At 72.5% G+C, this 57671-nt stretch carries 43 protein-coding genes and 1 pseudogene (1 of these 44 running past the window's edge); 22 read left to right on the forward strand and 22 right to left on the reverse strand.

All coding sequences use genetic code 11. The features are described 5' to 3' along the window. Nucleotides 1-269: 269 nt before the first annotated feature. Complete coding sequence (locus tag AB0E02_RS15945) at nt 270-1373, reverse strand: citrate synthase 2 (protein WP_362139459.1); 1104 nt, start codon at nt 1371-1373, stop codon at nt 270-272. Nucleotides 1374-1878: 505 nt separating this feature from the next. On the opposite strand from AB0E02_RS15945, the gene pdxH reads away from it, so the two are divergent. After that, the gene (gene pdxH / locus AB0E02_RS15950; RefSeq protein ID WP_051799142.1) at nt 1879-2538 is read left to right on the forward strand and encodes a pyridoxamine 5'-phosphate oxidase; all 660 of its coding nucleotides are present in this window, start codon (nt 1879-1881) and stop codon (nt 2536-2538) included. Nucleotides 2539-3094: 556 nt separating this feature from the next. Beyond that, nucleotides 3095-4711 carry a PAS domain-containing protein gene (locus AB0E02_RS15955; RefSeq protein ID WP_362139705.1) on the forward strand — a complete coding sequence of 539 codons (1617 nt, stop codon included), beginning with the start codon at nt 3095-3097 and terminating at the stop codon, nt 4709-4711. A gap of 268 nt (nt 4712-4979) precedes the next feature. Here AB0E02_RS15955 and AB0E02_RS15960 read toward each other — a convergent pair whose 3' ends face one another. Continuing rightward, nucleotides 4980-5747 carry an SIS domain-containing protein gene (locus AB0E02_RS15960; RefSeq protein WP_362139460.1) on the reverse strand — a complete coding sequence of 256 codons (768 nt, stop codon included), beginning with the start codon at nt 5745-5747 and terminating at the stop codon, nt 4980-4982. 401 nt (nt 5748-6148) lie between these two features. Here AB0E02_RS15960 and AB0E02_RS15965 point away from each other — a divergent pair, with 401 nt between their 5' ends. Next, nucleotides 6149-6841 (forward strand): metal-dependent transcriptional regulator, encoded by a 693-nt coding sequence (locus AB0E02_RS15965; RefSeq protein WP_030415691.1) that lies wholly within the window; start codon nt 6149-6151, stop codon nt 6839-6841. Nucleotides 6842-8203: 1362 nt separating this feature from the next. Continuing rightward, entirely contained in the window at nt 8204-9079 is an 876-nt protein-coding gene (locus AB0E02_RS15970) for an alpha/beta hydrolase (RefSeq protein WP_362139707.1), read from the forward strand. A gap of 732 nt (nt 9080-9811) precedes the next feature. On the opposite strand, the gene AB0E02_RS15975 is transcribed toward AB0E02_RS15970, so the two are convergent. The 6 genes from AB0E02_RS15975 to AB0E02_RS16000 form a co-directional block, all read right to left on the reverse strand. Then, entirely contained in the window at nt 9812-10297 is a 486-nt protein-coding gene (locus AB0E02_RS15975) for a hypothetical protein (protein ID WP_362139464.1), read from the reverse strand. Nucleotides 10298-10768: 471 nt separating this feature from the next. Next, nucleotides 10769-12025, reverse strand: a complete 1257-nt coding sequence (locus AB0E02_RS15980) for a hypothetical protein (protein ID WP_362139466.1) — start codon at nt 12023-12025, stop codon at nt 10769-10771. Nucleotides 12026-12500: 475 nt separating this feature from the next. Beyond that, nucleotides 12501-14876, reverse strand: coding sequence for a hypothetical protein (locus AB0E02_RS15985; RefSeq protein WP_362139468.1), 2376 nt, complete (start codon nt 14874-14876; stop codon nt 12501-12503). A gap of 789 nt (nt 14877-15665) precedes the next feature. After that, a complete protein-coding gene (locus AB0E02_RS15990; RefSeq protein ID WP_362139470.1) occupies nt 15666-17303 on the reverse strand; it encodes a transporter in 1638 nt (545 codons plus the stop codon). Then, complete coding sequence (locus AB0E02_RS15995; protein ID WP_362139709.1) at nt 17300-18079, reverse strand: ABC transporter ATP-binding protein; 780 nt, start codon at nt 18077-18079, stop codon at nt 17300-17302. Before AB0E02_RS15995 ends, AB0E02_RS15990 begins: the two co-directional genes overlap by 4 nt. Before the next feature lie 367 nt (nt 18080-18446). Next, nucleotides 18447-19118, reverse strand: coding sequence for a bifunctional DNA primase/polymerase (locus AB0E02_RS16000; RefSeq protein WP_362139473.1), 672 nt, complete (start codon nt 19116-19118; stop codon nt 18447-18449). A 627-nt stretch (nt 19119-19745) separates the two neighbouring features. On the opposite strand from AB0E02_RS16000, the gene AB0E02_RS16005 reads away from it, so the two are divergent. Together AB0E02_RS16005 and AB0E02_RS16010 are read left to right on the forward strand one after the other, a co-directional pair. Continuing rightward, nucleotides 19746-21140 (forward strand): transcriptional regulator, encoded by a 1395-nt coding sequence (locus tag AB0E02_RS16005; RefSeq protein ID WP_362139475.1) that lies wholly within the window; start codon nt 19746-19748, stop codon nt 21138-21140. 341 nt (nt 21141-21481) lie between these two features. Continuing rightward, on the forward strand, nt 21482-23407 hold the full coding sequence (locus tag AB0E02_RS16010; protein ID WP_362139477.1) for a hypothetical protein: 1926 nt from the start codon (nt 21482-21484) through the stop codon (nt 23405-23407). Between the two features lie 130 nt (nt 23408-23537). Here AB0E02_RS16010 and AB0E02_RS16015 read toward each other — a convergent pair whose 3' ends face one another. After that, nucleotides 23538-24893 carry an ABC transporter substrate-binding protein gene (locus AB0E02_RS16015; protein WP_362139479.1) on the reverse strand — a complete coding sequence of 452 codons (1356 nt, stop codon included), beginning with the start codon at nt 24891-24893 and terminating at the stop codon, nt 23538-23540. Nucleotides 24894-25064: 171 nt separating this feature from the next. Between AB0E02_RS16015 and AB0E02_RS16020 the strand changes: the two genes are divergently transcribed. Both AB0E02_RS16020 and purU read left to right on the forward strand, forming a co-directional pair. Then, nucleotides 25065-25523 (forward strand): hypothetical protein, encoded by a 459-nt coding sequence (locus AB0E02_RS16020; RefSeq protein ID WP_362139481.1) that lies wholly within the window; start codon nt 25065-25067, stop codon nt 25521-25523. A gap of 32 nt (nt 25524-25555) precedes the next feature. After that, on the forward strand, nt 25556-26464 hold the full coding sequence (purU, locus tag AB0E02_RS16025) for a formyltetrahydrofolate deformylase (RefSeq protein WP_362139483.1): 909 nt from the start codon (nt 25556-25558) through the stop codon (nt 26462-26464). Between the two features lie 401 nt (nt 26465-26865). On the opposite strand, the gene AB0E02_RS16030 is transcribed toward purU, so the two are convergent. Next, on the reverse strand, nt 26866-28023 hold the full coding sequence (locus tag AB0E02_RS16030) for a zf-HC2 domain-containing protein (protein ID WP_362139485.1): 1158 nt from the start codon (nt 28021-28023) through the stop codon (nt 26866-26868). Nucleotides 28024-28556: 533 nt separating this feature from the next. After that, a complete protein-coding gene (locus AB0E02_RS16035) occupies nt 28557-29189 on the reverse strand; it encodes a sigma-70 family RNA polymerase sigma factor (RefSeq protein WP_362139488.1) in 633 nt (210 codons plus the stop codon). A gap of 533 nt (nt 29190-29722) precedes the next feature. Between AB0E02_RS16035 and AB0E02_RS16040 the strand changes: the two genes are divergently transcribed. Then, complete coding sequence (locus tag AB0E02_RS16040) at nt 29723-30097, forward strand: STAS domain-containing protein (protein ID WP_030415409.1); 375 nt, start codon at nt 29723-29725, stop codon at nt 30095-30097. Nucleotides 30098-30337: 240 nt separating this feature from the next. On the opposite strand, the gene AB0E02_RS16045 is transcribed toward AB0E02_RS16040, so the two are convergent. The 4 genes from AB0E02_RS16045 to AB0E02_RS16060 all read right to left on the reverse strand — a co-directional run bounded on the left by AB0E02_RS16045 (nt 30338) and on the right by AB0E02_RS16060 (nt 34256). Beyond that, nucleotides 30338-31468, reverse strand: coding sequence for a histidine kinase (locus tag AB0E02_RS16045; RefSeq protein ID WP_362139711.1), 1131 nt, complete (start codon nt 31466-31468; stop codon nt 30338-30340). Nucleotides 31469-31545: 77 nt separating this feature from the next. Next, entirely contained in the window at nt 31546-32208 is a 663-nt protein-coding gene (locus tag AB0E02_RS16050) for a response regulator transcription factor (protein ID WP_201806760.1), read from the reverse strand. 529 nt (nt 32209-32737) lie between these two features. Beyond that, the gene (locus AB0E02_RS16055; RefSeq protein ID WP_362139490.1) at nt 32738-33745 is read right to left on the reverse strand and encodes a hypothetical protein; all 1008 of its coding nucleotides are present in this window, start codon (nt 33743-33745) and stop codon (nt 32738-32740) included. A 154-nt stretch (nt 33746-33899) separates the two neighbouring features. Further along, nucleotides 33900-34256: a hypothetical protein gene (locus AB0E02_RS16060; protein WP_362139492.1), complete on the reverse strand. Its 357-nt coding sequence runs from the start codon at nt 34254-34256 to the stop codon at nt 33900-33902. Here AB0E02_RS16060 and AB0E02_RS16065 point away from each other — a divergent pair. The 3 genes from AB0E02_RS16065 (at nt 34255) to AB0E02_RS16075 (ending at nt 39893) form a co-directional block, all read left to right on the forward strand. Then, nucleotides 34255-36177: a protein kinase gene (locus AB0E02_RS16065; RefSeq protein ID WP_362139495.1), complete on the forward strand. Its 1923-nt coding sequence runs from the start codon at nt 34255-34257 to the stop codon at nt 36175-36177. The genes AB0E02_RS16060 and AB0E02_RS16065 overlap by 2 nt on opposite strands. A 152-nt stretch (nt 36178-36329) precedes the next feature. Beyond that, the gene (locus AB0E02_RS16070) at nt 36330-38015 is read left to right on the forward strand and encodes a succinic semialdehyde dehydrogenase (RefSeq protein WP_362139497.1); all 1686 of its coding nucleotides are present in this window, start codon (nt 36330-36332) and stop codon (nt 38013-38015) included. 51 nt (nt 38016-38066) lie between these two features. After that, nucleotides 38067-39893, forward strand: coding sequence for a GMC family oxidoreductase (locus AB0E02_RS16075; RefSeq protein ID WP_362139498.1), 1827 nt, complete (start codon nt 38067-38069; stop codon nt 39891-39893). A 59-nt stretch (nt 39894-39952) separates the two neighbouring features. On the opposite strand, the gene AB0E02_RS16080 is transcribed toward AB0E02_RS16075, so the two are convergent. Further along, on the reverse strand, nt 39953-41083 hold the full coding sequence (locus AB0E02_RS16080; RefSeq protein WP_362139501.1) for an LAETG motif-containing sortase-dependent surface protein: 1131 nt from the start codon (nt 41081-41083) through the stop codon (nt 39953-39955). A 1096-nt stretch (nt 41084-42179) separates the two neighbouring features. After that, on the reverse strand, nt 42180-42536 hold the full coding sequence (locus AB0E02_RS16085; RefSeq protein ID WP_362139504.1) for a chorismate mutase: 357 nt from the start codon (nt 42534-42536) through the stop codon (nt 42180-42182). Nucleotides 42537-42787: 251 nt separating this feature from the next. On the opposite strand from AB0E02_RS16085, the gene guaA reads away from it, so the two are divergent. From guaA to AB0E02_RS16100, 3 genes are all read left to right on the forward strand, one after another. Further along, the gene (gene guaA, locus AB0E02_RS16090) at nt 42788-44374 is read left to right on the forward strand and encodes a glutamine-hydrolyzing GMP synthase (protein ID WP_310722500.1); all 1587 of its coding nucleotides are present in this window, start codon (nt 42788-42790) and stop codon (nt 44372-44374) included. 120 nt (nt 44375-44494) lie between these two features. After that, the gene (locus tag AB0E02_RS16095; protein WP_362139506.1) at nt 44495-45097 is read left to right on the forward strand and encodes a Uma2 family endonuclease; all 603 of its coding nucleotides are present in this window, start codon (nt 44495-44497) and stop codon (nt 45095-45097) included. A gap of 119 nt (nt 45098-45216) precedes the next feature. Next, complete coding sequence (locus AB0E02_RS16100) at nt 45217-46116, forward strand: 2-hydroxy-3-oxopropionate reductase (protein WP_362139509.1); 900 nt, start codon at nt 45217-45219, stop codon at nt 46114-46116. Between the two features lie 143 nt (nt 46117-46259). On the opposite strand, the gene AB0E02_RS16105 is transcribed toward AB0E02_RS16100, so the two are convergent. Next, nucleotides 46260-46760 (reverse strand): SRPBCC family protein, encoded by a 501-nt coding sequence (locus tag AB0E02_RS16105; RefSeq protein ID WP_362139512.1) that lies wholly within the window; start codon nt 46758-46760, stop codon nt 46260-46262. Between the two features lie 181 nt (nt 46761-46941). Here AB0E02_RS16105 and AB0E02_RS16110 point away from each other — a divergent pair. Then, nucleotides 46942-47733: pseudogene (locus AB0E02_RS16110) on the forward strand (class II aldolase/adducin family protein); the annotation flags it as partial. A gap of 117 nt (nt 47734-47850) precedes the next feature. On the opposite strand, the gene AB0E02_RS16115 reads toward AB0E02_RS16110, so the two are convergent. Together AB0E02_RS16115 and AB0E02_RS16120 are read right to left on the reverse strand one after the other, a co-directional pair. Next, nucleotides 47851-48609: a hypothetical protein gene (locus AB0E02_RS16115; RefSeq protein WP_362139514.1), complete on the reverse strand. Its 759-nt coding sequence runs from the start codon at nt 48607-48609 to the stop codon at nt 47851-47853. Between the two features lie 9 nt (nt 48610-48618). Then, complete coding sequence (locus tag AB0E02_RS16120) at nt 48619-49368, reverse strand: hypothetical protein (protein ID WP_362139516.1); 750 nt, start codon at nt 49366-49368, stop codon at nt 48619-48621. Nucleotides 49369-49956: 588 nt separating this feature from the next. Between AB0E02_RS16120 and AB0E02_RS16125 the strand changes: the two genes are divergently transcribed. The 3 genes from AB0E02_RS16125 (at nt 49957) to AB0E02_RS16135 (ending at nt 52218) form a co-directional block, all read left to right on the forward strand. Continuing rightward, nucleotides 49957-51234, forward strand: a complete 1278-nt coding sequence (locus tag AB0E02_RS16125) for a hypothetical protein (protein ID WP_362139712.1) — start codon at nt 49957-49959, stop codon at nt 51232-51234. Nucleotides 51235-51362: 128 nt separating this feature from the next. Next, nucleotides 51363-51527 (forward strand): hypothetical protein, encoded by a 165-nt coding sequence (locus AB0E02_RS16130; protein WP_362139519.1) that lies wholly within the window; start codon nt 51363-51365, stop codon nt 51525-51527. A gap of 145 nt (nt 51528-51672) precedes the next feature. After that, nucleotides 51673-52218 (forward strand): TQO small subunit DoxD, encoded by a 546-nt coding sequence (locus AB0E02_RS16135; protein ID WP_201806729.1) that lies wholly within the window; start codon nt 51673-51675, stop codon nt 52216-52218. 95 nt (nt 52219-52313) lie between these two features. On the opposite strand, the gene AB0E02_RS16140 is transcribed toward AB0E02_RS16135, so the two are convergent. Next, the gene (locus tag AB0E02_RS16140; RefSeq protein WP_362139521.1) at nt 52314-52565 is read right to left on the reverse strand and encodes a hypothetical protein; all 252 of its coding nucleotides are present in this window, start codon (nt 52563-52565) and stop codon (nt 52314-52316) included. Next, on the reverse strand, nt 52562-54079 hold the full coding sequence (locus AB0E02_RS16145; protein ID WP_362139523.1) for a PspC domain-containing protein: 1518 nt from the start codon (nt 54077-54079) through the stop codon (nt 52562-52564). The genes AB0E02_RS16140 and AB0E02_RS16145 overlap by 4 nt, the downstream gene beginning before the upstream one ends. Nucleotides 54080-54328: 249 nt before the next feature. On the opposite strand from AB0E02_RS16145, the gene AB0E02_RS16150 reads away from it, so the two are divergent. The 3 genes from AB0E02_RS16150 to AB0E02_RS16160 form a co-directional block, all read left to right on the forward strand. Then, nucleotides 54329-56059, forward strand: coding sequence for a serine/threonine-protein kinase (locus tag AB0E02_RS16150; protein WP_362139526.1), 1731 nt, complete (start codon nt 54329-54331; stop codon nt 56057-56059). A gap of 87 nt (nt 56060-56146) precedes the next feature. After that, nucleotides 56147-57445, forward strand: coding sequence for a PspC domain-containing protein (locus AB0E02_RS16155; protein WP_362139528.1), 1299 nt, complete (start codon nt 56147-56149; stop codon nt 57443-57445). Between the two features lie 59 nt (nt 57446-57504). After that, nucleotides 57505-57671: the beginning of a response regulator transcription factor gene (locus AB0E02_RS16160; protein ID WP_362139530.1), read on the forward strand. The gene runs 547 nt beyond the window's last position; the window shows 167 of its 714 coding nt (coding positions 1-167); its start codon is at nt 57505-57507; its stop codon lies beyond the right edge, outside the window.

A 57671-nucleotide genomic window follows, 5' to 3' on the forward strand; every position in this document is an offset into this window, starting at 1 on the left:
CCGCAGGCGCAACGGCGAGACCACCCGCGGCGGGAAGGACGGGTACGTGCGGGGGCGCCGCAAAGCGCGCAACGGCGAGAAGCCCCGCGGCGGGACGGCCAGGTACGTAGGGGGCTCCGCAAAGCGCCCCGCGCCGGGAGAGACTGCTACGTGCGGGGCGCCGCAAAGCGCGCAACGGCGAGAAACCCCCGCGGCGGGACGGCCAGGTACGTAGGGGGCTCCGCAAAGCGCCCCGCGGCGGGAAGGTCAGGTACGTACGGGGCGCCGCCTCAACGTGCCGCGAGGCCCTCGAAGCCGGCAATCTCCCGAGGGCTCCGGGCCCCGGGCCCGACATACCGGGCCGACGGCCGGACCAGTCGGCCCGTCCGCTTCTGCTCCAGGATGTGCGCGCTCCACCCCGCCGTACGGGCGCAGGTGAACATCGACGTGAACATGTGCGCCGGGACCTCCGCGAAGTCCAGGACGATCGCCGCCCAGAACTCGACGTTGGTGGCCAGCACCCGGTCCGGGCGCCGGTTGTGCAGCTCCTCCAGCGCGGCCTTCTCCAGCGCCTCGGCGACCTCGAAGCGCGGGGCGGCCAGTTCCTTCGCGGTGCGGCGCAGCACCCGCGCCCGCGGGTCCTCCGCGCGGTAGACGCGGTGGCCGAAGCCCATCAGCCGCTCGCCCTTGTCCAGCGCCTGCCGGACGTAGGCCCCGGCGTCACCGGTCCGTTCGATCTCCTCGATCATGCCGAGGACGCGGGACGGGGCGCCGCCGTGCAGCGGGCCGGACATCGCGCCGACCGCGCCGGACAGTGCCGCCGCGACGTCCGCGCCGGTCGAGGCGATGACCCGGGCGGTGAACGTGGAGGCGTTCATGCCGTGCTCGGCGGCCGAGGTCCAGTACGCGTCGACGGCCTTGACGTGCTTGGGGTCGGGCTCGCCGCGCCAGCGCTTCATGAAGCGCTCCACGACCGTCTCGGCCTTGTCGATCTCCCGCTGCGGCACCATCGGCAGGCCCTGCCCGCGCGCCGACTGGGCGACGTACGACAGCGCCATGACCGCGGCCCGGGCGAGGTTGTCGCGGGCGGTCGCCTCGTCGATGTCCAGCAGCGGTTTGAGGCCCCATACGGGCGCGAGCATCGCCAGCGCGGACTGCACGTCCACCCGGATGTCACCGGAGTGCACCGGGATCGGGAACGGCTCGGCGGGCGGCAGCCCGGGGTTGAAGGCGCCGTCGACCAGCAGCCCCCAGACGTTGCCGAACGACACGTGTCCCACAAGGTCCTCGATGTCGACCCCGCGGTAACGGAGCGCGCCGCCTTCCTTATCCGGTTCGGCGATCTCCGTCTCGAACGCGACAACTCCCTCGAGTCCGGGTACGAAGTCGGACATCAGGCGGCTCCTCAAAATGGGGACGGCATACGGTCCGTGACCGGCTGCCGTGCGGTCGTGTCTGGTGCGGTGCCGGAGCGGTTACGCGGCTGCGCCGGGCAGCTCGCGGTCCGTTCCGGTCACCCGGGTGATGCCCCGCCAGGGCATGGGTCACGCGGTGTGCTGCCCGCGGTGGGTCGGGCCGCGGGCCGGCGGACGCGGTGTCGTGCGGTACGGAGGTGCGGTGCGTCCCGTCAGGTGTGATTGCGTCCCGTCAGTCCGGACGGAACACGATAGCTCCCCCTGTCCGGGGGCCACAGTGGGCCGGGCCATGATTTTGGCGGGTCTCCCACCTGCGGGGAAGCGTGAGATCCGGCACACTGGTCGATTTGCCGACGGGAGGGTTACGGCTGGTCGACGGGGGGCAGACTTCCGCCCCTCCCGGCTGACCGCGTCGCGGCTGATGTTGCAAGATGAGGCCGTGCACCCAGCCGACGCGCATCACGAGATCCCCGATCCCTCCTCCATGCGGGCGCACTACCGCGCCGAGGGACTCGCCGAGTCCGACCTCGCCGCCAGCCCGTACGACCAATTCGCGCGCTGGTTCACGGACGCGACCGTGGCCCGTCTGCACGAGCCCAACGCCATGGTCGTCTCGACCGCGGACGCCGCCGGCCGGCCGAGCTCCCGGACCGTGCTGCTCAAGGGCTTCGACGACCGCGGCTTCGTCTTCTTCACGAACTACCGCAGCCGCAAAGGCCGCGAACTGGCCGAAAACCCCTATGTGTCGCTGCTGTTCCCCTGGCATCCCCTCGCCCGCCAGGTCGTGGTGACCGGTACCGCCGAGCGCATCGGCCGCGACGAGACCGCCGCCTACTTCCGCACCCGCCCGCACGGCTCCCAGCTGGGCGCCTGGGCCAGCGACCAGTCCGCACCGGTCGCCTCGCGCACCGAACTGGAGCAGGCCTACCAGGAATTGGCGGCCCGCTACCCCGAGGGCGAGCAGGTGCCCGCGCCGCCGCACTGGGGCGGCTACCGGGTCGCGGCCGAAACGATCGAGTTCTGGCAGGGCCGGCACAACCGGCTGCACGACCGGCTCCGCTACGTACGCGAGAAGGCGGCCGACGCCGGTACGGGAACCGGGGCCGCCGAGATCATCTGGCGCGTGGAGCGCCTGGCGCCCTGACCCCGTCCTTGGCGTGCGCCTTCCGGGCCGGGCCCGGCGGTTTTCCGCCGGGGTCGAGGGCCGCCGCCCGGGACCGGGCGGAACGCAGACGACCCGCGGGCTGTTTCCTCCGCGCTCGGTGGCGCAGAGGGCCGGTCGGACGAACCGGCAGCCCGCGGGTCGGGTGACTGCTTGGGATTGGCCGGCTGCGCATCTGCAGTATGCGCTGGTCCGGCGCTGCACTTCGGTGAAGCGTCGGGCCGCTAGCCCGCAGCCACCTCACGCGTCCGGTGCGAAATCATCTGCCGAACCACCTCCCTTCTCGTGTGCTCCACACATTAGGAAGCCGGCCCGCCCGGCACAACGGATTTTTTTCCGGGAACAACGATTTCCGGGAAACGGGCGTGTTGCAGGTCACCGTCCAGTTGAATGTGCCCAGGTGAGGCACGTGCAGCCGGGTTCGTGAGGGGTGCCAGTGACTGCTTCGTCGGCTTCTTCCGGTCTTTCGTCCGGTGCGTCGGTCCCGCCGCGCCGCGCCACCGAGGAGTCCGACGACTCCGGACTCCTCGCCGCCCTCCTGGACGGCATGGACGCCGCCCTGGTCGCCTTCACCGCCGACCGTACGGTCACCCACTGGAACCACGAGGCCGAGCGCATCCTGGGCTGGACCACCGCCGAGGCCGTCGGCCGTACGGGCCTGGCCGGCTGGGCGGTCCGCAAGGAGGACGCGCAGGGCATCGAGGCCGCCCTCACGGCCGCGATGCGCTCCCCGGGCCGCCAGGTGCACGAATTCGCCCTGCTGACCAAGGACGGCCACCGGGTGCTGGTGCGCACCCAGTGCTCGGCGGTGCGCGGCCCGGACGGCCGGGTCGCGGGCGCGTACTGCGCCTTCAGCGAGGTGCACGTCCAGATCGACCTGGAACGTTCCATCGCGCTGAGCGAGGCGCTCTTCGAGGACGCGTCGTGGGGCGTGGTGCTGGTCGACGCCGATCTGCGGCCCGCGGTCGTCAATGCCCACGCCGCCCACACCCTGGGTGTGGGCCGGACCGCCCTGCTGGGGCGGCCGCTGGGCGAACTGCTCGACCAGGGCGCCCAGGAGCTGGAGTGCGCCCTGCAGCACGTCCTGGGCGAGGGCGCGCCGCCGGCCGTCGCCGAATTCTGGGTCACCCTGCGTTCCGAGGATGCCGAGCATCCGCGCCGCTGCTGGCGCAGCGGTTTCGTCCGGCTGGCCTCCCCGCTGGCGGAGGAGCCGGTGCCGCTCGGCGTCGCCTGGCTCTTCCAGGACGTGACCGACGCCAAACGCGCCGAGCAGGACGCCTCCCTGCTGCGCTTCCGGGCCCACCAGCTGCACCGCGCCGGCCGGGCGGCCGCGGAGTGCCCGGACCCGTCCGAGGCGGCCGCGGTCCACCTCGACTTCGCCCTGGCGGGCTTCGCCGACCACGGCCTGGTCGACCTCGCCACGAAGCCCGCCCCGGCCCCGTACGGGACGGTCACCGCGGACGACACGTACGAGATCGACGACGCGTGGGAGCCCCAGGGGCGGTGCGAGACGGACGGCGCGTGCGAGACCAGGGGAAGGTGCGGGACCGAGGACGCGTGCGAGAGCAAGGGCGGGTGCGAGGCGGACGGCGCGTGCGACGGGCATGGCGGGGGGCGGGGGCCTGGGGGAGAGGGGAGCCATCGGAGCCGTGACGAGGGGCACGGGGCCGGGGGAGAGGGCGATGGGCGCGGGGGGCCCGGGGGAGAGGGCGTTGGGGGCGGGGAGGCCGGAGGAGAGGGCATTGGGGGCAGCGGGCCCGTAGGGGAGCGGTCCGGGGCGCCGTGCGGCCTGGTGCGGACGCTGGCCTCCCCGGCCGGTTCCCCGGGGCCCTGCGTGGCGCTCACCGCGACCGGCATCCCCGTGCCCTACGCCCCGGGCCATCCGGCGCTCCAGGCGTACGAGCGGCGCGGTTCGGTCCGTACGAGCGCCGGTGCCGCCGCGCCCGAGAGCTGGGCGGCGGCCCGCCACTGGCCGGACGGCACCGTGCACGGCCTGTGCGTGGTGCTGCGCAGCCGCGGCCGGACGCTCGGGGTGCTGACGTTCCTGCGGGCGCCCGCACGCCGCCCCTTCGACCGCGCGGACGCCGAGTACGCGGAGGAGGTCGCGGCCCGCATCGCCGCGGCACTGGACCTCGCAGGCGCGTCGTCCTGCTGATCGGACCGGGCGGGGCCGGATCGGGCGGGGCCGGGCAGGACGGGACCGGGCAGGGCAGGGCGGGAGCGGGCAGGGCGGGACCGGATCGGGCGGGGCCGGATCCGGCGCCGGGGCTGCTGATCGGTTCAGGTCCGGGTGCCGCTGTTCGGTTGGGGCCGGGGGTCTTCTGACCGGCTTGCGGGCCCGGGTTCCGCTGACCGGTTGCGGGCTTCGGCGTCCGGTACCCGTTCGTTTCAGGTCCGGTAGAAGATCCGGTCCGCGTAGTCGCTCAGGTCCGGTAGAAGATCTGGTCCGCGTAGTCGCCCATCACCCGGGCGTTCCAGTCGTGCCCGCCGTCGACATTGCCGGAGCGCAACAACGGCGGGTCGATGCCCCGCTCGGCGAGCGTGCCTGCCGCGGTCGCCACTACGGCCTGCATGATCGCGCTGGTGACGACCGTCGAGGCCGGAGCGAACGGCGCGTCGATGCCCGGCAGCGTCAGCTCCGCGTCACCCACCGGGATCCGGCTGTCCAGCACGAGGTCGCAGTGATCCTTGAGGAAGCCGCCCGACGCGTGCCGGGACTTGGTGGCCGACGCGTACGCCACCGATGTCACGCCGATGACCTTGATGCCGAGGGCCCGGGCGTTCATCGCCATCTCCACGGGGAGCGCGTTGCGCCCCGAGAGCGAGATGATCACCAGCACATCACCGGCCTTCAGCGGGCTGGTGTCCAACACGGCCGCCGCCAGCCCGTCGACGCGCTCCAGGGCGCTGCCGAGCGTCGCCGGTCGTACGTCCACGCCGACGACCCCCGGGACGGAGAGCAGGTTCATGATCGCCAGGCCGCCGGCACGGTAGACCGTGTCCTGCGCGGGCAACGAGGAGTGCCCGGCGCCGAACGAGAAGACTCGGCCGCCCGCCACTACGGTGTCCGCGATCAGCTGCCCGGCCGCGGTGATCCGCTCGCCCTCCTCGTCGCGGACCTGCCGGAGCAGCTCGATCGCGGCGTCGAAGTACGTCCCGGCCAGCCGGTCACTGCGGTCGCTGTCAGCCATTGCCGCGGGCCCTCCCTCTCCTGGGGGTTTCGTGTGCGTTCACGTGCTGTTGGTGCGGTGTTGTTCGGTGCGGTGCGTGTTGTTCGGGGCGGGGCGGGGTGGTGCGGTGCTGCTTCGGCTGTGCTGTTGGGGGTGACCCGCGGCTCGTGACCTGTCGCCCGCGGCCTGTGGACGGCCGCCCGGCTCCGTACGGACAGCCCCGCGCCTCCCTCACCACTACGCCCATCCCGCCCACTCGTGATCAGTGGCGCGGATCACGTTGCGGTCTGGACCAGTGCCCTGTCAATACGGCCGGGCCATACCACCGTGAGGGTCCGGTGGGCGGACGAGGGGGCACCGATGTCAGTGGGATGCGTCAGAATTGAGTCCAGGGCCACCGCACCACACATCGAGGGGCACGCATGTCCGGACTTATCGACACCACGGAGATGTATCTCCGCACCATCCTCGAACTGGAGGAGGAAGGTGTGGTGCCCATGCGCGCCCGCATCGCGGAGCGGCTCGAACAGAGCGGCCCCACGGTGAGCCAGACGGTCGCCCGCATGGAGCGCGACGGGCTGCTGACGGTCGCCGGCGACCGCCACCTGGAGCTGACGGAGGAGGGCCGGCGGCTGGCGACCCGGGTGATGCGCAAGCACCGCCTCGCCGAGTGCCTGCTCGTCGACGTCATCGGGCTCGAATGGGAGCAGGTGCACGCCGAGGCGTGCCGTTGGGAGCACGTGATGAGCGAGGCGGTCGAGCGCCGCGTCGTGGAGCTGCTGCGGCACCCGACGGAGTCGCCGTACGGCAACCCCATCCCGGGCCTGGAGGAGCTGGGGGAGAAGGCCGAGGCCGACCCGTTCCTGGACGCGGGCATGGTGAGCCTGATGGACCTGGACGCCGGGGCGGACGGCAAGACGGCCGTGGTGCGCCGGATCGGTGAGCCGATCCAGGCGGACGCCCAGCTGATGTACACGCTCCGCCGCGCGGGCGTGCAGCCGGGCGCCGTGGTGAGCGTGACCGAGTCGCCGGCGGGCGTCCTGGTCGGCAGCAGCGGCGAGGCCGCCGAACTGACCTCCGACATCGCCTCCCACGTCTTCGTCGCCAAGCGCTGACACCGATTCGAGGGTCTTCCGACTGACCGTTTCGGGGGACCTTCGAGCGGATGTTTCAGCGGGCCTTCGAGCGACTGTTTCGGGGGGCCTCCGACCGACCGTTGCGGGGGAACTGCGAGCGACTGTTCCGGGGACGTCGACCGACTGTTGCGGCAGCCGTTTCGGCGGACTCTCGAGTAACTGTTTCGGTGGATCTTCGACCGACCGTGCGGCAGCCGTTGCGGCGGACCGTTGGTGGGTGCGTCGGCGGGCTGTTTGGGCGGGCCCGGTCGGCGTGCTTTCTGGGCGGCGGTTCAGCGGATCGTTTCGACGGGCTCACTCGACGGGCTGACTCGCGGGCTATTTGGCGGGCGTTTGGGCAGGTCGTTGGTGCGGTCTGTCTGTGCGGGCCGGTTTCGGCGGCGCGCCGAGCGTCCGGGGCTTTCGGTGGCCGTCTCGACAGGCGGTTTTGACTGCCATGAGCCGGGACGACGACGGACCGCTTGTGCGGCCGTCTCGGCGAGCTGAGCCGGCGGCCTTCGGCGGCTTCGGCGGGTTGGCTCGGCGGGCGTTTCGCGAGCCGTCTCGGTGCGACGGAGCTCCCGCGAGGCCGACGGAGGTGCGGCGGAGGCCGAGGACCGGCGGGTGCGAGGGCTGACGGGCGCCGAGGATAGGCGGGGGCCCGAAGGCGGGGCGCGCCTCGCCCCCCAATGCGCGCCCGATCACTCCCTCCCGGCGCCTCCCCGCCGCGGAGCACCGCACCCTCACTTCATGTCCCGAATCTCGTAGGGGCACGGCGCTCTCCGCAGGCCGGGCGCGCGCCCGGCCTGCGGAATTCCCCCTCCGCCCCCTTCTCGACAACCTCCCCGAACTCCCCGACTACCCGAACTCCCCGACTCCCTGAATTTTCTTCCCCTCTCCCGCCGTCGACTCCCCTCACGAGCCCGCTGAGCTGTGCTGATGCATCGTTCGGCGGCTCGGCAAGTGATTGCCCGTTGAACGGACTTGTGCGAATCCGTGCGGTTCGGCCGGTTGCGTGTCACCCTGACGCATGGCCCTGCGAGGGCCTGTCCTGGCCGGGGAGGGGGATCGGATGCATCCACTGAGTGCGGGACGGTCAGGGCCCCGGCGCTGCGAGCAGCCGGGGCCCTGCCTCCCCATGTCCCCCACCCAAGACCCGGAGCCCCGAGCTCTCAGGGTCTTCCCCCACGGGCCCCCTTCCCGGTAGGGCCCGCCTCCCGGCAGATGTCTCCCCGTGACGAGCGCGGCCAATCCTTGAGGGAGGTCACTCGAACGAGGGGTGTTGGGCGCTGGAACGGTGCGTTCGAATAGGGGTTCGATAGTGTGGAGCTGCTCAAGGGACGATTGGGGGTGCCAGAGCACATGGTGCGGCGCATCGATGTGACAGGGGCCGACGGCGTACGGCTCGCCGCCTGGGAATTCACCGACCCGCCCAAGATTGACGGCGGGCTGGAAGGGAGCGAGCAGCGGCCCGGCGTGCTGCTGCTCCATGGCCTGATGGGCCGCGCCTCACACTGGGCGGACACCGCCCGCCGGCTGGGCGCCCGGCACCGCCCGGTCGCCCTGGACCAGCGGGGCCACGGCCGCAGCGAGAAGCCCGCCGACGGGCCGTACGACCGCGAGGCGTACGTCCAGGACGCCATCGCGGCCATCGAGCAACTCGACCTGGCTCCGGTCGCCCTCGTCGGGCATGCCATGGGAGCGCTGACGGCGTGGCAATTAGCGGCCCGGCGCCCGGATCTGGTCAGTGCGCTGGTGATCTGCGATATGCGAGCCTCCGCGCTGGGCGCGGCTTCGCAGCACGAGTGGACCGAGTGGTTCCGCTCCTGGCCGGTGCCGTTCGCCACGCTCGCGGACGTCCGCAAGTGGTTCGGCGAGGACGATCCGACGCTGGAGCGGCCGCGCCCGGCCCGCGGCGAGTTCTTCGCCGAGGTGATGGCCGAGCGCGCCGACGGCTGGCGCCCGGTGTTCTCCCGGCGCCAGATGCTCACCGCCCGCGAGACCTGGGTCCATGACGCCCACTGGGAAGAGCTCGCCCAGGTGACCTGCCCAGCCCTCGTCGTACGCGGCCTGGACGCCGAACTGGGCCGCGCCGAGGCCCAGGAGATGGTCCGCGTCCTCCCGCGCGGCGCCTACGCCGAGATCCCCGACGCCGGACACCTCCTCCCCTGGGAAAGGCCCGACGCCTGGTGCGCCGCCATCGAACCCTTCCTCCAGGCGGCGACGTTGCCGGCTTGAGCGGGGGATCGCCTGCAAGAGGCCGGCCCGGCCGCGAGAAACACCGACCGACGGGCAGGTGCACCCGCCATAAGCGGACGGGTGCAACCGCCCGCAAAGAGCTGACGCGTGCGCCACGGTCGGCAGTCGGCAGTCGGCAGTCGGCAGTCGGCACTCGGTACGCGGTAGTCGGCAGACGTGGGGCGACAGACGGCAGGTAGCGGGCGCCGGGCAGCAGGCGGCAGACGCGGGCGGCGGGCGGCGGAGGTGTGCCACGGCCTCTGCCAACAGGGCCGTGGCGTGGCGCATGCGCATGCGGAGAGGAGTGAGTGCGTAGAGGAGGCTGGACGGCCTGGCGAGATGCCGCTGAGGGGAGTTTGGCCGCCGATCGACCGCGCCAGCCGTTCGCCGGCCCTGACGCAGCGCTCGCGCCACCCTCGTCAGGGCTCCGCGGCACTCGCCGGGTCTCATCAGCGTCCTCGGCACTCACCGGTGCTCGTCAGCGTTCCGTGGCACTCGTCGTCGCTCGGCAGGGCTCCTCGGCACTGTTGGGCCGGGGCAGTGCTCTCGGGCGCGTCAGGGCTCGTCAGTGCCCCTCGGACGCGTCAGGCCCGTCAACGCTCCTCGGCGCTCGTGACGGTGGGCAGCCAGGGACTCGCCGCCCCCCCATCAACCACCCGGCCCACAAACCCCCATCATCGGCCAAGTAGCCAAGTAGCCAAGTAGCCAAGTAGCCAAGAGCCGAGGAGCCCGTCAACCCGCGCTGCTGAACCTCCAGATGAACGGGGAGACGCTCTGGCCCTCGCCCGCCCAGTGGACCTCCACGGACTTGGTGCCCTTCGGGAGCATGTAGGTCTGGGAGATCGTATGGCTCTGCCCGGCCTTCCAGTTCTCGATGTCGATGGTGTCCTCACAGCCGGGACCGTCCTCGGCCGCGCCTATCAGCAGGGCGCCGGGCCGGCCGTCACCGTAGAGCTCGGTCTCATTGCCCACCTTCGGCATTTCCTTGACGACGCCGCCGCCCTTGTTCGTGAACTTCACCCAAGCGGTCGCGGCCACCAGCCCGTTGGCGTCCTTCGGGTCCGATACCAGCTTCTTGGCCTCCGCCTCGGTGCCCACGTGAACCTTCTGCGCGACGACCTCGTAGGTGATATTCCCGCTCTCCTCCTTGAACCGCCCGGTGCCCGTCTGACCCGGCTTCCGCTTACCGCCGCCGGCCGGGTCCGACGTCTTTTCCATCTTGGGAGTGCCAGCGCCGGCATTGCTCTTCTTGTCGTCCTGCGTGGCGGACGTGCCCTTCTTGTCGCCGCAGGCGGTCAAGGTCAGCGCCAGTACGGCGACGGGCGCGGCTACGCGCAGCCAAGGTCTTCGTGTGCAGCAACACGCTCTCCCAGCAGACGTTCTCCCCCGTGCACCCACACCATTCACCATTCCAGTGTGGGCGAACGGCTGTTTCGGCGGAGCGTAAGGCCATGCAACAGTCTTGTCGAAACGATTCTGGCAGGGCCCGCGCAAGCAACTTCAGTGGATTCGCGACCATTTCCGCAAAAGTCGAGGTGCACTTCAGGTGTGGTCTAGGTGCGGTCTATCGCGGTCGAGTTGCGGTCGAAGTGTGGGTGTAATGCATTCGCGACGTTAGCCGCGCTTTCTCTCCATTTGCTGGATAAGTAGTCTCGACGCGCACCTGCTTTGATAATCGGGAAGGGTCGGTCAGCCCAACGTCCGGGTGGAGTCACCGCGTTGGACCCGGCCGGCAAGCGAGTCACCGTCCCCGCTCAGCAGCGAGCCGTACCCGGTGGCCGCCCAGACGCTGTCTTCGGCGGGTATCTCGAAGTACGGGACCGGCCGGCCGTCCCGCCGGTCGGTGAGCACTTCGGGGGCGCGCCGGGTCCGTACCGCGCGCAGGCACGTCTCGCAGGCGGCCACCCGCAGTTGCTCACGACGGCCCAGCGGCCGCCAGGGTATGCGGCGCACAGCAGGCCCGTGCAGCGGGTGGAAGAAGCACAGCGGGAGGGCCGTCGGAGCCTTGGACAACGCCGCCCGACCCTCGGCGACCAGCGCGAACACCCCGGCCAGGTCGACGACTCCGCGCGCACGGTCCAGGACCGTACCGGCCGCGGCGTACGCATCGAGGGCCCGCTCGACGGCCGCCGGATCACCCTGCGCGGCGCGTGCCTCCTCACCCAGGCGCACGACCTCCTCGCCGGCCCGGGCACGCAGCCCGGCCTCGTCGGCCTGCCGGGCGGCGGCGAAGACCGAGCGCGGCAGCGCGAACGGCGTCGTGAGATCACGCAGTCGCGAACGCCTGCGCACCAACATTCCCGCCGCGGCCAGCAGCAACACCGGCCCGACAACCAGGCTCAGTAGCCGTACGAGAGGAGACCCGCCGCTCCCCGCACGGGAGGACGCAGCGTCCTTGCCCGTCCCGTCGGCCTCACCCGACGGCGTGGGTTTCGACGTGTTGAGGCTGGCCGTGGCCTCCTCATACGCCTTGTCGCCGTTGCCCGCCTTGATGATGCCGATCGCCCGGGAGACGCGCTTGGCCAGCCCCGCGCCCTTCATGTCGTCCTGGAAGAAGACCGCCGCGGCGGCGTGCATCGCCTGGTGGGCGCCCTCGGGCCATTCCCGGGCGGCGATATCGTCGGGCAGGTCCCCGAGCGTGATGAGGATGGACGGGCCGCCGCCCATCCGGTCGTGCACCACCTCGGCGAGCTGCTCGGGCTTTCCACCCCAACTGTCACCCTCGACCAGCGGCACCAGCACCACGCGGATCGGCAGCTTGGTTGCCTTGATCTGCGCGACCAGCTCCCGCTTCTGCGCCGCATCAACGGCCGTCGCCAGCGAGGGATCCACATACACGGGCGAACCCCGCAACGCCTCCGCGATCTTCTTCCCCGGGCTGGGCGGGGTGGCCGGGCCGTGGCTGGCCAGCCCCTCCCGCCCGTTGGCGGCAGCGGACGCGGCCACAGCGGAAGTGATCCCCGTGGACCTGGTCATGGCGGGTGTAGCCATGGCGGGCGCGGCCGCACCGCACAGCAGGGTGGCGGCTGATATCCCGAGCGCGAGTACGAGCGTGCGCGAGAGCGAGAGCGCGGGCCACAGCCGGCGGGCGGCCTGGGGGCTTGGCAGTGCGGCCGGCGTGCCTGGCCGGGGGACCGTGGTGCCTGGCCGTGCGTCCCGGGTGGCGTCGGGTCGGCCGATCGGATCCCGCCGCTGGGTGGTCTGGCCCAGCTGGGCGGCCTGGCCCCGTTGGGCGGCCTGGCCTGGTTGGGCAGCCTGGCCCGGGTGGTGAGCGTGCCGGGCGCGCTGTTCAGTTATCCGGCTGCGTCGCTGAGCGATCCGGTCGCGGCGTTGGGCGATCTGGCCGCGTCGGTGGGCGGTCCCGTCGCGGCGTTGGGCGGTCCGGTCCTGTCGTCGGGTCGCGCCGGCAGGGTCGCGAGGGTCAGTGCACACCGAAGTACTCCCGTACATCGCGGGTGAGTTGATCTATTTCGACTCCGTCGGCGAGGGCGGCCAGCGGTCCGGGCAGGGTGGCATACGGTACGTACGCTCCGCGCCCGTTGCGCTCCTGGGAACGCAGCCGCAGTACGGCCCCAGGTGTCACCCGGCACCCCTCGCACACCGGCAGCGACCACATCCTGCTCCCGGCACGGGTCCTGCCGGCAGCGCGGCGAGTGCCGGCAGGATCGCCGGTGCCGCGAGTGCCGGCCGCGTCGGCGGTGCTGCGAGCGCTGCCGCCGGCTGTGCCGCCGGGATTGCCGCCGCCCGGGCGTATTTCTGTGCGCTTACGGGCGGTGCCGTGCAGCGGATTGCGGTGGCAGACGTGGCGGGCCGCGGTCGGCTCGTCGATCGCCGTGCGGCCCGCGCGGGCCAGCACGATGGCGCAGGCGAGGACGGCCGGGGTGGCATCAGCGTCGATCCGGCCGTCGCTGTCCCCGTCGATCAGCAACGCGGCCGCGTCCAGACACTCCCACGCCCGGCGCTGGGCGTCCGCCGGCAGCGCAGCCACCGGTTCCGGCACTCCGACCGTCGGTTCCCGCACGGTCATCGGTTCCAGCGCTGCGGTGAGGGTGTCGAGGTCATGACGGGCGGCCCGCCGCAGCCATCCCAACGAAGGTCGCTCCGGAGCGTGCGGGCCATGGGCGGCCCTTGGGCCGCCCCCGGCCCCGTAACGCCGCCGCCGGGCCGTCACGATCACGCGTATCGTCCCGCAACCGGCCACCACCAGCCCCGTGACCAGGAGCGCGGCGAAGACGCCGAGCGTCAGGCCGGGATGGAAGTCCCCGGTGAACAGACCGGGCAGCGCCTGTTCCTTGACCGGATCAACCGCAGGCGGCGGGTCGTAGGCCAGGGGATCCGACTGGGGGGCGTCCGACTTGCTGGTCGGGGCCTTGCCGAGGTACGTCAGCAACTGATCGAGCCGACGGCCGAGCGCCGGGTCGGCGGACTCGGGGTACTCCAGGTAATGCGGCCGGTTCATCAGATACGTCGGGTCCACGCGGGTGCCGTAGTTGACGACCTCGATTCCGCCGTCCGAGGGTTCGGCCAGCACGATCAGGACATCGCGGTGCAACCGGTCGTGCAGCGCCTTGACCAGCAGGTCCTTCTGTCCGTCGGACTCGTCGTCCGGATTGCTGGAAACGGCGGCGATCATCACCGGGATGCGCAGCGCCCGCAGTTTCGCGCGCAGTTGGCTGCGCTCGGCGGCGTCCAGCGCGGGTGGGCTTTCGGGGTCGACGTACAACGGGTCACGGCCCAGCCCCGAGGCCACCCGATCGATCCTCGCCCGCATATCGGCGGCGGTGGGACGCGAACCATCCCCACTGGTGGTGTCGTCAAAAACCTGCGATGCGGTGAACGCGACCAGGCCGCCCAGGGCTACGGCCGCCGCCACCAGCGGCAGCATCCCCACACGCCGCCCGCCCGACTCCCCGACGCCCGTCGTCTTCACGCCTTGCCCGGACGCGCTCCCTCCAGGGCCGCCCTTCTCGCTCCCCGTCCTGCTTCCGGGCTTGCTTGTCGTCTTGCTTGCCCGCGTGCCCTTCGGCCTGCTCCCGGCCGGGCTTCGCTTCGCAAATGCCGTCCTCTTGGGGGTGGCAGGCCGCCTGCCGGGGCTCAGGGGATCGCCTGCCGCCTCAGCGCGCCGTATCCGGCGGCGCCGCAAGGCGTACAGGGTGAGCAGCAGGGCCGTCATTGGGATGCCGGTGACGGCGAGGCCGGTCGCGAAGCTTTGGTCCTCGCGGGCAGTCTGGTCGGTGTGCAGAAGAGGCAACTCGTCCACCGAGTCGCCGTATTTGGCGTGTGCCGCCTCGGCGCGCTGGTGCGCACGCCCGGAGGCCAGCACGTCGACGAAATGCCGGAACACCTCGCGCGGAGTGGCGTCGTACGGCAGCTCGTACAGCGTCGCCCGGCTCGCGTCCTCGGCGCCGGCGAGGCTCACCCCGTACGTCTGCACCGCGTCCAGACCTGTGGGGCTCAGCGTCACGTACAGGCCCTTGCGGCCCAGCCGGTCATGGACTCCGGCGAGCAGGCCGGTGGCCTCGGAGCCGTAGTGGGTGTTCGGCAGGATCATGACGTACGTCGGAACGCCCAGCCGCCGGGCTTCCTTGGCGAAGTCCGGCGCGGTCGACCGGGGTACGGCGCGCGGGATCTGGTCGCTGATGAAGACCGGGTTCTTGCGCAACTGCCCGGCGAGATACGCGGTCTGCGTCGGGGTGTCGGCACTGCCCGGCGCGGCCTGCACCGCACCGGCGCAGAACAGCACCGCCAACCAGCCCATGACCAGCACAACTCCGGCGCGCAGCACCGCCCCCACCACCCCTCGTTCGTGTCGATGCCATGAAGCTACCGCCCCCGCCCGTCGTCCGCTGCACCCTGTGGATAACTCCACGACCAGCCCCAGCCGTCGTGCCCCGCCGCCTCTGAGTGCCGTGCCCTGCCTCACCGACGAGGCCGTCAACGCACCTGGCTACGAGGCCGTCAACGAGTCCCACGCGTTGGCCTCTCCGCCCTGCCCGATCACGCGGTTTTGCGTACGCGGAGGCAGCTCAGCGGGGGAGGGGTTGAGCCATGGCCGCCTTCCTTCGGTCTGCCGGCGGCTCGCGCGCAGCGGCAGCACGGCGGCTGCCTGAAGCAGCGGCAACACGACGGGGTGCCCGAGGCAGCGGGGGCGCCGGCGGGCTGGCTTGCTGCGACGGAGTTGGGGGCTTGGCCTCGCCCGCGGGGCGACGCCGGCAGGCTGGTCGCGCCCGAGGCGACGCCGGGGGCTTCCCCCGCCCCCTCCCCCTCTCCCCCTTCGGGGGAGGGGGCGGGGGGTGGGTTCGGGGGTGGGGGGATGCGCGCGAGGCAACGAGCCGCAACCAGGCAACGAGCCGCAACAGGCAATGGGCCGCAACCAGGCAACGAGCCGCAACAGGTAATGGGCTGCAACCAGGCAACGAGCCGCAACCGGCAATGGCCTGCAACCAGACACCGTATGCCGGGCAGCCAGTCAAGCAACGCCAGTGCAAGCAGCCCCGGCCAGGCACCAGCGGCCGAAGCAGCCCAGGTTCAAGCCGCCCCGTCCCTCAGCCGTCCCCACTCGTCCCTCAGCCGTCCTCAGCCTCCCTCACCCCTTGCTCACCGCCGCGAGGATCTCCGGCAGGCGCTTGAGGGTGCGTGGGGCCGCCAGGCGGAGGCCCAGTTCTGCTGCGCCGGTGCCGTAGAGGACACCCAGGGGGAGCAGGATCCACAGCAGGTGGTGGAGGTCGGCGAGGTGGAGCCAGATGGTGAGGCCCAGGAGAGGCGCGCACAGGACGGCGCCTACCAGGAAGCCACCGAAGAGGCTGAACCAGGCGATCGAACCCTGGCCCGGGGCCACGTTCTTGTTGCTCTCCGAGGGGACCGAGTACGGGAAGAGCGCCGAGGTCAGTGCGCCGGTTCCGATCAGCGCGCCCAGCAGGGCCAGGGAGAGGCCGTACACCTGCAGGAAGTCGGACCATGGGCCGATGAACGCGGCGGCGCCGACCGAGACGAGGGTGACGTACGGGACGGCCACCAGCGCGAGGGTGAACGCCCGGGCGCGCAGCTCCTGGTAGGCATCGCGCGGGGTGGCGATCGTGGAGGCGACCATCCAGAAGGCCGAGGTGTCCTGGCCGAACTGGTTGTACATCTGTATCCCGAGCAGTGCCGGGGCCGAGAACGCGGTGTAGATGCTGCCGTTGCCCTGGATCGAGGAGATGACCGGGGCCAGCAGGCCGGCACCGAGGGCGGTCGCCCAGGACATCTTCGACTTGGGGTCGCGCCAGGCGTAGCGCAGCGTACGGAGCATGACCGGGCCCGTGCGGCCGCCGGGCAGCAGGCGCCCGAGCCTGCCCTCACCGCCGCCGGACCGGCGTGCGCTGTCCTTCTCCACCGCTTGGAGGGTGGAGGAGTCCGGGGACGTCATCAGGGCGGTCAGCGAGCGCTGCCACCAGAACAGGAGGAGTGCCAGGGCTATCGCCGCGAGGGCCATGCCGGCCAGTGCGCGCCCGTAGTCGCCCTGGCCGGTGGCCTCGACCGCGCCGATCGCGGAGGCCGGCGGGAGCCAGCGCAGGACGTCCCCGAGCGGTTCCAGGACGGTCAGGCCGTCCGGGCGGCCGAGTTTCTGGGCGGCGATGTTGACGGCCTGGGCGCCGAGCGCGATGAACAGGCCGCTCAGGACGGCGAGATCACGGCCGCGGCGGCTGGTCAGCAGCCGTACCGACGCCGTGGCGATCGCGCGGGCCAGCGCCACGCACACCAGCACCACCAGGACGACCGCGAGGACGCCGACGAGGGCGGCGGCCGGGCCGTCCGCCAGCGCCACCACCGCGCCGGTCACCAGCGCCAGGGTGACGACCGGGCCGATGCCGATCAGGGACGTCACCAGCAGGGAGCCGATCAGCGGGCGCGGCCGCAGGGGCAGCATCACCAGGCGGGTCGGGTCCAGCGTTTCGTCGCCCGTCGGGAAGAACAGCGGCATCACCGCCCAGCCGAGCGTGAGGATCCCGGTCAACAGCACGGCCAGCGCGCCGACATGGACGTTGCCGCGCAGCGCGATCAGCCCCAGCACCGCGCCGGCCGCGAACAGCAGGCCGACGAGGATCGAGCTGACGTACGCGACGGTGCGCCCGGTCGACTGGCGGAGCCCGTTGCGCAGCAGGGTCAGTTTCAGCCGTACGAAGACGGCGGTGAGGTTCGGTGCGGCGGCCGGGCGCGCCGCCACCGCGGCGGAATCGGTGCTCATCGGGCGCCGCCACCGCCCAGCCAGTCCAGGCTCTGCCCGGCGCTGCGGTCGTTGGCGCCGACCAGTTCGAGGAAGGCGTCCTGCAGCGTGGGTGCGGCGCCGCGGACCTCGGCGAGCGGGCCGTCCGCGCGGATCCGTCCGCCGGCCAACACCGCGACCCAGTCGCACAGCGACTCGACCAGCTCCATCACATGGCTGGAGAAGATCACGGTCGCACCGGAGGCGGTGTAGCGCTCCAGTACGCCGCGGATGGTCTGCGCGGAGACCGGGTCGACGCCCTCGAAGGGCTCGTCGAGGAAGAGGATCTCCGGGTTGTGCAGCAGGGCCGCGGCGAGGCCGATCTTCTTGCGCATACCGGTGGAGTAGTCCACGACCAGCTTGTGCTGGGAGCCGGCGAGATCGAGGACGTCCAGCAGCTGGCCGGCCCGCTTGTCGACCTCGTCGCCCGGCAGCCCCCGCAACCGGCCCATGTAGGCGAGGAGTTCGCGTCCGGAGAGGCGCTCGAAGAGCCGCAGTCCCTCGGGCAGCACGCCGATCCGGGACTTGACGGCGACCGGGTCATCCCAGACGTCGTGCCCGCCGATCTCCACCACGCCCGAGTCCGGCCGCAGCAGACCGGTCACCATGGAGAGGGTGGTGGTCTTGCCCGCGCCATTGGGGCCGACCAGCCCGATGAAGCGGCCCGCGGGGAGCGTCAGGTCGATGCCGTGGACGGCGATCTGCTCGCCGAACTTCTTCCACAGGCCCTGGATACGGACGGCGGGCGCCCCGTCCATGGTGCTCGGGGCCGCGGACGGCCCGCCCGGAGAAGTGGCCGATGTCTGCTCGGGCGGCGCCACACCGGCCCGCACCTCGTTGTGTTCCGGCTCGTTGCCCACCGGTCCTGCCCTCCGACGTCCCCGCAGGAGCCGCCTTGACCCCCGTCCGCGTCCCACGATACGAGCGGCCACTGACAAGCCGGCGGGCGGAGGGCGTGCCGGGCAACGACCGGCCGTGCGGGGCTCGCCCGGAGGGTTCGACGACCCGCCCTCACGGTTCACGTTGCCCTGGTTCGCGGCCCCCTGTTTCGACGCCCTCACGGTGCACGTCCCCGTAGTTCACCGCCCCCACGGTGCACCGTCCCCGTAGTTCAGCCCCCGTAGTTCACCGCCCCCGGGCCGCCACCGCGTCCCGTGCGCAGGCGTACGCCAGGGGGCTGATCAGTTCCTCCGCGTCCGGCAGCCAGCGGTTGGTGGCGGTGGGGCGGCGCGCCCACTGCACGAGCCCGTGCGCCCCCACCCGGGTCGGCGGGGCGGCGATGTACTCGCCCTCGCCCCGGCAGATCAGGTCGAGCACGGCCGGGGCCCAGCCGAGGCCCCGTACGAGGTCGGGGACCTTCGCCGCGGCACCGGGAAGGACGAGGAAGAGCATCCGGCGGTCCGGGGTGCGGGTGACCGGCCCGAGCGTCAGCCCCATGCGCTCCATACGGGCCAGCGCCAGGCAGCCCGCGGTCTCGGGCACGTCGAGTACCTCGAAGGTCCGCCCCGTCGGCAGGAGGATCGACGCCCGGGGCTGCTTGCTCCACATACGGCGGACGGCGGTCGCGCTGCCCGATGCCAGGCCGGCCCAGCCGGGCGCCATCGGGTGCGCACCGGGCACGGCGCAGTCGTCGGCGTCGCACGAGCAGCGCGGCGTCTCACCGTCGTGCTCCAGCCATGCGCCGGGGAACACGTCCCAGTGGCGTTCTTCCGCGTAACGCACCGCAGTTTCGAGCAGCTGCTCGCCGCGCTGCTTGGGGATCTGCGGGGCTCCTGTGACTCCGATGGTCTCTTCCACGCAGATGACAACTCCCCCTGTCACCAAGGGTTACGGCCAAATGGATGACCTGCCCGGCGCATCGTTCTTGCACGTGGGGCGCATGGGTGCACCGGTGGGGGCGCGTATGCGGACCGGGGCCGGTGGCTGGGTAGCCACCTGTGCGACGGGCGGAGAGGCCGCCCGACGGCAGGCCGCGGTGCACCAGGGGAGCCCTGCACGGCGGCGCCGTTACGAGTGCACGGGCACCGCCGCGCCATTCCCCACCAGCAGCACACGTCTCGTGAACCGACTTCGTGACCGGACAAGCGTGACCGAATCCCGTTCCCGGAACCCGTGACCGAAACTCGTGACCGAATCCTGTGGCCGAGGCTCGTGATCCCGGGATGCGTCTCCGGAGAAGGTCTTCGGAAACCGACTTCGTGCACGATTTCGAAGCACGTCTCGTGAAACCGCGCTTCGCACGCAAGTGCTCCGGATAGCGCGCAAACCGCACAGCATCCGGCATCCGCCTGCAAAGCGTGTATCGCTCAGATCCTTCCTATCGCGCGTATCCCGGATCTCTCGGATATCCGGGATATCCGTGGGGAAGCGATCCCGGGGAACGGCGTTCCACGGTGAACGCGCAGCAAACCAGGGGGTACAAGCATGGCCGCCAGGCCACTCGTCGCGCGGCAGCCCAACGAACGGCTGCAGGCGCTCATTCAGGAAGCCGGGTGCTCCAACGCGGGGCTCGCCCGCCGCGTCAACATGTGCGGAGCGGAACACGCCCTCGACCTGCGCTACGACAAGACCTCGGTGGCCCGCTGGCTGCGCGGACAGCAGCCGCGGGGCCGTGCCCCCGCCGTCATCGCGGAGGCACTGGGCCGCAAACTGGGGCGCACGGTCACCATCGACGAGATCGGGATGGCCGACGGCAAGAACCTCGCGTCCGGGGTGGGGCTGCAGTTCTCGCCGACCGTCCTCGGGGCGATCGAGCAGGTCTGTGAGCTGTGGCGCAGCGATGTCGGGCGCCGTGACTTCCTCAGTGGCTCCACGGTGGCGGCCTCGGCCCTGGTGGAGCCGAGCCGTGACTGGCTCATCACCGGTGCCGACAGTCAGGTCGCACGGAACGCCGGGGCCAGGGTGGGGGTGTCGGACGTCGAGGCGGTACGGGCCATGACCACGGCGCTCAGCGAACTCGACCACCGTTTCGGCGCCGGGCACGTACGGCCCGTGGTGGTGCACTACCTCAACAGCGTGGTGTCCGGACTGCTCGCCGGTTCGTACCGGGAGTCCGTCGGGCGGGAACTCTTCGCCGCCGTGGCGCGTTTGACGGAACTGGGCGGCTACATGGCCGTCGACACCGGTCAGCCCGGCCTGGCGCAGCGCTACTACATCCAGGCGCTGCGGCTGGCCCAGGCGGCCGGCGACCGGGGCTACGGCGGCTATGTGCTCGCCGCGAGCATGAGCCACCTCGCCGCCTCGCTCGGCAATCCACGGGAGATCGCCCAACTCGCCCGCGCCGCACAGGAAGGCGCCCGCGGTCACGTCACCCCGCGCACCGAGGCGATGTTCTTCGCGGCGGAGGCGCGCGGGCACGCCCTGATGGGCGACGGCCGGGCCTTCCAGGCGGTGGCCGGGCGGGCGCTCGCCGCGATGGAACGTGCCGACACGGCCACCGAAGCGGGCGACGATCCGGTGTGGATCACCCACTTCGACCCGGCGTATCTGGCCGACGAACTCGCGCACTGCCACCGTGACTTGGGGCAGCCCGGCCCGGCCGCCCAACGGGCGTCGGAGGCGCTCAACGGGCATCCGGAGGGCCGGGCGCGGCGCCGCGCCATCGGTCTGCTGCTGCTGGCCGGCGCGCAGGCGCAGCAGCGCGAGGTCGAGCAGGCCTGCCATACGGGCACGCAGGCCGTGGAGCTGCTGAGCGGGCTGCGGTCGGACCGGGGCGCCGAGTATCTGGAGGACTTCCAGCTGCGCTTGGAGCCGTACCGGGACGAACCGGTCGTAAGGGAATTCAGTGCACGGCTGGAACTACGGGCCGCGGCGGCGTGATCCCCGCTCGGGGCGCGTCCACTACGGCGCGGGGACTGCTTTGTCGGACGGAGCCGGGTTTGTCGCCGGATTCGTCACCGGGTTCGTCGCCATGCGCATCGCCAGGTGCGTCACCGGGTTCGTCGCCGTAGTGGTCGCCGGTTTCGCGTAAGGCACCGGGCGGGTCGTCGATCACGGCCCGCCCGGTGTGCGCCTCGTTCCCGTCCGTTACGTGCCCCGTCCCGTCCGGGGCGCGGTGGGGGCGGAAGGGGGTGGTGACCAGGGGACGTGGTCGAACGTTGCTGCGACCCGGTAGCGTGCAGCCGACGATTCCGTAGGTCTGCACGTTGGTAGGAGTCACGGTGACGCAGAGCGGACAGGGTCACGACCCGCAGAATTCTGCGGCCGGTCCCGCGCGAGAGGGCATTGTGCTGCCCGCTAACGGTGAGCCGTACATCCCCGACCAGCAGGCCGCTCCGTCGGCGGGGCAACCCTGGGGCCAGCCCTGGGGTCCCGGCCAGCAGGCCGCGCCCGCACAGCAGAGCGCCCCCGCCCCCCAGCAGCCGTACGGGCAGGCACCTGCCCAGGGCCAGAACTACGGACAGGAGCCGGGAGCAGGCCAGAACTACGGCCAGGTCCCCGGACAGAACTACGGCCAGGGCTCGGGACAGAGCTACGGCCAGGGCTCGGGGCAGAGCTTCGGCCAGGAACCGGGGCAGAACTACGGCCAGGCGCCGTCGCAGGGCTACGGGTATCCGCCGGCGCAGGATGCCGGGGCACCGGTTCCGGGTGCACCGGCTCCGGGCGCGCAGGCACCGCAGGCTCCCCTGCCGCCCCAGCAGCCCGGCGGGCAGGGTTTTCCGCCGCCGCAGGGCCAGCCCCCGCTGCCGCCCATGCCGCCGTCGATGCCGCAGCAGGCGCCCGCCCCGCAGCTGCCTCCGCAGCAGGCGCCCGGCCAGCCGCCCGCCCCGCAGCCGTACGACCAGCAGCCTTACGGGCAGCAGCTCCCGCAGCAGGGCCAGCCCCAGGCGCAGCCCGGGCAGCTCCCGACGTCCTCCGGTGAGCTGGTACGGGCCACCCGGCAGGCCGGTGCGCCGCTCCCGCCCGCCTCGGGAGACGCCGAGGCCACCACGGTGATCCCGCCGTTCGACGCCCGGTCCGGCGCCCCCGGTGGCGCCGCCCCGCTGCCTCCTGAGGCGGCGTCCCGTCCGGAGAGCCCCGACGAGTCCACGACGATGCTCCGGGCCGTGCAGCCGGGGCAGGGCAGGCCGCAGGGCCAGCCGATGCCCGGTGCCGCGATGCCCGGTGCCGGCGGCGGGAGCGACTCCGAGGCCACCCAGCTCATCCCCCCGGTGGGCGCCGGTGTGCCCACCCCGCCTCCTGGCGCGCCGTTCGGTGTCCGTCCGGGCGCGCCCGGCGACCGCCCCACACCTGCCGAGTTCGACGGCCTGTTCCGTGACGGGCCGGCGGCGGCCCCGGCGGGTGCGCCGGACGCCACCGCGCAGCTGCCCCGTTTCGAGGACCCGGGCCGGCCCCCGTACGGCGGCCAGGGCGGCCAGGGGTACGGCCAGCAGTTCCCGTCCGGCGGCTACGACCAGCAGGGCCCCTACGACCCGCAGGGCGCGTACGACGAGGACGGCGGCGGACGGCGCCGGCGGCTGGCCCCGATGGCGATCGTGGGCATCGTCATCGTGGCGCTCGCGGGCGCCGGCCTCGGTGTCGGCTGGGCGCTGAGCGGCGGCAGCAGCGACGACACGGCGAAGAAGCAGGGCTCCGGCGGCGGCAGCACCAAGGCGGCCAAGGAGTCGGAGGCGCCGAAGGCCACCGCGGACCCCGCGGAGGCTCAGGCGAAGGGCCTGGACGCCCTGTTGGGAGACAGCAACAACAGCCGGTCCTCCGTGATCGGTGCCGTCAACAACATCAAGTCGTGCAGCAACCTCGGCAACGCGGCGAAGGACCTGCGGGCCGCGGCCGGACAGCGCAACGACCTGGTCAAGCGGCTGCAGCAGCTGCCGGTCGACAAGATCCCGGACCACGACCGGCTGACCGCGGCGCTGACCAAGGCGTGGCAGTCCTCGGCCGCCGCGGACAACCACTACGCGGCCTGGGCCGGCCAGCTCGGCGGCAAGAAGGGCTGCCACAAGGGGCGGGCCCGCGGCACCAAGCAGGCCGTCCAGGGCAACGCGGCCAGCAGCCAGGCCACGCAGGCCAAGAAGCAGGCGGCGCAGCTGTGGAACCCGCTCGCCCAGAAGTACGGCCTGACGGAGCGCCGCCCGGAACAGCTCTGAGCCGGCGGACGGCGCGGGACGGCGCGGGACGGCGCCTGACGTCAATGCGCGTGCGCGCCCAGTGGCACGTGGGAGGCCGACAGCGCGTGCGCGCTCAGTGGCACGTCGGAGGTCAGCTGCACGTGCGCGCTCAGTAGTCGTCCGTCCGACGGCGCTCCAAGGTCCTGGTGACGTTCACGAACCCGTCCTGGGCGGAGACCAGTTCGCCGTTCCGCACCACCTGGTACGTCACCATGCCGTTCACGATGCGCGGGAAGTCCTGGACGGCCAGCATGTCGTCGTCGCGCCAGCGCAGCTTCGGGGTCAGGCCCCCGGTGTCGACGGTGTGCTCGCCGCGGTCGAGGGTGGCCTGGAGGTTGTGCGCGGTGATGTCGGTCACGCCCGCGTCGTCGAGCTGCTCGATCAGTGAGTGCAGCACCGTATAGGCGATCCAGGTGGTCTGCACCCCTTGGTCGGCCGGGTCGATGCGGTTGTCGTCGAAGGCGTAGTCGGTGATGACCTTCCGCATCGGCCGCCAACGGGGATCGTCGGCCACCGGGTACCAGCCGGTGATGTCCGCGCCCTCCAGCGGGCCCGACGTGCCGCCGGAGCGGTTCACCAGCGCCTGGCCGACGCTGCCGAGGACGGACGCGACCCGCACCTTGGGGCTGTCCTCCTGGAGCCGCCGGAAGGCGTCGAAGAACGCGTCCGTGTGGTCGCCGAGCGACGCGGCCACGCACGCGCCGGGGGCCTTGCCGCCGGCCTCGGCCGTCCCGTAGACGGCCGGATCCGCGCCCACTTGGCGCAGGGCCTGGGTCACCTGCGGCGAGTAGTCGGTGCCGTCCTCGGGCGCTTTGATGTCCTTGGCGGGGTGCCGGCTGCCGCTCTGCAGGCCGGAGTCGAGCAGGGACGGCATCTGGTCGCCCTGGATGGTGTCCGGGCGGACCAGCGCGACGCGCCTGCAGTCGGCCGCCAGCTGGCGGCCGTTGCCGGCGAGCAGGGACGCCTGGCCGCCGTTCACCGGGTACGACAGCGGGCTCTGGAACTCCTCGTCGGAGGCGCCGTAGCCCCCGATGAACGGGATGCCCTTGACCTCCAGGGGGGACATGAACGAGCGGCCGAACTGGCTGTAGGAACCGACGACGGCGACCGCGCCTTCGTCCACCGCCCGTTGGGCGCACTGCGCAGCGGCCACCGAGTCGTTGCGCTCGTTGCAGGTCAGCACCCGTAGCCGGTGGCCCCGGATGCCGCCGCGCGCGTTGACCGAGCGGGCGTACGCCTGGGCCATGGCCGGCATTCCCGGCATATTGGTCGCTCGGGTGTCCTCCGGTGCCCAGGTCATGACCGTGACCGGCTCCCGCTCCCCGGAATTCCCCGCTCCGGGGAGGGAGCCGCAACCGGAGAGCAGCGACGCGATGGCCGCCGTACATGTCACCGCCGCGGCGATCTTGACCGCGGGAGCGTGGGGCAACAAGGGGCGGGGGGAGGAGCGTCGCCGTCCGGTCATGACACCGCAGCCTTCCGTCCTGCCCGGAACGCCCGAGTGACGAAGGAGCAACGGATGGTGACGTAGCGGTGAACTCCGGGGGGCCGTGCGAGATCGTTCGCGCGGAACGTACGATCGAATGCTGTGCAAGGTTCGGAGAAGTCTTCCCGTCGCGGCCGTCGCTCGACCACCATGGGCGGCATGCCACTCAATGACATGCCGTGGTGGCGCTGGCGCTGCAATGTGCGCTCCGCGCTGCACATGCTCTCGGACCCCGAGTTCCACCAGGAGACCTGGCTGGCCGGACGGCCTGGGTACGGAGACGTCACCGACGCCGTCTACCGGCTCGTCGAGGACACCTGGCTGGACAACTGGTCCGCCGACAAGTACGTCGGCACGATCTTCCGGGACGCCCAGGAGGCCCAGCTGGTCGACGCCGCCGTCCTGAGGGTGCTGCGGATCATGCACCAGGTCGGCGCGGACGCCCCGGTCGCCGCCTACCTGGCGCACCAGGGCTGGGCCGAGGCCGTACAGGCGGCCCGTGCGGCCCATGTGCACATGGCGACGGCGGACGGCGAGGACCCCGATGCGCCGCCGCGCTCGCTGGAGGTGCTGGCCATCATGACCGGCGGCGCGGACGCCCCGGTCTGACCTGCTCCGCAGGTATGGGACCCTATGAGGTCATGAGCGAGTCGCAGCCCACCCAGCCCGGTCGAAACGGTCGGAACGATCAAAGCGATCGGAACGATCAGTACGTGCTCACCCTGTCCTGCCCGGACAAGCAGGGGATCGTGCACGCGGTGTCCAGTTACCTCTTCATCACCGGCTGCAACATCGAGGACAGCCAGCAGTTCGGCGACCACGACACCGGGCTGTTCTTCATGCGCGTCCACTTCAGCGCGGACGCGTCGGTGAGCGTGGACAAGCTCCGGGCGAGCTTCGCGGCGGTGGGCGACTCCTTCGGCATGGACTGGCAGATCCACCGGGCCGACGAGAAGATGCGGGTCGTCCTGATGGTGTCCAAGTTCGGGCACTGCCTCAACGACCTGCTCTTCCGCTCCCGGATCGGCGCGCTGCCGGTCGAGATCGCGGCCGTGGTCTCCAACCACACGGACTTCGCGGAGCTGGTCGGCTCGTACGACATCCCGTTCCACCACATTCCGGTCACCCGAGACACCAAGTCGCAGGCCGAGGCGAAGCTGCTGGAGCTGGTGCGGGCGGAGGGCGTCGAACTGGTGGTGCTCGCCCGCTACATGCAGGTGCTCTCCGACGATCTGTGCAAGGCGCTGTCCGGCCGGATCATCAACATCCACCACTCCTTCCTCCCGAGCTTCAAGGGCGCCAAGCCGTACCACCAGGCGCACGCCCGCGGCGTGAAGCTCATCGGGGCCACCGCGCACTATGTGACCGCCGACCTCGACGAAGGCCCGATCATCGAGCAGGAGGTCGAACGGGTCGGCCACGAGGTCACCCCGGACCAGCTCGTGGCCATCGGCCGGGACGTCGAGTGCCAGGCCCTCGCCCGCGCCGTCAAGTGGCACAGCGAGCGCCGCGTGCTGCTGAACGGCAGCCGGACGGTGGTCTTCGCGTAAGGGGGCGGTCTTCGCGTAATGGTGGGGGCCGCGTGACGGCGGGGGCCGTGTAACGGTGGGGTGCGCGTAACGGTGGGGTGCGCGTAACGGTGGTCTTCGCCTGAGCGGGGCCGTTGGTGTTCACCTAGGGGAGAGTCGAACAGATCCCGTAGGGGTTCGACGGGCCCCCTGCTGGGGCCACAACGTGGCGGGGCGGGGAAGTATTCCCGGGGGCCGGCAATCCCTGGGCCCGGTATTTCCGGCGCCCGGCATTCCCGGAGCGCGGTATTCCCGGGCCCGGCATTCCCAGAGCCCGGCCGCACCGGCGTAGGCGTAGACCTACGTGTGGGCCTACGTGTAGGCGCGGGCGCGTGCCTTCCCGTGCGCGCCCGCGCCATCGGAGATTTCCTCCCGGTCGTGGTTCAGAGGCGGGACAGGGACGCCGTGGCGAAGAGGACCTCGCGGATGGCGTCGCGTTCGCCGTGTTGGCCGGCGGCGGCGTCCTCGGGGGAGATGTGGCCGGCCGCCAGCTGGCAGAACTCCGCACTGTCCAGGGCGATATGGGCGACGGTGTGGTCGGGCGTGCCCAGCGCGGCCGGTGAGTCCAGCGCTATGTACCAGTGGCCGCCGCCGTTGCCCTCGACCTCCAGATGGAGCGTACGGCCCGGGGCGCCGGCCTCCACCAGCCGCTGCGGCGGGGACGCCAGCCCGGCCCGGCGGCGGTCGGCCAGCGCGCTGGGCAGCAGCCGGGCGGCGAGGTCGACCATGCGGTTCAGGTGCGCGGCGGCCGGGGCCTCGTAGGGATAGTCCACCGCGTCCGCGATGTCGCCGGCGTGCACCCAGCACTCGAAGGCGCGGTCCAGGAACGCGTCGCGCAGCGCGAGCTGGAAGTCGCCGTAGGGAACGGCGAGTTCGGCGACCTTGCCGCCGGCGAACGACACCTGTCTCATCAGGGAGTAGCTCTGCTCGCGCCACGGCTCATGGGTGGCGAGCGGGCTGCCCGTGCCGCTGCAGCCGCGCCACAGCGTCTCCGTGCGGATCAGCGGGTCCGGGGTGCCTGGCGGGGCCGCCGTGCCCAGCGGGTCGGGGAGCCCGAGCGCGGTCGCGACCAGGCCGTCCACCACCATCAGATGCCCTATGACCCCGGCGACCGTGGTCTGCCGTTCCACCGGGCGTTCGCCCTCGAACCAGCGCAGCCGCACCGGTGCGCGCCACTCCGCCTCGCCCATGTCGCGCAGCAGGGCGTCCAGTTTGGCGGTCTCCGCGTCGTACGGCGCCGCCCACTCGGGCACCGGGATACGCGCCGGACGGCGGCCCAGACAGCCCTCCAACACCCGGGAGCGCAGCAACGGGTCGAGGTCGAGGCTGTCGGCGGGATGCAGCAGGCCGACCGCGTCCCGCAGTCGCACCGCCTCGTCGGCGCAGGAGGCGCAGTCGGTCAGATGCGCCTCGACGGCGGCGGTCTCCTCGGCGGAGCAGGCCGACAGCGCCCAGGCGCCGAGCAGCGACTTCAGGACGCGGTGCGGCGGGGCGGGCGCCGGGCCCGGGAGCGGGGCGGGCGGGGCGACGGGGTCGGTCATGGACTCGGCTTCCGGGGCACGCGAGGAGTGCTCGCGCGGGGCGTCTGCGCGCGGTGGTTCCGCGGGCGGGGCTTCGGTGTCCGTGGGCCCGCCCGCAGCGCCTGTGTGGCCTGTACTGCCTGTATGGCTATGGCACGTATGGCCCGCACTGTCTGTGGTGACTGCGTCACCTGCATCGGCGCGTGCACCACCCCCACCTGCGCCATCACCTGCATCGTCAAACAGATCCTCAACCGGATCGGCAACCAGATCCTCAACCGGATCGGCAACCGGATCCGCGGCCGGACCGTCGGAGACGTCGCTGTGCGCTTCGGCGGCCGGGTCGTGGAGCGGTACGGGCGGTGCGGGCACTACGGGTGGCACAGGGGTTACGGGCGTCACAGGCGGTACGAAGGGGTCGGAGGGTGGGGGAGGGGCCGGTGTGACGTCGGGGAGCGGGCCGTGGTCCTCGGCGGCGGGGCGCGGTGCCGGTATCCGCGGCCGTTCACCGGGGCCGCTGGGCAGCTCGGGGCCGTCCCACTCGTCCGGGCCGTTCACAGTGCCCGTCCGTGGCCCTGGCCGGGCGGGGCGGCGGTGCCGGGGGCGGCGGACGCGTAGGCCGAGCGGCGGGTGGGCGGCAGGGCGGTGGCGTTGTGGGCGGTGGACAGCAGCTGCAGGCCCAGCCGCAGCCGGCGGCGGGCCTCGTCCTCCGTGACGCCGAGGTCGGCGGCGGTCTGGCGGTAGTCCCGGCGCTGGAAGTACGCCAGCTCCAGGGCGGCCCGCAGGGGTGCGGGCATGGACGTGACGATGTAGTCGGCGCGGGCCGCGGTGGACGCTTCGCGGATCCTCTGCTCCATATCGGCCTGCGCCGGGGTGTCGCCGCCGTCGCGGGCGCCGGCGGCCTCGGTCTGGCGGAGCCGCTGGACGGCCTGATGACGGGTGAGGCCGGCGATCCAGGAGCGCAGCGGGCCCTGCTTGGGGTCGTAGGAATCCGGGTGTTCCCAGATGGCGGCGAAGACTTCGCGGGTGATGCGGTCGGCGGCGTCCTCGTCCTCCAGGACGCGGTAGGCGAGGCTGTGCACGAGCGAGGCGAAGCGGTCGTAGAGCTCGCCGAGCGCGGCCGCCTCGCCGCGGGCGAGCCGCTGCTGCATCCGCCTGTCCCAGCGCGGTGGCGCATCGTGTCCCATCGGACCCCCATCCCTGCCCGTCGCCTGCGGGCTCACACCTCAGCCGTCACTCCTGCGCATCTGTACACCTTCATGCCCGCAAGGGTGGGCACGATCACGGAAACCTCCGTGCCTCGAATGTAATGCGCGGGTCTGACAACACACGCTCCTTTGCGGCAAATCGAACCTTGAGGGGGATGCGGGTGGTAAGGAGCTGACGGCCCGGGCCCGGCGAGGAGCGGACCTGTCACAACGCTCGGGAGGCGCTCGGGAGGCGCCCGGGGGCGGTAGGGGGGCGCTCGAAGTTGCCCTTTTGCTGATCGTTCGTGCGCGTATGAGGCGATGTGTTATCCGGGTGTGACCGGAGGTGGGCGGAAAGTTGCCGCCCTTGGGGCATAGCCTTGGGCGTGAACGGCCTGTTACGTCCCACGGCTACCGCCGGGAACCAGGATGAGTTTCAGGACATCGAGGCCGGGCAGTCGAGCCGGGGAAGGATGAGTTCCGGATGTAACCGGGCACATCCAGTCCGAAAGCGAGCGAAAGGCTTCGAGCGCGTGTCGTTGAAGGTGGCAGAGGACGCACAGGGCCCCTGGGCCGTACTCCAGGTTTCCGGTGAGATGGACCTGGTCACGTCTCCTGCGGTGCGCCAGCACGTGCACGATGCGGTGGCCGACGGCCGCAGATCCCTCGTGCTCGATCTCTCCGAGGTCCGTTTCTGCGATTCCAGCGGGGTCGGCGTGCTGATCGCCGCCCGCCGGCTGATGCGTTCGTGCCAGGGCCGGCTGCGGCTGATCCTGCCCGCCCAGGGGGCCGTCGACGGCTCGCACGTCAACCGGGTGCTGGCCGCACTCGGCGTCCGCCGGCTCTTCGAGGTCTACCCGGACCTGTCCACCGCCGTCGACGAGGCCGCCGCACCGCTCTCCGCCTGAAGCCCAGCCCCAGCCTCGAAGCCTCGGCCCCGAAGCCTCAGCCCCGGAAGCGCACAGGGGACAGAACGGCGCTGCCCGCCCCGCCCCGGCCCGCCCGGCCACCACCCTTCGTGCCTTCAGCCCCTCGTGCCTTCAGCCCTTCGCGCCTTCAGCCCTTCGCGCCTTCCGCCCTTCGCGCCTTCCGCTCTCCCTCATTCCCCCGTTCCCTGTCCCCCGTTCTCCCCGTCTCCCGTTCCCCATTCACCCCGCCCCGTACGGGAATTCCGCCCGTACCATGAAGCCGCCGTCGGAGGTGGGCCGCGCCTCCAGCGTTCCGCCCAGGCTCTGGGCGCGCTCGCGCAGCCCCACCAGGCCGTGCCCGCCGCCGGGCAGCACCGGTGCGGTCGCCGTCGCGTCCGGCGGCCCGTTGCGGATCTCCACCCGCAGCCCTGGCCCCGCCTCCCCGCAGACCTCGTCCGCCGGATCGACCCGGACCTGCACCCGCGCCCCCGGCGCGTGCTTGCGGACGTTGGTGAGCGCCTCCTGGACCGTGCGGAAGGCCGCCCGTTCGACCGTCTTCGCGCCGCCCGTACCGGCCACCACCCCGCCCTCGTACGTGACGTCCAGCGCGCTCATCTCGATCAGCCGCGGCAGCTCCTCCAGGTCGGGCTGCGGCGCCAGTCCGCTCGCCTCGCCGCCGTCCCCGCCGTCCGCCCGCAGCACCCCCACCATGTGCCGCAGTTCCTCCAGCGTCCGCACGGAGAGTTCACGGATCGTCCGGGCGCCGGCCCGCGCCGCCTCGTCCTCCGTGCTGACCTGCACGGCACCCGCCTGCAGGCTGATCAGGCTGACCTGGTGGGCCACCACGTCGTGCATCTCCCGGGCCAGCCGGGCGCGTTCGGTGGTCTTGACCCGGTCCGCGAGCAGCCGGTCCTCGCGGCGCAGGCTGCGGGTCAGGTCCTCGACACGGGAGGCGAGTTCGCGGCGGGTGCGCACCAGCAGGCCCAGCGCGATCGGCGCGGCCGAGGTGACGCAGGCGTCGATCAGCACCAGGGTGTTCTCGCGGTACGCGGTGAATTCGAAGTCGGAGATCGGGTACGGCAGGAAGTGCGCGGCGATCAGCAGCACCGCGCAGATCCCCAGCCGCCGCCGGCCGGGGCGCCGGGCCGCCAGGGTGTAGAGCCCGATCATCGGCGCGAACCAGATGTAGCCGATGTACAGGCCGGGCAGCGTCACGAGGAAGACCAGCAGCGGAAAGCGCCGGCGGAGCAGCAGGGCGGCCGCGGCGAGCACCGAAACGCCCAGCTCCAGGGCGAGTTCCAGGCCGTTGACCAGCACCGCGTCGGCGATCGCCAGCAGCACCGGTACGACCACGGGCGCGATCCGGCGCAGCCGCCGCCCCCACCTCCCGGCCGCGAACGCCCGCCACCGGGCCGCCGCGCGGGCGAGCGGCCGCCCGCCGCCGGACCTCACCACGCCCCCCGGGGAGCCCCGGACACCAGGCCCGCGCGGTCGGCGACGATGGCCGCCTGGATGCGGTTGATGCCCCCCAATTTGCCCAGGACGGCGCGGACATGGTCCTTGACCGTACTGGGCGCCAGGCCCATCCGCCCGGCTATCTGGGCGTTGCCCAGCCCCTCGCCGAGCAGCGAGAGCACCTGCGACTCCCGCGGTGTCAGCCCGCTGACCGCGCGGGCGGCCGCCGCCTGGTCCTCGGCCGTCAGATAGCCGCCGATCACGGCCCGGGTCACGCCCGGGTCCAGCACGCTGCCGCCCGCCGCCAGCGTCCGTACGGCCCGCACCAGCTGCTCGGGATCCGAGTCCTTCAGCAGGAAGCCGGCCGCGCCCTCGCGCAGCGCCGCGGTCAGGTACTCCTGGGCGTCGAAGGTGGTCAGCATCGCCACCGCCGGCGGCTCCGGCGCGGCGCGCAACTGCCGCAGCACGGTCAGCCCGTCCACGTCCGGCATCCGGATGTCGAGCAGCACCACCTCGGCCGCGCAGCGCAGCACGGTCTCCACGGCCTCGGCGCCCCCGCAGTCCGCGACCATCTCGATGTCCGGGGCGGTCCCCAGGATCATCCGGAGTCCGGATCTGACCAGCCGTTCGTCGTCCACCACAGCGACCCGGATCACCGGCCGCCCCTTTCTGCCTTCTGCTGGTTCACACCCGTTCCCGAGCCCGCGGAACCGCCCGGCGCTGCGCGACTCCGTAGCTCTGTCCCGGTCCCCGCCCTTCGACGGACCCGGACCCCCGCCGAGCGGCGGGGGTGAGCCCGGGACCTCGGGAGGATGCCATGCGGGGCCCCTCACGGGCAGAGTGGTCCACATGCTGCACCACTGAAGAGGCCACAAGCCCAGGACGCGTTGCAGTTCACATCGGCGGCCGCCGCGACCCCCACACGCGGCGGCCGCTGCATGGCGTGCGGGGGCGGTTCGGAGGGGGATCTCCCCCGCACCGCCGGAAGGCCCGCCCCGAACGCTTCTGACGCCCGTGACGACGTCCCTGACGACGCCCCTGCGCCCTTCATGCCCCTTACGGGCACCCTTCGCTACGGGGAACTACGAGGAGTACGGGGGACTACGGGGAACCCGCTGCGTCGGAACCCCTACGCCGAAACCCCTGCGCCGGGCCCCCTACACCGAAACCCCTGCGCCGGACCCCCTACGGGCGTCCCGCCCCCGCCGCCCGGAGGCCCTCCGTCCGCAGGCCGCCGTACGGTCCGAAGCCGCGGCCGGTCGCCAGCACCACCACCGACGTCATCGCCGCTAAGCCGTACGCCGTGGTCGCCATCGACAGCGCGCCCTCGGTGGTCTCGAAGGACCGGTTGAAGAAGCCCGTGACGGTCAGCCACACCACCGTCCGTACGGTCAGATACAGCTCGACCGCCGCGAACACCAGCAGCGCGCCCCGTACGTCGTGCCGCCCCCGGAAGGCCAGCCCCCCGAGAACCAGCAGCACGGCCACCGAACCGACGGTGGTGAACTCGATGGATGCCTCCAGGTCGAGCGTGCCGTGCACCGACCCGTCCACCACCCCGCGCAGATAGCGCACCACGTCCGTCCCGCCGGCCGTCAGATCGCGCCCGGTCCAGCCCAGTCGCGCCAGGCCCATCAGCAGGAACAGCACCCCGCAGACCTGCGACGGGCGGCGCCACGCGGGGTCCGGGCCGGCGGCCCGCGGCCCCGCCCCGGCCCTGCGCCGCTCCGTGGCGGGGAACATCACGACCAGCACGACCAGCGCCACCACCAGTCCCAGCCCGCGGGTGGCCAGCGTCCAGCCGCCCAGCGGGTCGTTGCGGTACTGGTCGCGGTAGGCGGTGTCGAAGAGGCCCACGCCTTCCCGCAGCGACAGGGCGAGCAGCAGGAAGCCGGAGAGCAGCGCCGCGGAGCGGGCCACCCGCCGCTGGGCCAGCGCCAGACCCGCGACCACGAGGAACACCACCGTGAGGGACCACTCGTAGGGGCCGAGGATCTGCAGGACGGGGGAGGCGCCCGGGTTGAACAGCCCCTCCAGGAAGTCGCCCAGGGTGCCGTCCGACTGGACGATGCCGTAGACGGTCCAGGCGGCGAGCGCGCCTCCGTAGAGCGCCAGGCACAGTGCGGTGGCGAGGTAGGCGCCGCTGTGCTCGGGAGCGGCGCGGCCGGGGTCGGTGCCCGGTCGGACGTCCACCGTTCCGCCGTCCTGCATCATGCTGACCGACCCCCGCTCCGCGTGCCGCAGCCGCCGTACCGGCCGTTCCCGTACGGCAGCCTCACTGTGTCAAGGACGGTGGGAGAGCCGGTGGAGGTTCCACCCCGTGTGTCGTGCGGGCCGGTTGGTGTGTTCAGCGCACTTGTCGTGCGGTCGCCGCGACGAAGTCCCGGGCGCCCCGGCGGGTCGCGGACCGCATGGCGCGGGAGGCGCCGGAGGACACCCGGTCGCGGATCCGGGGGAGTTCGGCGGCCCGCTTCCGGACGTCGTGGGTGATGCCGGAACCGGCAGGGTGTCGATGACGGCTGCGATGCGTACAACGGCTGCCTGCGCAGCGGAAGTTGATCATGCGGGGGCTCTGCAGCGGGTGCCCGCGGGCCGGCCCCGCGGTCGGTCGGTGCAGGTCAGGGGCGGGGTGGACGGATGTCGTCGCCGCGGTGGGGAGCCGCTCCCGCCGGGCGGGGGGCGGTGCGGCAAGATAGGGGGGCATGGGGATCTTCGGGGGCGAGGGCCGGCTGATCGGCGGTCGGTACCGTCTGGGTATACGGCTGGGCCGCGGCGGCATGGGCACGGTCTGGCGGGCCACCGACGAACTACTGGGTCGCCAAGTCGCCGTCAAAGAACTGCACTTGGACGAGGCGACCGCCGAACCCGAGGTGCGGGTGCAGCGCGAGCGGGCGATGCGTGAGGCGCGTACGGTCGCCGGGATCAAGCACCCGAACGTGATCGTCGTGCATGACGTCGTCGAGCAGGACGGCCGGCCGTGGATCGTGATGGAGCTCGTGGAGGGCCCGTCGCTGGCCGACCGGCTGCAGAGCGGCGGCCCGGTCGCGCCGCGCGAGGCGGCCCGGATCGGCGTGGCGCTGCTGGGCGCGCTGCGCGCCGCGCACGCCCGTGGAGTGCTGCACCGCGACCTCAAGCCGGCCAACGTCCTGATGGAGTCCGGCACCGGCCGGGTCGTGCTCACGGACTTCGGCATCGCCCAGGTCCCCGGTGTCACCACGCTGACCGACGCCGGCGGTTTCGTCGGTTCGCCGGAGTACACCGCCCCGGAGCGGATGGCCGGCCGGCAGACCGGCCCCGAGGCCGACCTCTGGTCGCTGGGCGTGCTGCTGTGCGCCGCGCTCAACGGGGAGTCGCCGTTCCGCCGCGACTCCCTGGGCGGGGTGCTGCATGCCGTCGTCTACGACGAGATCGAACTCCCCGAGCCCGCCCGCCCGTTGCAGGCCGTGCTCGGCGGCCTGCTGGAGCGCGACCCGGGCCGCCGGATGGGACTGACGGAGACGGAGCAGCTGCTGCGCGGCTACCTCCACTCGGGCCGCGCCCCGGAGCGCGAACCGGCCGGCCCGGCCGTCCCCGGCACACCGGCAGGCCAGGGCACACCGGCCGTCCCCGGGGCGCCGTTTCCGGGCGCGCAGGCCCTCGGTACGCCGTTTCCCCGCACCCCGCCCCTCCCGACGCCGGGCGGCCCCGGTTCCCCCACTCCGCCGCACGACCGCCTCGTCAGCGGCTCGCCCGGTGCGCCGGTACCAGGTGCGCCACTGCCCGGCGAGCCCGTGCCCGGGGCCCATCCGCCCACCGAGGAGCCCTATGCCGCCGCCCCGCCCCTGGGCCACGCCTCCGGCGGTCCCGGCAGCGGGCGGCCCGGCGGGCGGGCCCCGGGACTGCCGATCCGCGACGCCCTCGACGAGCGGGCGCTGGCCGCGGCGGCCCGCCCGCACACCGGCCGGACCCGTACGGCGCTGCTGATCGCGCTCGCCGTCGTGGTGGTCGCCGGAGCCGGCGCCGGCATCACGGCCCTGCTGATGCGGCAGGGCGGCACCGACGAGGCCGCCGGTCAGGGTGGCCGCCCCGGCCACTCCCAGCAGGCCTCGCACACCGGCCCCACGAAGAACGCCCGGCCGGGCACGCCCCGCCCCACGGGCACCGTCACCTCCGCGCCCTCCCCGGGTGCCACCGGAGGGGTCCCGGACGGCTACCGCCTCGTGAAGGATCCGGTCGGCTTCGCGCTCGCCGTACCGGTCGGCTTCACCCGCTCCTACGAGCACGACCGGGTCTACTACTCCTCACAGGGCAGGCGGTTCCGGATCGGCGTCCAACTGCAGAAGCGGGTGCCGGAGGGGCCGATCGGCGCGATGCGCACCGCCGACGCCGAGGGCCCGGCCAACTACCGCGGTTACCGGTCGGGTCAGGTCACCGAGACCACCCACAACGGACTCCAGGCGGGACTCTGGGAGTTCGTCTGGAACGGCAGCGCGGCGGACGGCGGCTCGCGCTACACCTACGACCTCAGCTGGGACGAGAACGGCCGGATGATCGACGTGTGGATCTCCTCGCCGGTCGGCTCGCGCACCGAGGCCAAACGTCACTTCGACACCGCCCTCGACGCCTTCCGGCTGACCGGGACGTGACGGCCGAAGATCCGCCCCGGGGCCGCCGGACCCGCGGTCGTCCCTGACCAGAGCCCTTATGGCCAGCGGACGCTGGCGCGTTTGTGGGCGGCCGGTGAAAAGCCGTTACTGCCGGGTACACAAAGCGTCCGGGGAGGAATACCCTCGCCGACATGACGGACTCGCAGGACACCGGAACAGCTGCCTCCACCGCCGCCGAGGCCCCCGACGCCCCTGAGGCCCCCGCGCCCGCCGAGGCCCCCGCAGCGCCGACCGAGGGCAATCCGGTCGCGCCCGCACCCGCAGGCAGCCGCACCGCCGCCGAGGTGGTCACCCCCGAGATCGCCGCCCGGCTCACCCGCGGCGTGCTCGGCAGTGGCCGTACGGCCAACCACACGCCGTTCACCGGCGAGAAGCTGGCCGACCTGCCGGAGTCCACCCCCGAGGACGTCGCCACCGCCTTCGAACGGGCCCGGGCCGCGCAGGCGCGCTGGGCCAGGGTCCCGGTCCGGCAGCGCGCCGCGGTCCTGCTGCGCTTCCACGACCTCGTCCTGCGCCGCCAGGCCGAGGTGCTCGACCTGATCCAGCTGGAGACCGGCAAGGCCCGGCTGCACGCCCACGAGGAGGTGCAGGCGGTCGCCGTCGCCGCCCGCCACTACGGCCGCAAGGCCCCCGCCTACCTCGGCCCCAAGCGCCACACCGGCGTCGTCCCGACCCTCACCAAGGTCACCGAACTCCGCCACCCGCGCGGCGTCGTCGGCCAGATCGCCCCCTGGAACTACCCCTTCGAACTCTCCATAGGCGACGCCCTGCCGGCCTTCGTCGCGGGCAACGCCGTGGTGATGAAGCCCGACACCGAGACCGCGCTGACCGCGCTGTGGGCCCGCGAGCAGCTCATCGAGGCCGGGCTGCCGGAGGACGTCTGGCAGGTCGTGATCGGCGAGGGCCCGGTGGTCGGCCCCGAGGTCGTCAAGCACGCCGACTACGTCTCCTTCACCGGCTCGACCCGCACCGGCCGCGAGGTCGCCCAGGGCGCCGCCGCCCGCCTGGTCGGCGTCTCGCTCGAACTCGGCGGCAAGAACGCCATGCTGGTGCTCCGCGACGCCGACCTGGACAAGGCCGCGGCGGGCGCGGTCCGCGGCTGCTTCTCCTCCGCCGGCCAGCTGTGCATCTCCATCGAGCGGCTCTACGTCCACGAATCCGTCGCCGACGACTTCCTCGCCCGCTTCGCCGCCCGCACGAAGGCCATGCGGCTCGGCAACGCCCTCGCCTACGGCGCCGACATGGGCTCGCTGGCCGGTGAGCGCCAGCTCCAGGCCGTCGTCCGGCACGTCGAGGACGCCGTCGCCAAGGGCGCCGAGCTGGTCGCCGGCGGCCGCGCGCGCCCCGACATCGGCCCGTTCTTCCACGAACCGACCATCCTCGACGGCGTCCAGGCCCCGATGGCCGTCTGCGACGAGGAGACCTTCGGCCCGGTCGTCTCCGTCTACCGCTTCCGTGACGAGGACGAGGCCGTGGAGCTCGCCAACGCCACGCCGTACGGGCTGAATTCCAGCGTCTGGACCAAGGACGGCCGACGCGGCCGGGCCCTCGCCGCCCGGCTGCGCACGGGCACGGTCAACGTCAACGAGTCGTACGCGGCCGGCTACGGCAGCGTGCAGTCGCCGATGGGCGGCATGGGGGACTCCGGCCTGGGCCGCCGGCACGGCTCCGAGGGCATCCTCAAGTACACCGAGGCGCAGACCGTCGCCCACCAGCGGGTGATGCCGCTCGCACCGGCCTTCGGGCTGACCGATGAGAAGTACGCCCGGTTCATGACCGCCGGCTTGCGCGCCATGAAGGCGTTCCGGCTGAGGTAACGACCCCCCACGGCAGCCCCGCCCCTCCGCCCCGAACAGCAGGGAGAGCCAGTGCCCCAGGAGAACTCTGCCCAGAGCCAGGACCCGGACGGCACCCGGACCGACGGCTACGACTACGACGTCCTCGTCATCGGCTCCGGCTTCGGGGGCTCGGTCTCCGCCCTGCGCCTGACCGAGAAGGGTTACCGGGTCGGCGTCCTGGAGGCCGGCCGCCGCTTCACCCGCGAGACGCTGCCGAAGAACTCCTGGGACCTCAAGAACTACCTGTGGGCGCCGGCCCTCGGCCTCTACGGCATCCAGCGCATCCACCTGCTCGGGAACGTCATGGTGCTGGCCGGCGCCGGCGTGGGCGGCGGCTCGCTGAACTACGCCAACACCCTCTACGTCCCGCCGAAGCCGTTCTTCGACGACCCGCAGTGGAAGGACATCACCGACTGGCAGGAGGAGCTGAAGCCGTACTACGACCAGGCCCGGCGGATGCTGGGGGTGCGGCTCAACCCGACGATGACGCCGTCCGACGTCCATCTGAAGGCGACCGCGGAGGCGATGGGCGTCGGGGAGTCCTTCCACATGGCGCCGGTCGGGGTGTTCTTCGGCGACGGCGACGACTCCGACGGCACGGCGCGGGCGAAACCGGGCGAGGAGGTGCCGGACCCGTACTTCGGCGGCGCCGGACCGGCCCGCAGGGCGTGCACCGAATGCGGCGAGTGCATGACCGGCTGCCGGCACGGCGCGAAGAACACCCTCAACGAGAACTACCTCTACCTCGCCGAGAAGGCCGGTGCGGTGATCCACCCGATGACGTCCGTCGTCGCGCTCACCGAGGACTCCCGGGGCGGCTTCGCCGTCCGGACGCTCCCGACGGACGACAAGAAGAAGGGCGAGGGCAGGACGTTCACCGCCCGCCGCGTCGTCCTCGCGGCCGGCACCTACGGCACGCAGACACTCCTGCACCGCATGAAGGACAGCGGGCTGCTCCCGTACGTCTCCGGCCGCCTCGGCGCGCTCACCCGCACCAACTCCGAGGCGCTGGTGGGCGCCCAGACCGACAACCGCCGCTACCGAAAGCGGCACGGCGCGGAGAAGGCCGACTTCACCAAGGGCGTCGCGATCACCTCGTCGATCCACCCCGACGAGAACACCCACATCGAACCGGTCAGGTACGGCAAGGGCTCCAACTCGATGGGCGGGCTGACGATCCTCCAGGTGCCGTACCGCCCGGCGGGCCGGGTGCGGGGCTGGCTGGCCAACATGGCCCGCCACCCCTGGCTCGCCCTGCGCGCCCTCTCCAACCGGCGGTGGTCGGAGCGGACCATCATCGGCCTGGTCATGCAGTCCCTGGACAACTCGCTGACCACGTACCGGAAGCCGAGCGGCCTCGGCAAGGGCCTGCTCACCGCCCGCCAGGGCCACGGCGCCCCCAACCCGAACCAGATCCCGGAGGCCACGCGGGCGGCGACCCTGCTCGCCGAGGAGATCAACGGCTTCGCCGGCTCCAACGTCGGCGAGCTGATGGGCACCCCGCTCACCGCCCACTTCCTCGGCGGCTGCCCGATCGGCGACTCGGCGGCGACCGGCGTCATCGACCCGTACCACCGGCTGTACGGGCACCCGGGCATCTCCGTCGTCGACGGCGCCGCGGTCTCCGCGAACCTGGGTGTCAATCCGTCGCTGACCATCACCGCACAGGCCGAACGCGCGATGTCGCTGTGGCCCAACAAGGGTGAAGCGGACCCGCGGCCCGCCCCGGGGCGGGCCTACGAGCGGCTGTCCCCCGTGGAGCCGCTCCACCCCGCCGTCCCGGAGAAGGCCCACGGCGCGCTGAAGCTGCCGTTCCTGGCCGTGCCGTCGGTACCGCCGAAGAAGTCCCTGGCGTAGCACGGCACAGGGCCGTTGGGGAGAAGCTCCCCAACGGCCCTGTGGTGTACGACCCGTGGTTACGCGGCCGCGCCGTCCGTCCTGCGACGGCGGACGACGAAGAGCGCACCCGCGCCCACGACCATCGCGACCCCGCCCACGAGGGCGACGGTCGGCAGCGCGGACGAGGAACCGGTCTCGGCGAGCTTGCCGGTGACCGGGAGCTCCTGCAGGTCGCCCTGCGGAGCCGGCTTGTTGGGCTGGTTCTTGCCCGGCTTGCTCTTGGCCGGCGGGACGCTGCCCGGCTTGCTGCCGGCGACCAGGACGTCGAAGTCGTACTCCGCGACGTCGGAGAAGCCGCAGACGTCGTCCTCGTTGTGGTACGCGCCGATGGTGAACGCGAAGCCGTAGCTGCCCGGGGTCTTGGCGTCGACCTTCAGGCGGAGCTTGGCGTCGGCGTACTCACCGGGCTTGAGACCGTCGACGGACGCGAAGTAGCCGTCCTCGTCGGTGATGGCCTCCCAGGCGTGGGAGTCCTCGTCGTACCACTGCACGGTCAGCAGCTTGGAGACGTCGTCGAAGTTGTGGGTGCTGATGGCGCCCAGCGCGACGTACGCGTCGACCGACTTCATCGACTTGTCGGAGGTGTTGGTGGCGCGGAAGGTGAAGTTCTTCCAGCCGGAACCGGCCACGACCTTGCTCGGCAGACCGCGCAGCTCGGTGCTGATCGCCGTCTCGTCCGACTGCTCGGCGCAGGTGTCCTCGGTCGGCTTCCCGCTCGGCTTCGCGGTGGGCTTGGCCGAGGTGGTGGGCTTGGGGTCGCTGGTGGGCTTGGTGTCGTCACCCGGGGTGCCCGGGCCGCCCGACCCGTCCGCACCACCGTTGCCGGTCTCACCAGCGGTACCGGTCTCGCCGCCGGTACCCGTCTCGCCACCGTTCCCGGTCTCGCCACCGGTGGCGGTCTCGCCACCGGTCTCCTCGCCGGGCTTGGTCTCGTCGCCCGGGGTGGTCTCGTCACCGCCCGCCGGCGTCTCCGGCTGCGTGGTGGTGTCGTCGGTCTGGTCCGGACCGGGGGTGCCCGGCGTCGGCTCGGCGCTCGCGGTGGTCTCGGCGTCGGCGCCGGTGGCGAACGCGGCAGGGGCCGCCATCAGGGCGGCAGGGGCTATGACGGCCGTTGCAGCGGCAGCCGTCAAGGCACGGCGAAGCTTCATCGAGAAGACCTCTCGGGGTCCAATGTGCCGTGGTCGGCACCAGTTGATAGCTGGCCGTCGCGTTGGGGGGCGCGGTATGGCCGTGCGATTTCACGTACATGACCGGCCATGGCCAAAAAAGGTTGCCCACTCGAACCGAATTCTTACGGTGACGCCGGTCACATCGCTCACAGCCGCCGCACAGCCGGTCCACAGGCGTCACACAGTCGCCGGGCGGAGGGGGCCTGCGGGCAGCGGCGGAACGGACCGGCCGAGGATGGTCGTGCGCCCGGCGTGCGCCCCCCTGGAGAGGGTTTCCGACCGCATAGCGAAGGGCCCCGGATGCCGTCCGCGAGGGGGGTGCGGACGGCCACGGGGCCCTTGGCTTTCGGTGCCGGCGTCAGGGCAGCGCCGGCACCGAGGTGCGGCGCTGGGGGGGGGGTAGCGCCGCTGGCTTACAGGGGTGGTGCGTGGTGCTCGATGGTGCGGTGCGCGCGGTGGTCCGGACCGATGCCGATGCCGGGTCGTCGCGGTTCGCGGACACGCAGCACGGCAAAAGTCCATACCAGGCGCGGTATGTCGTTCGTCAAGCATCGTCCTGGATACGCCTCACCTGGCGCAACCGTTTCGACCGGATGCGGTCGGTCCCGGGCGTCCCCAGGACCGACCACCCCATCGGATTGTGACCGGGCTGCTGTCCCCTGCTGACCGGTCACGGCACCGGAACGAGGTCCCACGACGCGGGCCGCGGAAGGCGGCCGGCGTCTCATCGCTCCGGTCTTCCGCCCGTGGGGCGGCGTCTACGCGTAGTCCTGCAGGCCGCACCTGGCTGGCGTGGCACCGGGAACAACGAAGCCCCGCGGCGCCCGGTCACGCGCCGTACGGGTGAGTCGGCAACCGAACTCAGATGCGGCAGCTGCGCCGGGCGCACACTCCTTTGCCATGCGCCCCGCCTGCGCCCGCAACGCCCGGAACCGGCGTCACACCGGCCCAACGGTGATCACGTACCGCCCCGAACCGACCGCCCACCGGCCGTCCGCCGACCGGAATCGACCCCTTCGGCGCACGAAACCGGCCACCGGCGGTCGCATCTGCAGTCGCAGGCGGTCCGGCCGGGTCAGATCTGCCCCCGGGAGAGCTCCAGCAGGGTCATCGCCAGTGCGGTGCCCGGCTTGCCCAGCTGGTCGCGGTAGTGGGCGAGGATCTCCATCTCGCGGGAGAGGTTCACCCGGCGCCCGCCGGAGGTGATCCGCTCGCGCTGGATGACGGCCGAGACGGCCATCCGTTCCTGCACGAGACCGATGATCCGGCCGTCGAGATCGTCGATCCGGCGTCGGGCGTCGGCGATGAGCCCGGCGGCCTCCGGCGTATGGGCGCCGGTATCGGGCGTCGGGGCGGGTGACGGTGAGGATGAGGTCGTGGTGGCGCGGCCGGTGGTGGGACGGGTGGCCGGGCCGGCGGTCGAGGTGCTCATGTCCGTATCTCCTGGGGGTGAGGCCCCGGAGCCGATGATCGAGATCCGGACAGACGCAGGCGCCCCGGACCTTGTCGGCCCGGGGCGCCTGGGAAGTTGCTCGTCAGTGGATCAAGCAGCACGACCATGGCAGCCGGACGGGCCGGTGCCATAGGTAAAGACGAAGGTCAGCTGCTGGAACATGGGCCACAGTATGAGCCCGTTAGAATCGAAAGTCCAACCCCGCTCCACACCGCCGGAAGGCCGCCGAAGTGCCATCAGCGCCCCCTGCCGCTGCCCCGGACGTCGTCCTCGTAGTCGACTTCGGCGCACAGTACGCCCAGCTCATCGCCCGCCGCGTCCGTGAGGCCCGGGTCTACAGCGAGATCGTGCCGTCCACCATGCCGGTGGCCGAAATGCTCGCCAAGAACCCCAAGGCGATCATCCTCTCCGGCGGGCCGTCGTCGGTCTATGCCGAGGACGCCCCCAGCCTCGACCGTGCCCTGTTCGAGGCCGGTGTCCCGGTCTTCGGCATGTGCTACGGCTTCCAGCTCATGGCCACCACCCTCGGTGGCACCGTCGACAACACCGGCGCGCGTGAGTACGGCCGTACCGCCCTGACCGTCTCCCGCACCGACTCCACCCTCTTCGAGGGCACCCCCGCCGAGCAGTCGGTCTGGATGTCGCACGGCGACGCCTGCTCCGCCGCCCCCGAGGGCTTCCGGGTCACCGCGTCCACGGACATGGTCCCGGTCGCCGCCTTCGAGAACGACGAGCGCAAGCTCTACGGCGTCCAGTACCACCCCGAGGTCATGCACTCCACGCACGGCCAGCAGGTCCTGGAGCACTTCCTCTACCGCGGCGCGGGCCTCCAGCCGAGCTGGACCACCCACAGCGTCGTCGAGGAGCAGGTCGCCGCGATCCGCGCGCAGGTCGGCAGCAAGCGGGCGATCTGCGGCCTGTCCGGCGGCGTGGACTCCGCGGTCGCCGCCGCCCTCGTCCAGAAGGCCATCGGCGACCAGCTGACCTGCGTCTACGTCGACCACGGCCTGATGCGCAAGGGCGAGTCCGAGCAGGTCGAGAAGGACTTCGTGGCCGCCACCGGCGTCCAGCTGAAGGTCGTCGAGGCCGAGGAGCGCTTCCTCGACGCGCTGGCCGGGGTCAGCGACCCCGAGCAGAAGCGGAAGATCATCGGCCGCGAGTTCATCCGCGTCTTCGAGCAGGCCCAGGCCGAGCTGGTCGCCGAGGCCGGCGCCGACGGCGAGGAAGTCGCCTTCCTCGTCCAGGGCACGCTCTACCCGGACATCGTCGAGTCCGGCGGCGGCACGGGCACCGCCAACATCAAGTCGCACCACAACGTGGGCGGCCTCCCCGACGACATCGAGTTCGAGCTCGTCGAGCCGCTGCGCCAGCTGTTCAAGGACGAGGTCCGGGCGGTCGGCACCGAGCTCGGCCTGCCCGAGGAGATCGTCCACCGCCAGCCGTTCCCCGGCCCCGGCCTGGGCATCCGCATCGTCGGCGAGGTCACCAAGGAGCGCCTCGACCTGCTGCGCGACGCCGACGCGATCGCCCGCGAGGAGCTGACCGCGGCCGGTCTGGACCGCGAGATCTGGCAGTGCCCGGTGGTCCTGCTGGCCGACGTCCGCTCCGTCGGCGTCCAGGGCGACGGCCGCACCTACGGCCACCCGATCGTGCTGCGCCCGGTCTCCTCCGAGGACGCCATGACGGCCGACTGGACCCGGATGCCGTACGAGGTGCTGGCCCGCATCTCGACCCGGATCACCAACGAGGTCGCGGACGTGAACCGCGTGGTCCTGGACGTGACCAGCAAGCCGCCGGGGACCATCGAGTGGGAGTGATCGTCTGATCTCCCGTTGATGTCAACGCAACGCCGTCGCTCATGCTTTTGGGCGGCGGCGTTGTCGTTCCCCCTCGGTACGCTGACTGCACAGGCGAGACTGCGTCGTATGGGAGCAATCATGAGCGCCGCACCCGAGTTCGAGCTGGACGAGCAGTACAACTACCCCGTCCCGCCCCCGGGCGGCTGGACCGCGGACGACCTCGACCGGCTTCCGGACCTTCCTCCGCATACGGAGCTGATCGACGGGAGTCTCGTCTTCGTGAGTGCACAGACCCGGTTCCATTCGCGCACCATGCGCCTCTTGGACAACGCACTCCTGGCTCAAGCCCCGGACCACCTGGACGTGGACCGGGAGATGGCAGTGCGGCTGGATGCCAAGAATCAACCGGAACCGGACATCGTGGCCTTCCGTCAGGAGGGCATCACGGACGACGCAGACCAGACGTGGTACCGCCCGGAGGACGTCGTCCTTGCCGTGGAAGTCGTCTCGCCCGACTCCGAGGCCCGTGACCGGGACGTCAAACCCCGCAAGTACGCGGCCGCCGGCGTCCCCCACTTCTGGCGGGTGGAGAAGAGCAACGGCCTCCCGGTCGTCTACGTCTATGAGCTCGACCCGGCGACCGGGGCGTACACGCCCACCGGCATCTACCACGACCGGATCAAGGTCTCCGTCCCCTTCGCGATCGACATCGATCTCACGGCGATCAACAAGCGGCGCTGAGAAGCGGCGCCGAGAAGCAGCGCTGGGGGGAGCGGTTGACGGCATGCGGCCCACGGCGGACGATTGCTTTCGTATTACGGCAGTCTGAATCCGCTATATGGAAGTAAGTGGGCGCAGCAATGAGTACCAGCACGATCGCTTTCCTCGGGCTCGGCATCATGGGCAGCCCCATGGCGGTGAACCTCGCCAAGGCCGGGCACACCGTCGTCGGCTGGAACCGCAGCCCGGGCCGGGCGGACGCGCTGGTCGCGGCGGGCGGCAAGGAGGCCGGATCGATCGCCGAGGCGGTCCGGGACGCGGACGTCGTCATCACCATGGTCCCGGCGTCCCCGCAGGTCGAAGCCGTCGCCTACGGACCCGACGGCATCCTGGAGAACGCCCGTCCGGGGACCCTCTTCATCGATCACTCCTCGATCACCCCGCAGACCTCCGTCGACCTGGCGAAGGCCGCCGCCGAGAAGGGCATCCGGGTGCTGGACGCCCCCGTCTCGGGTGGTGAGGCGGGCGCCGTCGAGGGCGTGCTGTCGATCATGGTGGGCGGTGCGCCGGCCGACTTCGACGCGGCCCGGCCGGTCTTCGACGCGGTCGGCGCGACCGTCGTCCACTGCGGACCGCACGGCGCCGGCCAGACCGTCAAGGCCGCCAACCAGCTGATCGTCGCGGTCAATCTGCAGGCCCTGGCGGAGGCCGTGGTCTTCCTGGAGAAGTCCGGGGTCGACCTGGGGGCCGCGCTGGAGGTCCTGGGCGGCGGCCTGGCCGGTTCCACCGTTCTGGCCCGCAAGAAGGACGGCATCCTCGCCCGCGACTTCACCCCCGGCTTCAAGCTGGAGCTGCACCACAAGGACATGGGCATCGTCACCGACGCCGCCCGCACCGTGGGTGCCACGCTGCCGACCGGTGCCGTAGCGGCCCAGCTGATCGCCTCCGCGGTGGCCCGCGGCGACGGCGCCCTGGACCACTCCGCGCTGCTCCGCGGCGTCGAGCTGCTCAGCGGCTACGGGCGGGAGCAGGGGGAGTGACGCGTAACCCGTAACGCCCCCGACCTCGGCGCCCGCCGCCCGTACGGTTCGCCGGCGGCGCTCGGCCGTTTCCGTCGTCGTCCCGTACGGTCGCCGGCGGCGGTGCAGTTGCTCCCGTCGTCCCGCAAGGGCGCCGGCGGTGCTCAGCCGTTTCCGTCGTCGTCCCGTACGGCCGCTGCCAGGCGTTCCAGCGTTGTGGTCATGGCCGGGCCCATCCGGCGGGGATAGCCGGGGAGTTCGACCACGACGCGGGGGAAGCGGGCGTGGGACCAGTCGTAGGTGTGTGTGACCCGGGTGGCGGCGGGGCCGTCCGCGGCGCCGTCCAGGGGCGTCAGGACGTAGCGCCAGCGCTGGCCGCCGACGAGCCGGCGGCCGCGCAGCTCGCCCCAGGTCTCCCAGGCGATCAGCCGGTCCGGCTCGTACTCCACCACGACGTTCACCGACCGGTACGGGATCGGGCCCTGGGCCATCCCCATGGTGAAGCGGTCGCCCGGGCCGAGCGGCGACGGGCCCTCGGGGCGGCCGCGCAGCATTCCGGAGCCGTCCAGCGCGGCGTGCCGGGCCGGGTCCCGGAGGACGGCGAAGAGCCGTTCCGGTGCCGCGTCGATGTCCTTGCTGACCGACAGCGTCCTGTGGGCCGTCATCGTCCACCCCCTGCACCGACGCCGTCCGGCGACCGTCGCCGACACCCGCCCGGTGCCTCACGTCCGGACGCCCATCATGCCGGTGGGCACCATTCGGGCACGTCGCGGGGCTGGTTACCTGGGGTAGCGGAGGGTAGCTTCCGCATCGAGCCGCACGAGCCAGGTACATGCCAGAAGGAGAACGGCGATGCCCGAACCGACGCCGATACCCACCGAAAAGCTGCAGTTCGCCATGCCGCCGACACACCAGACCGTCGAGGACGAGCGACGCCACCGCAAGGAGCGTCTGGTCGCGGCGCTGCGCCTCTTCGGGCGCTTCGGCTTCGAGGAGGGCGTCGCCGGGCACATCACCGCGCGCGACCCGGAGTTCCCCGACTGCTTCTGGGTGAACCCCTTCGGGATGTCCTTCAAGCTCATCACCGTCAGCGACCTGATCCTGGTGAACGCCGAGGGCAAGGTCGTCGAGGGCCGCTACCACGTCAACCAGGCGGCGTTCGCGATCCATTCGCAGGTCCACCAGGCCCGCCCGGACGTCATCGCGGCCGCCCACAGCCACTCCACCTACGGGCGGGCACTGTCGGCCCTCGGTGAGCTGCTGGAGCCGATCACCCAGGACGTCTGCGCGTTCTACGAGGACCACGCGCTCTTCGACGACTACACGGGCGTCGTGGTGGACGAGGAGGAGGGCCGCCGGATCGCGGCCGCCCTCGGGCCGCACAAGGCGGTGATCCTGCGCAACCACGGGCTGCTGACGGTCGGCGACTCGGTGGACGCGGCGGCGTGGTGGTTCATCACGATGGAACGCTCCTGCCAGGTCCAGCTGACCGCGAAGGCCGCCGGCAAGCCGGTCCTGATCGACCACCACAACGCCGTCCACACCCGCGAGCAGCTGGGCAACGACCTGGTCGCGTGGATCAACTACCAGCCGCTGTACCAGCAGATCACGCGGAGCGAGCCGGATCTCTTCGACTAGGAGCCCGACGCGTGAGTGTCCCCCGGACGTCGCCCGGGGGACACCGCGAGCAGCGCTCGCGCCATACGGTCAGCCGCAGGGTTGGGGGCGCGGCACAAAGCGTGGTGCAAGGCGCGGTCACAGGTGGGGGAAGAGGTCCCGGAACGGGTCCGCGCCGGCGGAGATGCCGCGGCTGAACGGCGAGTCGAAGTCCCAGACCAGGAACAGCAGGAAGGCGATCAGCGCGCTGAAGAGGCCGGCCATCAGCATCTCCCGGCCCGACCGCCGGATCTGCAGGGTGAACATGATGCCCACGGAGATCGCACCGCCGGTGATCAGCCCGAACCACACCACTCCCGGAAGCGTCGAATCGGCCGCGTCCGCCCGGGCGTTGCGGGCCCCGTCGGCCACCGAGACCTGGTCGACCATCGGCTGGTAGGACTGCCCTTCGAAGTCGTTGCGCGGGTGGTAGTCGGTCACGTCGGCACGGACCTTCGTCAGCAACTCCGCTCCCTTCGGGGTGAGTTGGCCCTGGTCGGACATGACCGGCCACTCCTTGTGGACGACATAGGAGACATAGGCCTCCACGTCCGAGCGGATCCGGTCCCGTACCGGCGCGGGATAGGCCCGGGCCCGCGCGCTGACCTCGTGCAGCGCCTGCGCCTCGGTCCGTACGGTGTCCTCGGCCGCGCTCCGGGCCTCCCAGACGCCGGCGATGGCCAGGCCCAGCACGATCGCGTAGACCACCCCCACCATCATCGTCAGGTACTCGATCACATCGGGTGTTTCGGTCGGGTCGTGGTCGTCGGCGATCCGGCGTTCCTTGAGGACCGTGATGATCAGGACGACGCCGCAGACCGCGGCCATGGCGATGCCCAGCACCAGCCATTGCGACATGGGGACCTCCTACGAGGAACGGCGCCCGGCGGAACCGGACGAGGAGCTCGAACGGGGACGGAGGGCGGCGCCGGCCAGCACGGCCGGGGCGGTGATCAGCAGGGTCGTGGTCACGATCGAGCGCCCGCCGTGCGCCTTGTGGTACGTCCGGGCGTAGTTGCGGGGCAGCACGGGCGCGGGCGAGGCGGGGCGGCGGGGTTCCGGCCGCGGTGAGGGCGGCGGGTCAGGGGCGGGTGTGCGGGAGGCCGGTGAGGGCGGAGGGGGCGGCGGTGCCGGTGGTGACGGTGAAGGCGGTGGGGGCGGGGGTGTTGGGGGTGGCGTCGGTCGGGGTGCGGGTGGCGGCGGGGCGGGCTTGGGGTGGTGCGGGCGCGGCGCCGGCGGGCGGGACGGAGCGGGTGGGCGCGTCGTCTTGGTGCAGGGGAAGTGCCAGCCGTGGGGCATGGGGAAGCCGGTCGGTACGTCCACGGGCGGTGCGGTCCCGGCGAAGGCGCAATTGTCGCCGGCAGCCGGGCGGCCGTACCCGCCCTCGTGCCGGCTCTCGTGCCGGCCCTGGTACCGGCTCTCGTGCCGGCCCTCGTGCCGGTCCTGGTACCGGCTCTCCTGCCGGCCCTGGTACCGGTCCTGGTACCGGCTCTCCTGCCGGCCCTGGTACCGGTCCTCGTGTCGGCCCTCGTGCCGGTCCTGGACGGTCACCCGTCCACCGGCGGTGGCCGGTTCACCGGCGCTCACCGGGGCCGCGGCGGCGAACAGCGCCACCATCCCCGTCAGCAGGACGGCGGCCGCGGCGGCCGCGGCCGCCAGGCAACCCGCCTGCCTGACCCTCGGGCGGTCCGGTCCGTGTCGTGGTGGGTGGTGTCGGTGCGGTGGTGCAGTTTCGTGTATTTGGCACACGGCGAGAGCTTGCGCAGCCGGCGAACGGCTCAGCCGTCACCGTGCCCCGGTTCGCCCGAATAGGGGAAGTGTCGGCTTTCCGTGGTCGCTCGCCGAGCGGATGTGCGGAAGGCGAGGCGGGGCGGGGCGGGGGAGCCGGGCCGGGGGAGGGGAGGGGAGGGAGAGGAGAGGAGAGGAAAGGGGCATGGTGTGGGCTGGGGCGCGGCGGCGGGGCGACGTACCGAGGCCGCGCCGACGTACCGAGGCCGCGCCGAAGTACCGATGCCGCGTCGGCGTACGGATGTCACGTCAACGTACCGAGGCCGCGTCAACGTACCGATGTCGCTACCACCCGGCGCCAGCTGGACGTTTGCTGTCGGCGTCGCCGATTGAGGCACAATTCGCCTTTACACAGGACCAGTTGATGGCAGCGGTGGCGGGACGGTAACGGACGTGTCGGTTGATACGGCGGGCAGCATGGCCGGAACGGGCGAGCCGGAGGGCGGCGCGGAGCGTGCCGACGGTGACGAGTGCCGGTGCGGACGGTGCCCGCACGGCGCCCGGGCGGGCCACCGGCAGGCGGTTGCCGCGTTCGTCGCGCTGCGCGAGGACTTCGCCGCCGGGCGCGGCGTCCCTGCCGGGCTCGCGCGCTCGGCCGGCGCCGCCCGGCAATGGGTGTCCGACGAACTGACCCTGTCGGCGCAGGAGCTGGCCAGGCGCGGCGCCGCCGAGGGCGTCGCCTGGCTGACCGCCGTGCGGTGGCGCACCCTGCTCGTGGTCTGGGGCGCGGTGGTGGCCCTGCTGGTCGGCGAGGCGCTGACCGCGATCGGTGCCGGCTGGACGGCGTTCCGTACGGCGGCACTGCTCGCGGCGGTCCTGCTGGCGCTGGGGGTGACGGCGGCGGCCTGGTTGCACCGGTCGCACGGTGGGGCGCTGGCGCCGCTGATCGGGGAGGACGGGCGGCTGTCCACCTCGCGGACGGTGGCCGCGGCCTGGGCGGCGGTCGTGCTGTACGCCGTGCTGATCATGGCCGTCCGGCTGGCGTTCACGACCGGCCCCGACGAGCGGCACCGCCTGCTCCAGGGCCTGGCACTCGTCCACTCCGGTACGGCGCTGGGGCTGCTCGGCCTCGTCTGCGGGGTGGCGGTGCTGGCGTACGGGCTGGTGGCCGTGCGGGTACGGACCGGGTGGCTGCAGAAGGTGCCCGCGGAGCGGCCGCGGGGCGCCGATCTGCTGACGGACGATGCCGGCCGCGGCAGCTTCCTGGACGTGCAGTACGTCCTGGTCAACGCCGCGGTGCTGGCGTTCGCCCTGGTCCGGCTGGCCGGGCAGCCGGAGCAACTGCCGCGACTTCCCTGGGGCTTGGTGGCCCTGGCCGGCGTCTCGGGGGTGGCGTACCTCGCCGGGAAGCTGGTGACCGGCGGACGGCCGGTGATCCTCTCGGTGGTCCGCGCCCGCGAACTGGGTGATCTCGCGGCGCCGGTCCGCACCGGCGACGACATCGAGATCCGCGGCGCCGGTTTCGTTCCCCCGGGAGCGACCACGCCCGACCGACTGGCCCGCACCGTCGTACGGATCGGCGCCGTCCACGTCCCCGTGCCGCTGGTTCCGGTGGCCGGCGGCTTCGCCAACCCCACGGACGGCGTGCTCACGGTCCCGGTCCCGGTCGACGTCGAACCGGGCCGGGTGGAGGTCCGGGTCATCACGGCGGCGGGAGTCGAGACGGCGGCCTTTCCGATCGACGTGGTGGACTGAGCGGTCGAGGCGGGCGACTGCCGTGGGTTCCCGGCCGATGGGCGTGGGTCTCTGCCGATCGATATGGGTTCCCGGCCGATGGGTGTGGGTCCCTGCCCATCGACGTGTGTCTCTGGCCGATCGGTGGGGTGTGGGTTCCGGGCCCATCGACGTGTGGCCCTGGCCGATCGACGTGGGCTCCCGGCCGATGGGCGTGGGTCCATGGCCGATCGAGGTGGGTCCCCGGCCCATCGACGGGTGTCCCAGGCCGAGAGGTGTGGTGTGGGTTCCCGGCCGATCGACGTGGGGACTGAGCTCCCGGGTGTCGATTCTGTGTGCGGCAGTCGCCGGAAGTGCAGCGGTCCGTTGAACCTCTTGCGCAGGTGCGTACGTACCTCCCTCTGAGGCGCGGGTGCGGGCACAATCGTCGCTCCCGGTGGCAACGGAGAGGCGGACGTCATGGTTCACGCGAATCGCACGATCGGTGCCGACTTGGCGGGCTCGGGCACCGACGGCCCTGCCGCCGGACTGCGCGGACCACTGGCGCGCCACGCGCTGCTCCCACTGCGCCTTTTCCTGGGCGTCACCTTCCTCTACGCGGGGATCGACAAGCTGACCGACCGGGCCTTCCTGGCGGCCGGCGGGTCCGGTTCGCTCGGCGAGATGCTGCGTCAGGTCCATGACGTGGCGGCGCTGCCGCAACTGGTCGACCTGGCAGAGAAGAGCCCGGTGGGCTTCGGCTACGCCATCGCCGCCGGCGAGCTGGCGGTCGGCCTGGGGACGCTGGTCGGACTGCTGGGCCGGCTCGCGGCGTTGGGCGGCGCGCTGATCTCGTTGACGCTGTGGCTCACCGTGAGCTGGGCGACCACGCCGTACTACTACGGCAACGACCTCGCCTACCTGGTGGCCTGGCTGCCGCTCGTGCTGGCCGGCACACCGCGTTTCTCCCTCGACGCGGCCCTCGCCAACCGCCGCAAACGACACGGTGCGCAGCTGTTCGGCTAAGGACACCGGTCGGGACACCGGTCGGGACACACGTCGGGACACACGTCGAGACACACGTCGGGACACTGGTCGGGACGCCCGTCGGGCCCAAGGAATTATGGGTGCTGTGTCGTGGGTGCCTCCTCGGTGCGGTCGGTGCGGTCAACGTGGTCGGCGTGGTGGCGGCGGATCGTGGCCCACACGGCGGCGGTGATGCCGGAGAGGAGCAGGCCGGCGGGGAGCGCCAGGAGCAGCCAGGGGCCGGGCGCATCCCAGACATCGAGGGCGTCGAGGCCGTAGCCCGCGCCGAGGGTGAGGGCGGTGACGCCGGAGATCAACCGGGCCGGTTCGAAGGGGTGGCGCTTCACTGGGGGGCTCCCTCGCGGGTCGGGGTGGCCGGTGCCGCGGCCGGTCGCGGGGCGGCGGATGCCGTGGGCCGGCCGGCCGGCGGGGCGGGCGTCGACGAGACGGACGCCGACGGGGCGGGGGCGGGAACCGGGGTGGCGCGTTGGATGTCGACCTGGCCGGCGCCGACGCTGAGGTCCAGGTCGAGCACCCCGTGCGGCTTCTCGCCCGGCTTCAGGCCGTCGGCGGGCAGCGTGATGGTCTTGTCCTGACCGCCCGCCAGCAGCTCCACGTGCTCGGCTGATTCACCGGGCAGCCGGATGTCGCCCAGGCCGACCGATATGTGCAGACGGGTGGTGACGCCCGGCGGCAGGATCACCTGGAGGCGGCCGGCGCCCACCTCGGCGCCGGTGTGGACCGTACGGCCGCCCGTGAGGGACAACGCGCCGAGGTCCAACTCGCCCGAGCCGGAGCCGAGTGCGTAGTGCGACTGCACGGCGGCGACGGTGGTCGGGGCCCAGCTGCGGTCCTGCCAGTCGGCGGTGAAGGTGCGCGGCAGCACGGTCACGCCGGCCAGCGTCAGGGCCGTCAGCACCATCAGGAAGACCGTGCCGCCGCCGGTCCGCCCGAACCAGGCGCTGAGGACCAGCCCCAGGCCGAAGACGACCAGCGCGGCGGCCAGGCCCGCCTGGACGGACGGTACGAACGCGTGGTGCCGGGCGAGGGCGAGGGCGGTGCCGGCGCCGCCGAGCAGGGCGAGCAGGAAGGTCCAGCCACCTATCGGGCGGCCGGCGCGCCGGATTCTGCGCGGGCTGCGGGCAGGGTGGGCGCCGCCCGCCGGCATGTGCGGCCCCGGCGGCCGGCCGGCGCCGGACCAGGCGCCCTGGCCGGAAGCGGTGGCCGCGCCCGCGCCGTGGCTGAAGCGGTAGGTGAGGTCCAGGGGGAGCGGGGTGGTCTCGGGGCCCCACAGATAGCCGCCGCCCGAGCGCGGGTCGCGCCACCAGGAGGGACTGGCGGGCACCGGCGGCGCCTTGGTCTCCGGCGGGGCGTCGGCGACCGCCTGGGCCGTGGCGGCGTCCATCGACTCCGGGCCCTGGGCCGCCGCCTGCCGGCGCCGCCGCGACCAGTACGCCGAACCGCCCACCGCCAGCAGCAGCATGATGGCGAACGACATCATGCTGCCCTTGGCGAGCGTGGTCAGGAACAGTCCGCAGCCGACCAGCGCGAAGAGCAGTGCGGTCAGCGCGGAACCCTCGACGCGGCCGGAGAGCAGCCTGCGGCCCTCGTTCTCCTCCTCTCCGTCGAGGGGGATCGCCAGCCAGGCGAAGCCGTAGAGGATCAGGCCCACGCCGCCGACGGAGAGCACGGCCAGCACGATCCGGAAGATGACCGGGTCGAGGTCCCACTGCCGGCCCAGCCCGCCGCACACCCCGGCAACGACCTTGTGCCGCCGGCTGCGGCGCAGCGGCGGATGCGGTGGGGTGGGGCCGGCGGGGTCGGACGGTGCCGGCTCCGCGACGGGGGCTGCTTCGTTCATGGGCCCATGGTGACAAGATCCACGCGGCCGCGGCATCCGTGAAAACCCTGGCAGATCCCTGAGATCCGTCGCGGGGATCCCCGAGACCTCTCAGGGCCGTGCGGAAATCCCCCGCCGGCGGGCATATGCCACGAGCTCCCGCCCGGACCGGCGGACACGAGCCGGCCTGCGGTGGGCCGCGGGCTGACCGCCGGCGCCGGAGACTATCGTTGCGCCTCGGATACGTACGGGTTTCCGGAGGGGCGTGCGGTGACGGAGGCGGCGTCGGTGGACGAGGGGCGACTGGTCGCCGGGCGGTATCGCCTGGTTGAGCGGATAGGCCAGGGCGGTATGGGCACCGTCTGGCGGGCCCGGGACGAACTCCTCGGGCGTCAGGTCGCCGTCAAGCGCCTGCATGTGTCGCCGCAACTGGAGGCGGACGAACTGGCGACCCGCCATGAGCGCACCACCCGTGAGGCGCAGGCCGCGGCGCGCATCAACCACCCCAACGTCGTGGGCGTGCACGACGTCGTGGACGACGCCGGGCTGCCCTGCATCGTCATGGAGTACGTCCCCTCCACGACCCTCGGCGACGCCATCAAGGAGGCCGCGCGGACCGGTGGTTCGGTCACCCCGCGCGAGGCCGCCCGGATCGGCCGCGGCATGATCGCCGCGCTGCGGGCCGCGCACTCCGCCGGTGTGCTGCACCGCGACGTCAAGCCCGGCAACGTGCTCCTCGGCCAGGACGGCCGGGTCGTGCTCACCGACTTCGGCATCGCGGTCGCCTCCGGGACCTCCACCCTCACCAAGACCGGCGAGCTGGTCGGCTCCATCGACTACTTGGCGCCGGAACGCGTCAAGGGCGGCACCCCGGGCCCCGCCTCCGATCTGTGGGCGCTGGGCGCGACGCTCTATCAGGCGGTCGAGGGACGGCCCCCGTTCCGTAAGAACACCGCGGTCGAGACGGCCTACGCGATCGCCATGGACCCGCTCGACCCGCCGCGCAACGCCGGGCCGCTCACCCCGCTCGTCGAGGCGCTGCTCGCCAAGGAGCCGGAGGACCGGCCGACCGCCGAGGTCGTCGAGCAGGCGCTGCGGGCGGCCGAGAGCGACGCGGAGACCGCGCTGCTCGGCTGGCCGCCGCTCGCCCCCGGGTCGGCGGGCGAGGAACCGGCCGCACCGGACGAGCACTCGGAGGCGACGACCCGCGCGGTGCCGCACACGGGTGGCGTACCGACCCGCCCGGGCCGCGCCGGAGCAACCACCGGTACCGGAGGCCTGCCCGCCGACGGCGGCGTCACGGGCCGGGTGGCCCTCTCCGACGGCGGCGCCCCCGCGTCCCGTAAGCGGCGGGGCGGCCGGATCGTGGCCCTGAGCATCACCGGGGCGCTGGTCGCCGGCGGCGGCGCGGGAGCCGCCTGGTACCTGACGCAGCACGAGGAGCCCGCCGCGGCCAGCAAGGTGACGGGCGACAAGGCGGCGGGTGACAAGGAGGTGCCCGTGATGCCGGGCGTGCCGAGCAGCAGCATCGGACCGCCGCCGCCCCTCCCGGCCGGCTACCACAAGGCCGTCGAACGCGGGCTCGGTGTCACCTTCCCGGTGCCCGACGGATGGCGGCGCCAGGTCAAGGACGGCGGCCGGCAGATCGTCTACGCCTCCGACGCCGAGCTCGCCCAGCTCACCGTCAGCGTCCTGGACTTCTCCTCGGCCGACCAGGTGCAGCACTTCAAGGACGTCGAGGCCGACTTCAGGAAGCTGTACCCGGTGTACAGCAGGCTGCGCCTGCAGGACACGGTCTTCCAGGGAGACCCCGCGGCCATCTGGGAGTTCACGTTCGGCGGCCGGGCCCGCACGTACCGTGGGATCGACCTGGGCTTCGGCCGCGAGGGCGACAAGGAGTACGCGATCTACGTCTCCGCGCCCGCGGCGAACTGGACGAAGTTCGAGAAGGTCTTCTCGGACATGAAGGACGGCTTCCGCAAGGTCGCCCCCAAGAGCTGACCCCCTGACCGGCTCAGGGGAACCTCAGGGCCGGTTCAGGGTCGACCCTGATGCCCCGGGCGCCCGGCGCGTGTGACGATCGGGGACATGACCACCGCACCACCGCGCGCCGAGACGATCTACGCCCCGGCGCCGGACCCCGACGAGCCGCCCGTGCGCAAGCTCTACCGCAGCGCCGACGGGCGGCTGCTCGGCGGCGTCGCGCGCGGCCTCGCCGGGCACCTCGGCCTGCCGGTCTCCTGGGTGCGGATCGTCTTCGTGGCCCTCTTCATGGCCGACGGCATGGGCGCCCTGCTGTACGCCGCGTTCTGGTTCTTCGTCCCGCTGGGCGTCGGAGGCGTGGAGCACCGGCAGCCCGCCCCCGGCGACGGCAAGCGACGGCGGCTGGCCCGCCGGCCCGACCGGGGGCAGGTCTTCGCGCTGATCGCCCTGCTGATCGGCGCGGCCGTGGTCGCCTCCCGCTTCCAGCTCGGCCAGGCCGACGGCTATCTCTGGCCGGTGCTGCTGATCGGCGCCGGCGTCGCCCTGGTGTGGCGCCAGGCGGACAACTCCCGGCGCGCCCAGTGGCTGGAGCTCGGCCGCCGCAAGGGGCTGCTGCCGGTGCTGCGCGGTGCGGCCGGAGTGCTGCTGGTCTGCGTCGGCGTGACCGGCATCGTGGTGCTCCAGGGCTCGGTGCGGCACCTCGGTTCGGTGTTGCAGGCCGCGCTCGCCGTCCTCGTCGGCATCGCCCTGCTGGCCGGCCCGTATCTGGTGCGGATGGCCCAGGACCTCTCCGAGGAGCGGCTGATGCGGATCCGCGCCCAGGAGCGCGCCGAGGTCGCCGCCCACGTCCACGACTCCGTGCTGCACACCCTCACCCTGATCCAGCGCAACGCCGACGACCCCCGCGAGGTGGCGCGGCTGGCCCGGGCCCAGGAACGCGAACTGCGCGCCTGGCTCTACAAACCCGAAGGCCGTGGCAAGGAGGAGGACGAGGAGCCGGCCACGCTCGCGGAGGCGGTGCGCAAGGCCGCCGCCGAGGTGGAGGACCACCACGGCGTCCCGATCGAGGTCGTGGTCGTCGGCGACTGCCCGCTGGACGAGGCGCTGGGCGCCCAGATGCAGGCCGCGCGCGAGGCGATGGTCAATGCCGCCAAATACGGCGGCGAGGGCGGCGCGGTCCAGGTGTTCGCCGAGGTGGAGGGCTCATCGGTCTTCGTCTCGGTGCGCGACCGCGGTCCCGGATTCGACCTGGACGCCGTCCCCGCCGACCGGATGGGCGTCCGCGAATCGATCATCGGCCGCATGGAGCGCCACGGCGGCACCGCCCGGCTGCGCTCCGCCCCCGAGGGCGGCACGGTCGTCGAGCTGGAGATGGAGCGCACCGCGCAGGAGTCCGACGCATGACCGGGCCGGGCAGGACACGGGATGATGACCGGGCAGACACCGAGGGACGGACGGAAGACATGAGCAGCGAGGGCGTGCAGCAGGACGGCAACGGCGGCGCGGAGGACGGCGACCGCACCGTACGGGTGGTGTTGGTCGACGACCACCGGATGTTCCGTACGGGCGTCCAGGCCGAGATCGGCGAGACCGGGCGGACCCGCGTCGAGGTGGTCGGCGAGGCCGCCGA

This window comes from Streptomyces sp. NPDC048196, from assembly GCF_040652715.1.
GTDB lineage: Bacteria > Actinomycetota > Actinomycetes > Streptomycetales > Streptomycetaceae > Streptomyces > Streptomyces siderophoricus.

Excerpts from the sequence above, each read along its gene's own strand:
- AB0E02_RS15945 (WP_362139459.1), bottom strand. The coding sequence starts at position 1,373 with ATGTCCGACTTCGTACCCGGACTCGAGGGAGTTGTCGCGTTCGAGACG.
- pdxH (WP_051799142.1), top strand. The coding sequence starts at position 1,879 with ATGCGGGCGCACTACCGCGCCGAGGGACTCGCCGAGTCCGACCTCGCC.
- AB0E02_RS15960 (WP_362139460.1), bottom strand. The coding sequence starts at position 5,747 with ATGGCTGACAGCGACCGCAGTGACCGGCTGGCCGGGACGTACTTCGAC.
- AB0E02_RS15965 (WP_030415691.1), top strand. The coding sequence starts at position 6,149 with ATGTCCGGACTTATCGACACCACGGAGATGTATCTCCGCACCATCCTC.
- AB0E02_RS15970 (WP_362139707.1), top strand. The coding sequence starts at position 8,204 with ATGGTGCGGCGCATCGATGTGACAGGGGCCGACGGCGTACGGCTCGCC.
- AB0E02_RS15975 (WP_362139464.1), bottom strand. The coding sequence starts at position 10,297 with ATGGAAAAGACGTCGGACCCGGCCGGCGGCGGTAAGCGGAAGCCGGGT.
- AB0E02_RS15990 (WP_362139470.1), bottom strand. The coding sequence starts at position 17,303 with ATGAGCACCGATTCCGCCGCGGTGGCGGCGCGCCCGGCCGCCGCACCG.
- AB0E02_RS15995 (WP_362139709.1), bottom strand. The coding sequence starts at position 18,079 with ATGGACGGGGCGCCCGCCGTCCGTATCCAGGGCCTGTGGAAGAAGTTC.
- AB0E02_RS16005 (WP_362139475.1), top strand. The coding sequence starts at position 19,746 with ATGGCCGCCAGGCCACTCGTCGCGCGGCAGCCCAACGAACGGCTGCAG.
- AB0E02_RS16015 (WP_362139479.1), bottom strand. The coding sequence starts at position 24,893 with ATGACCGGACGGCGACGCTCCTCCCCCCGCCCCTTGTTGCCCCACGCT.
- AB0E02_RS16020 (WP_362139481.1), top strand. The coding sequence starts at position 25,065 with ATGGGCGGCATGCCACTCAATGACATGCCGTGGTGGCGCTGGCGCTGC.
- purU (WP_362139483.1), top strand. The coding sequence starts at position 25,556 with ATGAGCGAGTCGCAGCCCACCCAGCCCGGTCGAAACGGTCGGAACGAT.
- AB0E02_RS16030 (WP_362139485.1), bottom strand. The coding sequence starts at position 28,023 with ATGACCGACCCCGTCGCCCCGCCCGCCCCGCTCCCGGGCCCGGCGCCC.
- AB0E02_RS16035 (WP_362139488.1), bottom strand. The coding sequence starts at position 29,189 with ATGGGACACGATGCGCCACCGCGCTGGGACAGGCGGATGCAGCAGCGG.
- AB0E02_RS16065 (WP_362139495.1), top strand. The coding sequence starts at position 34,255 with ATGGGGATCTTCGGGGGCGAGGGCCGGCTGATCGGCGGTCGGTACCGT.
- AB0E02_RS16060 (WP_362139492.1), bottom strand. The coding sequence starts at position 34,256 with ATGCCCCCCTATCTTGCCGCACCGCCCCCCGCCCGGCGGGAGCGGCTC.
- AB0E02_RS16070 (WP_362139497.1), top strand. The coding sequence starts at position 36,330 with ATGACGGACTCGCAGGACACCGGAACAGCTGCCTCCACCGCCGCCGAG.
- AB0E02_RS16080 (WP_362139501.1), bottom strand. The coding sequence starts at position 41,083 with ATGAAGCTTCGCCGTGCCTTGACGGCTGCCGCTGCAACGGCCGTCATA.
- AB0E02_RS16085 (WP_362139504.1), bottom strand. The coding sequence starts at position 42,536 with ATGAGCACCTCGACCGCCGGCCCGGCCACCCGTCCCACCACCGGCCGC.
- AB0E02_RS16095 (WP_362139506.1), top strand. The coding sequence starts at position 44,495 with ATGAGCGCCGCACCCGAGTTCGAGCTGGACGAGCAGTACAACTACCCC.
- AB0E02_RS16100 (WP_362139509.1), top strand. The coding sequence starts at position 45,217 with ATGAGTACCAGCACGATCGCTTTCCTCGGGCTCGGCATCATGGGCAGC.
- AB0E02_RS16105 (WP_362139512.1), bottom strand. The coding sequence starts at position 46,760 with ATGACGGCCCACAGGACGCTGTCGGTCAGCAAGGACATCGACGCGGCA.
- AB0E02_RS16115 (WP_362139514.1), bottom strand. The coding sequence starts at position 48,609 with ATGTCGCAATGGCTGGTGCTGGGCATCGCCATGGCCGCGGTCTGCGGC.
- AB0E02_RS16120 (WP_362139516.1), bottom strand. The coding sequence starts at position 49,368 with ATGGTGGCGCTGTTCGCCGCCGCGGCCCCGGTGAGCGCCGGTGAACCG.
- AB0E02_RS16125 (WP_362139712.1), top strand. The coding sequence starts at position 49,957 with ATGGCCGGAACGGGCGAGCCGGAGGGCGGCGCGGAGCGTGCCGACGGT.
- AB0E02_RS16135 (WP_201806729.1), top strand. The coding sequence starts at position 51,673 with ATGGTTCACGCGAATCGCACGATCGGTGCCGACTTGGCGGGCTCGGGC.
- AB0E02_RS16145 (WP_362139523.1), bottom strand. The coding sequence starts at position 54,079 with ATGAACGAAGCAGCCCCCGTCGCGGAGCCGGCACCGTCCGACCCCGCC.
- AB0E02_RS16155 (WP_362139528.1), top strand. The coding sequence starts at position 56,147 with ATGACCACCGCACCACCGCGCGCCGAGACGATCTACGCCCCGGCGCCG.